This window comes from Undibacterium hunanense (genome assembly GCF_014284335.1).
Lineage (GTDB): Bacteria > Pseudomonadota > Gammaproteobacteria > Burkholderiales > Burkholderiaceae_D > Undibacterium > Undibacterium hunanense.
The window spans coordinates 115,343-173,013 of record NZ_JACOGF010000011.1 but is presented as its reverse complement, the minus strand read 5'-3'; the positions used below and the strand labels follow the sequence as shown (position 1 = coordinate 173,013).

Annotated in this window: 58 protein-coding genes, 3 tRNA genes, 1 pseudogene and 1 riboswitch (1 of these 63 cut by a window edge); of the genes and pseudogenes, 20 read left to right on the top strand and 42 right to left on the bottom strand. The window is 50.4% G+C overall.

The annotated features are described in order from the left end of the window. The first annotated feature begins 167 nt into the window (after window positions 1–167). Window positions 168–728 carry a LuxR C-terminal-related transcriptional regulator gene (locus H8L32_RS20200; RefSeq protein ID WP_186949106.1) on the top strand — a complete coding sequence of 187 codons (561 nt, stop codon included), beginning with the start codon at window positions 168–170 and terminating at the stop codon, window positions 726–728. A gap of 44 nt (window positions 729–772) precedes the next feature. Here H8L32_RS20200 and H8L32_RS20195 read toward each other — a convergent pair whose 3' ends face one another. After that, on the bottom strand, window positions 773–1,219 hold the full coding sequence (locus tag H8L32_RS20195; RefSeq protein WP_186949054.1) for an acyl-CoA thioesterase: 447 nt from the start codon (window positions 1,217–1,219) through the stop codon (window positions 773–775). Further along, on the bottom strand, window positions 1,216–1,992 hold the full coding sequence (locus tag H8L32_RS20190) for an SDR family oxidoreductase (protein ID WP_186949053.1): 777 nt from the start codon (window positions 1,990–1,992) through the stop codon (window positions 1,216–1,218). The genes H8L32_RS20195 and H8L32_RS20190 overlap by 4 nt, the downstream gene beginning before the upstream one ends. Before the next feature lie 776 nt (window positions 1,993–2,768). On the opposite strand from H8L32_RS20190, the gene H8L32_RS20185 reads away from it, so the two are divergent. Further along, a complete protein-coding gene (locus H8L32_RS20185; protein WP_186949105.1) occupies window positions 2,769–4,391 on the top strand; it encodes an electron transfer flavoprotein-ubiquinone oxidoreductase in 1,623 nt (540 codons plus the stop codon). A gap of 222 nt (window positions 4,392–4,613) precedes the next feature. Here H8L32_RS20185 and H8L32_RS20180 read toward each other — a convergent pair whose 3' ends face one another. The 27 genes from H8L32_RS20180 to H8L32_RS20050 all read right to left on the bottom strand — a co-directional run bounded on the left by H8L32_RS20180 (window position 4,614) and on the right by H8L32_RS20050 (window position 32,417). After that, window positions 4,614–5,180, bottom strand: coding sequence for an NUDIX domain-containing protein (locus tag H8L32_RS20180; RefSeq protein WP_186949052.1), 567 nt, complete (start codon window positions 5,178–5,180; stop codon window positions 4,614–4,616). Then, window positions 5,173–5,484 carry a DUF2818 family protein gene (locus H8L32_RS20175; protein WP_186949051.1) on the bottom strand — a complete coding sequence of 104 codons (312 nt, stop codon included), beginning with the start codon at window positions 5,482–5,484 and terminating at the stop codon, window positions 5,173–5,175. The genes H8L32_RS20180 and H8L32_RS20175 overlap by 8 nt, the downstream gene beginning before the upstream one ends. A gap of 2 nt (window positions 5,485–5,486) precedes the next feature. After that, the gene (gene nuoN, locus H8L32_RS20170) at window positions 5,487–6,971 is read right to left on the bottom strand and encodes an NADH-quinone oxidoreductase subunit NuoN (RefSeq protein ID WP_186949050.1); all 1,485 of its coding nucleotides are present in this window, start codon (window positions 6,969–6,971) and stop codon (window positions 5,487–5,489) included. A gap of 71 nt (window positions 6,972–7,042) precedes the next feature. Continuing rightward, window positions 7,043–8,536, bottom strand: a complete 1,494-nt coding sequence (locus H8L32_RS20165; RefSeq protein ID WP_186949049.1) for an NADH-quinone oxidoreductase subunit M — start codon at window positions 8,534–8,536, stop codon at window positions 7,043–7,045. Window positions 8,537–8,562: 26 nt separating this feature from the next. Continuing rightward, window positions 8,563–10,665 carry an NADH-quinone oxidoreductase subunit L gene (gene nuoL, locus H8L32_RS20160; protein ID WP_186949048.1) on the bottom strand — a complete coding sequence of 701 codons (2,103 nt, stop codon included), beginning with the start codon at window positions 10,663–10,665 and terminating at the stop codon, window positions 8,563–8,565. An 87-nt stretch (window positions 10,666–10,752) separates the two neighbouring features. Continuing rightward, window positions 10,753–11,067 carry an NADH-quinone oxidoreductase subunit NuoK gene (gene nuoK, locus H8L32_RS20155; RefSeq protein WP_162041807.1) on the bottom strand — a complete coding sequence of 105 codons (315 nt, stop codon included), beginning with the start codon at window positions 11,065–11,067 and terminating at the stop codon, window positions 10,753–10,755. Continuing rightward, complete coding sequence (locus tag H8L32_RS20150) at window positions 11,068–11,715, bottom strand: NADH-quinone oxidoreductase subunit J (RefSeq protein WP_186949047.1); 648 nt, start codon at window positions 11,713–11,715, stop codon at window positions 11,068–11,070. 16 nt (window positions 11,716–11,731) lie between these two features. Continuing rightward, entirely contained in the window at window positions 11,732–12,220 is a 489-nt protein-coding gene (nuoI, locus tag H8L32_RS20145) for an NADH-quinone oxidoreductase subunit NuoI (RefSeq protein ID WP_186949046.1), read from the bottom strand. A 12-nt stretch (window positions 12,221–12,232) separates the two neighbouring features. Continuing rightward, window positions 12,233–13,297 (bottom strand): NADH-quinone oxidoreductase subunit NuoH, encoded by a 1,065-nt coding sequence (gene nuoH, locus H8L32_RS20140; protein WP_222619426.1) that lies wholly within the window; start codon window positions 13,295–13,297, stop codon window positions 12,233–12,235. Further along, complete coding sequence (gene nuoG, locus H8L32_RS20135; protein ID WP_186949045.1) at window positions 13,297–15,603, bottom strand: NADH-quinone oxidoreductase subunit NuoG; 2,307 nt, start codon at window positions 15,601–15,603, stop codon at window positions 13,297–13,299. The genes nuoH and nuoG overlap by 1 nt, the downstream gene beginning before the upstream one ends. 32 nt (window positions 15,604–15,635) lie before the next feature. After that, window positions 15,636–16,931 (bottom strand): NADH-quinone oxidoreductase subunit NuoF, encoded by a 1,296-nt coding sequence (nuoF, locus tag H8L32_RS20130; RefSeq protein ID WP_186949044.1) that lies wholly within the window; start codon window positions 16,929–16,931, stop codon window positions 15,636–15,638. Further along, window positions 16,931–17,419 (bottom strand): NADH-quinone oxidoreductase subunit NuoE, encoded by a 489-nt coding sequence (gene nuoE / locus H8L32_RS20125; RefSeq protein ID WP_186949043.1) that lies wholly within the window; start codon window positions 17,417–17,419, stop codon window positions 16,931–16,933. Before nuoE ends, nuoF begins: the two co-directional genes overlap by 1 nt. Window positions 17,420–17,456: 37 nt before the next feature. After that, a complete protein-coding gene (locus tag H8L32_RS20120; RefSeq protein ID WP_186949042.1) occupies window positions 17,457–18,710 on the bottom strand; it encodes an NADH-quinone oxidoreductase subunit D in 1,254 nt (417 codons plus the stop codon). Then, window positions 18,710–19,306, bottom strand: coding sequence for an NADH-quinone oxidoreductase subunit C (locus tag H8L32_RS20115; protein WP_186949041.1), 597 nt, complete (start codon window positions 19,304–19,306; stop codon window positions 18,710–18,712). The genes H8L32_RS20120 and H8L32_RS20115 overlap by 1 nt, the downstream gene beginning before the upstream one ends. A gap of 29 nt (window positions 19,307–19,335) precedes the next feature. Next, a complete protein-coding gene (locus H8L32_RS20110) occupies window positions 19,336–19,812 on the bottom strand; it encodes a NuoB/complex I 20 kDa subunit family protein (protein ID WP_186949040.1) in 477 nt (158 codons plus the stop codon). 6 nt (window positions 19,813–19,818) lie between these two features. Then, on the bottom strand, window positions 19,819–20,178 hold the full coding sequence (locus tag H8L32_RS20105) for an NADH-quinone oxidoreductase subunit A (protein ID WP_186949039.1): 360 nt from the start codon (window positions 20,176–20,178) through the stop codon (window positions 19,819–19,821). A gap of 115 nt (window positions 20,179–20,293) precedes the next feature. Next, window positions 20,294–20,378 (bottom strand) — tRNA-Leu (locus H8L32_RS20100). An 85-nt stretch (window positions 20,379–20,463) separates the two neighbouring features. Further along, window positions 20,464–20,850, bottom strand: a complete 387-nt coding sequence (gene secG / locus H8L32_RS20095) for a preprotein translocase subunit SecG (protein ID WP_186949038.1) — start codon at window positions 20,848–20,850, stop codon at window positions 20,464–20,466. Between the two features lie 214 nt (window positions 20,851–21,064). Continuing rightward, window positions 21,065–21,808 carry a triose-phosphate isomerase gene (gene tpiA, locus H8L32_RS20090; protein WP_186949037.1) on the bottom strand — a complete coding sequence of 248 codons (744 nt, stop codon included), beginning with the start codon at window positions 21,806–21,808 and terminating at the stop codon, window positions 21,065–21,067. A 174-nt stretch (window positions 21,809–21,982) separates the two neighbouring features. Then, on the bottom strand, window positions 21,983–22,969 hold the full coding sequence (locus tag H8L32_RS20085) for an NAD(P)H-quinone oxidoreductase (protein ID WP_186949103.1): 987 nt from the start codon (window positions 22,967–22,969) through the stop codon (window positions 21,983–21,985). A gap of 172 nt (window positions 22,970–23,141) precedes the next feature. Then, entirely contained in the window at window positions 23,142–25,283 is a 2,142-nt protein-coding gene (gene pnp / locus H8L32_RS20080) for a polyribonucleotide nucleotidyltransferase (RefSeq protein WP_186949036.1), read from the bottom strand. Window positions 25,284–25,498: 215 nt separating this feature from the next. Continuing rightward, on the bottom strand, window positions 25,499–25,768 hold the full coding sequence (rpsO, locus tag H8L32_RS20075) for a 30S ribosomal protein S15 (protein ID WP_110253976.1): 270 nt from the start codon (window positions 25,766–25,768) through the stop codon (window positions 25,499–25,501). 143 nt (window positions 25,769–25,911) lie between these two features. Continuing rightward, window positions 25,912–27,450, bottom strand: a complete 1,539-nt coding sequence (locus tag H8L32_RS20070) for a 2-isopropylmalate synthase (protein ID WP_186949035.1) — start codon at window positions 27,448–27,450, stop codon at window positions 25,912–25,914. 384 nt (window positions 27,451–27,834) lie between these two features. Next, a complete protein-coding gene (gene pssA, locus H8L32_RS20065) occupies window positions 27,835–28,698 on the bottom strand; it encodes a CDP-diacylglycerol--serine O-phosphatidyltransferase (RefSeq protein WP_186949034.1) in 864 nt (287 codons plus the stop codon). Between the two features lie 436 nt (window positions 28,699–29,134). Next, window positions 29,135–30,151 (bottom strand): ketol-acid reductoisomerase, encoded by a 1,017-nt coding sequence (ilvC, locus tag H8L32_RS20060; protein WP_110253979.1) that lies wholly within the window; start codon window positions 30,149–30,151, stop codon window positions 29,135–29,137. A gap of 59 nt (window positions 30,152–30,210) precedes the next feature. Further along, the gene (gene ilvN / locus H8L32_RS20055; protein WP_162059361.1) at window positions 30,211–30,702 is read right to left on the bottom strand and encodes an acetolactate synthase small subunit; all 492 of its coding nucleotides are present in this window, start codon (window positions 30,700–30,702) and stop codon (window positions 30,211–30,213) included. Next, on the bottom strand, window positions 30,702–32,417 hold the full coding sequence (locus tag H8L32_RS20050; RefSeq protein ID WP_186949033.1) for an acetolactate synthase 3 catalytic subunit: 1,716 nt from the start codon (window positions 32,415–32,417) through the stop codon (window positions 30,702–30,704). The genes ilvN and H8L32_RS20050 overlap by 1 nt, the downstream gene beginning before the upstream one ends. Window positions 32,418–32,959: 542 nt before the next feature. Between H8L32_RS20050 and H8L32_RS20045 the strand changes: the two genes are divergently transcribed. The 11 genes from H8L32_RS20045 (at window position 32,960) to rarD (ending at window position 40,620) form a co-directional block, all read left to right on the top strand. Next, on the top strand, window positions 32,960–33,532 hold the full coding sequence (locus H8L32_RS20045) for an RNA polymerase sigma factor (protein ID WP_186949032.1): 573 nt from the start codon (window positions 32,960–32,962) through the stop codon (window positions 33,530–33,532). Next, window positions 33,529–33,945, top strand: coding sequence for a DUF3619 family protein (locus H8L32_RS20040; RefSeq protein ID WP_186949031.1), 417 nt, complete (start codon window positions 33,529–33,531; stop codon window positions 33,943–33,945). The genes H8L32_RS20045 and H8L32_RS20040 overlap by 4 nt, the downstream gene beginning before the upstream one ends. 2 nt (window positions 33,946–33,947) lie before the next feature. Beyond that, window positions 33,948–34,694 carry a DUF3106 domain-containing protein gene (locus H8L32_RS20035; RefSeq protein ID WP_329605205.1) on the top strand — a complete coding sequence of 249 codons (747 nt, stop codon included), beginning with the start codon at window positions 33,948–33,950 and terminating at the stop codon, window positions 34,692–34,694. 4 nt (window positions 34,695–34,698) lie between these two features. Next, a complete protein-coding gene (locus tag H8L32_RS20030; RefSeq protein WP_329605204.1) occupies window positions 34,699–35,217 on the top strand; it encodes an RDD family protein in 519 nt (172 codons plus the stop codon). A 62-nt stretch (window positions 35,218–35,279) separates the two neighbouring features. After that, a complete protein-coding gene (locus H8L32_RS20025) occupies window positions 35,280–35,951 on the top strand; it encodes a TetR/AcrR family transcriptional regulator (protein WP_186949030.1) in 672 nt (223 codons plus the stop codon). An 8-nt stretch (window positions 35,952–35,959) separates the two neighbouring features. Continuing rightward, window positions 35,960–36,541, top strand: coding sequence for an LOG family protein (locus H8L32_RS20020; RefSeq protein ID WP_186949029.1), 582 nt, complete (start codon window positions 35,960–35,962; stop codon window positions 36,539–36,541). A gap of 119 nt (window positions 36,542–36,660) precedes the next feature. Then, on the top strand, window positions 36,661–36,870 hold the full coding sequence (locus H8L32_RS20015; protein WP_186949028.1) for a DUF3460 family protein: 210 nt from the start codon (window positions 36,661–36,663) through the stop codon (window positions 36,868–36,870). 54 nt (window positions 36,871–36,924) lie between these two features. Further along, complete coding sequence (locus H8L32_RS20010; RefSeq protein WP_186949027.1) at window positions 36,925–37,782, top strand: segregation and condensation protein A; 858 nt, start codon at window positions 36,925–36,927, stop codon at window positions 37,780–37,782. Window positions 37,783–37,859: 77 nt separating this feature from the next. Further along, complete coding sequence (panC, locus tag H8L32_RS20005; protein ID WP_186949026.1) at window positions 37,860–38,699, top strand: pantoate--beta-alanine ligase; 840 nt, start codon at window positions 37,860–37,862, stop codon at window positions 38,697–38,699. Beyond that, on the top strand, window positions 38,699–39,619 hold the full coding sequence (locus H8L32_RS20000; protein WP_230412321.1) for a cobalamin-binding protein: 921 nt from the start codon (window positions 38,699–38,701) through the stop codon (window positions 39,617–39,619). Before panC ends, H8L32_RS20000 begins: the two co-directional genes overlap by 1 nt. A 104-nt stretch (window positions 39,620–39,723) precedes the next feature. Further along, window positions 39,724–40,620, top strand: a complete 897-nt coding sequence (gene rarD / locus H8L32_RS19995) for an EamA family transporter RarD (RefSeq protein WP_186949025.1) — start codon at window positions 39,724–39,726, stop codon at window positions 40,618–40,620. Window positions 40,621–40,702: 82 nt separating this feature from the next. Here the strand turns inward: rarD and H8L32_RS19990 are convergent, their stop codons facing one another. Beyond that, window positions 40,703–41,227: a hypothetical protein gene (locus H8L32_RS19990; RefSeq protein WP_186949024.1), complete on the bottom strand. Its 525-nt coding sequence runs from the start codon at window positions 41,225–41,227 to the stop codon at window positions 40,703–40,705. A 196-nt stretch (window positions 41,228–41,423) separates the two neighbouring features. After that, window positions 41,424–41,523, top strand: a riboswitch (TPP riboswitch). 67 nt (window positions 41,524–41,590) lie between these two features. Between H8L32_RS19990 and H8L32_RS19985 the strand changes: the two genes are divergently transcribed. Further along, window positions 41,591–43,711: a TonB-dependent siderophore receptor gene (locus H8L32_RS19985; protein WP_186949023.1), complete on the top strand. Its 2,121-nt coding sequence runs from the start codon at window positions 41,591–41,593 to the stop codon at window positions 43,709–43,711. A gap of 434 nt (window positions 43,712–44,145) precedes the next feature. Next, window positions 44,146–44,652: a hypothetical protein gene (locus tag H8L32_RS19980; protein ID WP_186949022.1), complete on the top strand. Its 507-nt coding sequence runs from the start codon at window positions 44,146–44,148 to the stop codon at window positions 44,650–44,652. An 87-nt stretch (window positions 44,653–44,739) separates the two neighbouring features. Here the strand turns inward: H8L32_RS19980 and H8L32_RS19975 are convergent, their stop codons facing one another. Further along, window positions 44,740–46,197, bottom strand: coding sequence for a Ppx/GppA phosphatase family protein (locus H8L32_RS19975; RefSeq protein ID WP_186949021.1), 1,458 nt, complete (start codon window positions 46,195–46,197; stop codon window positions 44,740–44,742). A gap of 144 nt (window positions 46,198–46,341) precedes the next feature. Then, on the bottom strand, window positions 46,342–47,214 hold the full coding sequence (locus H8L32_RS19970) for a class I SAM-dependent methyltransferase (protein WP_186949020.1): 873 nt from the start codon (window positions 47,212–47,214) through the stop codon (window positions 46,342–46,344). Between the two features lie 458 nt (window positions 47,215–47,672). Between H8L32_RS19970 and H8L32_RS19965 the strand changes: the two genes are divergently transcribed. Next, on the top strand, window positions 47,673–48,191 hold the full coding sequence (locus H8L32_RS19965) for a hypothetical protein (protein ID WP_186949019.1): 519 nt from the start codon (window positions 47,673–47,675) through the stop codon (window positions 48,189–48,191). A gap of 159 nt (window positions 48,192–48,350) precedes the next feature. On the opposite strand, the pseudogene H8L32_RS27830 reads toward H8L32_RS19965, so the two are convergent. Further along, window positions 48,351–48,676, bottom strand: a pseudogene (locus H8L32_RS27830) (IS21 family transposase); the annotation flags it as partial. A gap of 110 nt (window positions 48,677–48,786) precedes the next feature. On the opposite strand from H8L32_RS27830, the gene H8L32_RS19960 reads away from it, so the two are divergent. Together H8L32_RS19960 and H8L32_RS19955 are read left to right on the top strand one after the other, a co-directional pair. Beyond that, window positions 48,787–49,077: a tyrosine-type recombinase/integrase gene (locus tag H8L32_RS19960; RefSeq protein ID WP_268977644.1), complete on the top strand. Its 291-nt coding sequence runs from the start codon at window positions 48,787–48,789 to the stop codon at window positions 49,075–49,077. A 184-nt stretch (window positions 49,078–49,261) separates the two neighbouring features. Beyond that, a complete protein-coding gene (locus tag H8L32_RS19955; RefSeq protein ID WP_186949017.1) occupies window positions 49,262–51,019 on the top strand; it encodes a GGDEF domain-containing protein in 1,758 nt (585 codons plus the stop codon). Window positions 51,020–51,406: 387 nt separating this feature from the next. On the opposite strand, the gene H8L32_RS19950 is transcribed toward H8L32_RS19955, so the two are convergent. The 6 genes from H8L32_RS19950 to H8L32_RS19925 form a co-directional block, all read right to left on the bottom strand. Continuing rightward, window positions 51,407–51,482: transfer RNA gene (locus H8L32_RS19950), tRNA-Lys, on the bottom strand. 55 nt (window positions 51,483–51,537) lie between these two features. Further along, window positions 51,538–51,613: transfer RNA gene (locus H8L32_RS19945), tRNA-Lys, on the bottom strand. 79 nt (window positions 51,614–51,692) lie between these two features. Continuing rightward, window positions 51,693–52,454 carry a tol-pal system protein YbgF gene (ybgF, locus tag H8L32_RS19940; protein ID WP_186949016.1) on the bottom strand — a complete coding sequence of 254 codons (762 nt, stop codon included), beginning with the start codon at window positions 52,452–52,454 and terminating at the stop codon, window positions 51,693–51,695. Window positions 52,455–52,557: 103 nt separating this feature from the next. Further along, the gene (gene pal, locus H8L32_RS19935; RefSeq protein WP_186949015.1) at window positions 52,558–53,088 is read right to left on the bottom strand and encodes a peptidoglycan-associated lipoprotein Pal; all 531 of its coding nucleotides are present in this window, start codon (window positions 53,086–53,088) and stop codon (window positions 52,558–52,560) included. Between the two features lie 43 nt (window positions 53,089–53,131). Next, window positions 53,132–54,418: a Tol-Pal system beta propeller repeat protein TolB gene (gene tolB, locus H8L32_RS19930; protein WP_186949014.1), complete on the bottom strand. Its 1,287-nt coding sequence runs from the start codon at window positions 54,416–54,418 to the stop codon at window positions 53,132–53,134. Window positions 54,419–54,424: 6 nt separating this feature from the next. Next, a complete protein-coding gene (locus H8L32_RS19925; protein WP_186949013.1) occupies window positions 54,425–55,294 on the bottom strand; it encodes a cell envelope integrity protein TolA in 870 nt (289 codons plus the stop codon). 232 nt (window positions 55,295–55,526) lie between these two features. Between H8L32_RS19925 and H8L32_RS19920 the strand changes: the two genes are divergently transcribed. Next, window positions 55,527–55,931, top strand: coding sequence for a VOC family protein (locus H8L32_RS19920; protein ID WP_186949012.1), 405 nt, complete (start codon window positions 55,527–55,529; stop codon window positions 55,929–55,931). 67 nt (window positions 55,932–55,998) lie between these two features. Further along, window positions 55,999–56,505 carry a GNAT family N-acetyltransferase gene (locus H8L32_RS19915; RefSeq protein ID WP_186949011.1) on the top strand — a complete coding sequence of 169 codons (507 nt, stop codon included), beginning with the start codon at window positions 55,999–56,001 and terminating at the stop codon, window positions 56,503–56,505. A gap of 80 nt (window positions 56,506–56,585) precedes the next feature. Here H8L32_RS19915 and H8L32_RS19910 read toward each other — a convergent pair whose 3' ends face one another. The 3 genes in view from H8L32_RS19910 to H8L32_RS19900 are tightly spaced (at most 33 nt apart) and all read right to left on the bottom strand, a layout consistent with a single transcriptional unit that may run on beyond the window. Continuing rightward, window positions 56,586–57,083 (bottom strand): lipocalin-like domain-containing protein, encoded by a 498-nt coding sequence (locus tag H8L32_RS19910; RefSeq protein WP_186949010.1) that lies wholly within the window; start codon window positions 57,081–57,083, stop codon window positions 56,586–56,588. Window positions 57,084–57,116: 33 nt separating this feature from the next. Further along, window positions 57,117–57,341, bottom strand: coding sequence for a hypothetical protein (locus H8L32_RS19905; RefSeq protein ID WP_186949009.1), 225 nt, complete (start codon window positions 57,339–57,341; stop codon window positions 57,117–57,119). Then, window positions 57,338–57,671 carry the final stretch of a PQQ-dependent sugar dehydrogenase gene (locus H8L32_RS19900; RefSeq protein ID WP_186949008.1) on the bottom strand. It continues 929 nt past the right edge of the window, so 334 of the gene's 1,263 nt are visible here — the last part of the coding sequence; its start codon lies off the right edge, out of view — the gene reads right to left on this strand; its stop codon occupies window positions 57,338–57,340. The genes H8L32_RS19905 and H8L32_RS19900 overlap by 4 nt, the downstream gene beginning before the upstream one ends.

Here is a 57,671-nt window from a genome sequence, read left to right as displayed (position 1 = left end):
GTCCTCTCTCCAAGTATTAAGTCAGTTTTTCTTTTACAAAATGGCTGTCCGAAAAACGCCATAAAGAGCAATACCAATCATTAGCCTTACAGGATATGATGCTGCGTTATACTGCGCAATACCGTAAAAATACGCCTTTACTACAACCCTGTCAGTGGATCGTTGAAATGAATGTCGTACAGCCCATAGATTTTGAATCCATATTTCAACATGCGCCTGTCGGTATGTGCGTATCGCAGAATCGCATCATTCAGGCCTGCAACAATGATCTGGCGAAAATGTTTGGCTATCAGAACGACGAATTGCTGGGCCAGTCTTTTCTGGTACTGTACCCCAGTCCTGACGAATTTGAGCGTACCGGTGCCCGTATTACCCCCATCATGAATGCCAGAGGCTATTACTCGGATGAACGCATCATGAAACGCGCCAATCAGGAACTGTTCTGGTGCCATGTATCAGGACGGGGATTGAATAAGGACAACCCACACGCCGCCGGCATCTGGACTTTTGAAGATCTTAGCGCCAAACGCCCGGTAACTGCCGAACTGACCCCACGTGAACGTGAAATTGCAGCATTGCTGGTAGAAGGCAAAACCAGCAAGCTGATTGCACGCCAGATCGACCTCAGCCCACGTACAGTAGAAATGCACAGGGCAAAACTGATGCGCAAGTTCAATTCAGCAACATCCAGTGAGCTGGTACACAAGCTGCTGGGCATCATGCGCTGAACCGGCACACCTGAAACAGGCTGCGCACAATAACGCTGCCCATCTCATTTTTTGCGTTTTGCCACCTTGATTTCACTCAGTTTCTGCTTGATCGATTCTGGCAGGCTGACGGACTTGCCAGTCTCTGCCGCTACCCAGACCACCTTGGCACCGCCTTCTGCATACAGAGCGTAGCCGTCACCGACCGAGCGCATTTCCTGTATGGTTTCAAAACTGCTGCGCCCTGCTGCACCGATATAGGTACAGACTTCAACCTGGTCAGGATATTTCAGCGGCTTCTTGAAAGTGCAATAGGCATTCACGATGACGGGGCCATTGCCTTCTTCATCAGGCAAACAGCCCATCATGCTCAGCCACTCAATCCGCGCCTGCTCCATGTAGCGAAAGTACACGGTATTGTTGACGTGGCCCATGGCATCCATATCTCCCCAGCGTATGGGAATGGTGACGGTATAGACCAGTTTCTTTTCCGTTACCTTGTTCTCTATCATTGCACGCTCATGCCATCATCGGCAGTAACGATGGCGCCATTCAGGAAGCGTGACTCTTCCGCCGCCAGCAAAAGCAGCAGGCCATCCAGATCCTCTGGTGTGCCTACGCGTTTTCTTGGCAGCATATCGACCAGTTTCTGGCCGGCTTCGGTCGCAAAATAGTCTGAATTGATTTCTGTAGAAATATAACCCGGACAAATCGCATTCACATTGATGCCATACTTGCCCCACTCTACTGCCATGGCCTTGGTCATGTGCACGACCGCCGCCTTGCTCATGCAGTAAATGCCTATCTGTGGCAATACCCGCAACCCGGCGACCGAGGCAATATTGATGATGCGGTGCTGTTTTTTAGGATCACCCTTGTGACGGGCGATCATGCGCTTGGCGGCTTCCTGTGCCACGAAAAAGGCACCACGCTGATTGGTGTCCATGACATAGGCATAGTCATCCGGCGTTACATCGACCAGACGTTGCGTAGTCGACACACCCGAATTATTGATCAGGATATCAATCGGACCGGCCTCTGTCTCGGCATGGGCAATCGCTGATTTGATACTGCCATAGTCGGTCACATCCAGTGCCACCACATGGGCGGCACCGCCTTCGGATTCGATTTCTGCACGCAATTCTTTCAGCCTGTCTATACGGCGCGATGCCAGCACGACCTGCGCACCAGCCTGTGCCAGAATTTTGGCAAACCGTGCACCAAGACCACTGGAAGCGCCTGTCACCAACGCAATTTTGCCTTCGAAATTGACTTCTATGCCCATCTGATTCTCCACTAATAATTGGAATAAGCTTACTAGAACTCATTTCATAAATAGGGGTGAGATGCGTTTGCCTCATAACGTGGGCTGGCAAGGCGGACGAGGCAATCAATAGCGGGTCTATTGACAACGAGTCCAACGCAGTCCAGCACGCGTTATGAGGCAAACCCTCCGGGAGCTGGCGATTCGGGCGCATTGCTTCGTTGCGCCGCTTGCCAAGGCACCAGCCTTGGCTACGCGACGCGCCTTGCACTGCATCCCGAATCGCCTTGCTCGCACTCATCCCTATTTATGAAATGAGTTCTACTCTATCTAGCCGCTATGATGACATAGAGATTATGCTTGTGTTGTATGGATTTGAATTAGTTGAAGATTTTTACAGAAATTTTCCTGCCATTTCACATGATCTTGATGCATCCCAAAGTTGGCTCTGCGATAATCCGGTGTAACTTGTGCGCCAATAAGAACCTGTTTACGATCTGTAGCGAGCGAGCGTCAGCGGGGTCAGGGTAACCAAGTGCAGCGCAAAAAGCGGAATGTACTCCAGTACATGAGCATTTTGAGCAGCACATGAGCCCCGCGCAGACTCCGATTGCGCTCGCGCAGTAAGATCGCAAACAGGTTCTAAGAGCAATTTTTGGAGTACACCCTCGCTTGCGCAATACATCTACAGCAGATAACATGCTGAAAACAAATAAGCACGCTCGTTCTAAAATATTCAGAAAGTGAAAATAGCCATGACACAAAGCATACTTGAACAGTACGGCCCTCGCGACGCAATGGAATATGATGTCGTCGTCGTCGGTGGTGGACCGGCTGGTTTGTCAGCGGCCATCAAGCTGAAGCAACTGGCTGCAGAAAAAGGGACAGAAGTGTCAGTCTGCGTGCTGGAAAAAGGCGGAGAACCCGGTGCACACATCCTGTCCGGTGCCGTCATGGATCCCAAGGCGCTGACCGAACTCTTTCCCAACTGGAAGGAAATGGGTGCCCCTTTGAATACAGCAGTCACCGAAGACCGCGTCCTGGTCCTGACTGAGACCAAAGCCTACCGCACCCCTAACTGGATGCTGCCAGCCTGTTTCGAAAATCATGGCAACTACATCGTTTCGCTGGCCAATGTGACCCGCTGGCTGGGTCAGCAGGCCGAGGCACTGGGTGTGGAAGTCTTCCCTGGTTTTGCTGCCGCAGAAGTCCTGTATAACGACGACGGCTCAGTCAAAGGTGTTGCCACCGGCAATATGGGGGTAGACCGCCACGGTCAGCCAACATCCTCTTTCCAGCTCGGCATGGAATTACACGCGAAATACACTCTGTTTGCGGAAGGTGCACGTGGTCACCTGGGCAAACAGGTCATCGCAAAATATGACTTGAGCAAGGGCAAAGACCCGCAATCCTATGGCATAGGCATCAAGGAGTTGTGGGAAATCGATCCCAAGCAACATCAACCGGGCCTGGTCGTACATACAACAGGCTGGCCTTTGATGGATCAGTACAGCGGTTCTTTCCTGTATCACCTGGAAGACAATCTGGTGGCAGTCGGTTATGTCGTCGGCCTGGCATACGAAAACCCTTACCTCTCCCCTTACGAAGAATTCCAGCGCTTCAAAACCCATCCAGCGATCCGCACTTTCTTTGAAGGTGGAAAACGGGTTTCTTATGGTGCACGGGCAATTACTGCCGGTGGCTTGCAATCCCTGCCTAAACTGGTGTTCCCGGGTGGTGCATTGATAGGCTGCGATGCCGGCTTCCTGAACATGAGTCGTATCAAGGGTAGTCATGCTGCAATCAAAACCGGCATGCTGGCTGCAACAGCGGCCTTTGAAGCGGTATCTGCCAACCGTCAGCATGATGAACTGAGCAGCTATTCAACTGCATTTGAACAATCCTGGCTGCATGAAGAGTTGTACACTGCCCGTAATGTCAAACCATTGCTCAAGCGCGGTACGTATGGCTCGCCTCTGGTGTGGCTGGATCAGGTGGTATTGCGCGGCAAGGCACCCTGGACCCTGCATCACAGCAAGGCCGATCATGAATGCCTGCGCCCGGCATCGGAATGCAAGCCTATCACCTATCCCAAACCGGATGGCAAACTGACATTTGACCGGCTGTCATCGGTATTTATTTCGAATACCAACCATGCCGAAGACCAGCCCATCCATCTGACATTGAAAAATGCCGATGTGCCGGTATCCATCAACCTGGCGAAATTCGCTGGCCCGGAAGCACGCTATTGCCCGGCTGGTGTGTATGAATTCGTCAAAACCGAAGCAGGTGCAGACCGCCTGCAAATCAATGCGCAAAACTGCGTACATTGCAAGACCTGCGACATCAAGGACCCGACACAGAATATCGTCTGGGTGACGCCTGAAGGTGGGGGTGGACCGAATTATCCAAACATGTAACATGAGGTGCTGATTAAGCTACTGCGCGACCTTACTTTTAGCCTGCGATGCTCATCGTACTAAAGTACGATTGCGCTTCTTAACTAAAATTAAGGCCGCTCGCTACGCTTACTCAGCACCTCCTGTCGTAATGTGAATTGAAACTTCACCTTCTCCATAACGAAGAAAGCCGCTGGTCAGCGGCTTTTTTGTTTTCAATATTTTTGTGACTCTGATCTGCAATCACCATTTACCGGCCAGGATTTTTTCCAGCCAGAATGTACCTATGATGGTTTTTACGTCGGTGATATGACCGGATTTGATCCAGTCCAGCATCTCTGGCAAGGTGGCGGTGAAGACTTCCAGGAATTCTTCTTCATCCAGTGCTGCCTTGCCTGCCGTCAGACCTTTGGCCAGGTAGATGTCCAGGTGCTCGTCAGAATACGCGATGGCATTGTGTATGGTGCAGACGAAGGACCAGTCTGTCGCGGTATAGCCGGTCTCTTCACGCAGCTCGCGCTGGGCACAGATCAGCGGGTCTTCACCTGGATCAATCTTACCGGCGGGGAACTCGATGAAAATACGATCCAGCGGATAGCGGAACTGCTTTTCCAGCAAGATACGGCCATCATCAAACAAGGGAATAATAACTACTGCACCCGGATGGCGTATGTATTCTCTGGTCGCAGTCTGGCCATCAGGCAGGGATACCACATCTTTGTCGACCTTGAGAAAACTGCCCGCATATGCCAGCTCAGTGCTGAGCCGGGTTTCTTGCAGATTCAGTTTACTGGTGACTTTTTCAGTCATGTTTGCGCTTCAGGTAACGATAGACAAAACCAGGGAAAGCCAGCACCAGAAACAGACAGCCGTTAATAGCATAGAATTCCCAGCCCTGAGGGAAAGGATTACCAGCACCGGACTCCAGCGCATGCGCAATAAAGCCGAGACAAAAATACAGGACAATCAATTCCAGCAGACGTGCCCATAAAGGCTTGGCAACAGCAAACCATTTAAGGCTGATCACTGCAAAACAGCGTTCATTCACAAATGGCGTATTGGCAGCCAGAACTGCCAATACGATCACCAGCCAGACTGATGCAGAATTACCCACTGTTAATACTTAAGCGTATTCGAAATGGCGTTTGCACACGCCAGCATCAGGGAGCCAGGCAACAGGCCCATGACCAATACAGCCAGGCCATTGATGCTCAGTATGATGCGCATGTCAGTGCTGACAACGATAGGACTGTTATCCAGCGGATCATCAAAGTACATGAGTTTGACGACGCGCAGGTAGTAGAACGTACCGATTAGCGAGAACAGTACGGCAACCAGTGCCAGCCATAACTGACCTGTAGACAATACTGCCTGCAACACGGACAGCTTGGCATAGAAACCCATCATAGGTGGAATACCCGCCAGCGAGAACATCAGCAACAGCATGACCAGCGCAAACCACGGGTTACGCTTGTTCAGGCCTTTCAGATCTTCCAGATTTTCTGCTTCAAAACCGGTACGTGCCAGCAGCATGATGACGCCGAAGGTACCCAGTGTCGTCAGCACATAGGTAATGCTGTAGAACATGGATGCACTGTAGGCATCAACCGCCAGATCAGCATTGCCATTGGCAACACCAGACAACAGGCCCAGCAGCATGAAGCCCATTTGTGAAATGGTAGAGTATGCAAGCATACGTTTCAGATTGGTCTGTGCGATCGCAGTCAGGTTACCTACGGCCATCGATAACACCGCCAGTACCACCAGCATCTGCTGCCAGTCTACCGCCAGCGGGAACAAGCCTTCTACCAGCAACCGGAAGGTAATCGCAAACGCCGCCAGTTTAGGCGCACCACCCAGCAACAGGGTGACAGCTGTCGGCGAGCCCTGATACACGTCAGGTACCCACATATGGAAAGGAACCACACCGAGTTTGAACGCCAGACCAGCGACCAGGAACACGATACCAAACACCAGGATTGTCTTATTGGCCGTTGCCGTCGCCGCTACCTTGACCACTTCGCTCAATTGCAAAGAACCGGTCGCACCGTACAGCATGGAAATACCATACAGCATGAAACCGGATGCCAGCGCGCCCAGGATGAAATACTTCATCGCCGCTTCAGTCGATACCGTGTGGTCACGACGCAAGGCAACCAGCGCATACAACGACAGGGACATCAACTCCAGACCCAGGTAAATAACGAGGAAGTTGTTACCGGAAATCATCACCATCTGACCCAGCAGGGCAAACAGTGCCAATACATAATACTCACCACCCAGATGGGTATTGGTCATGCCACGGTCACTCACGTACTGACGTGAATAAATCAGGGTGACGCCCACTGCCAGGTAAGAGAACAGTTTCAGCAAATTGGACATGGGGTCAGAAACAAACATGTTGTTGCTGACGTACACCGACATCACCGTATCAGAATTGGCCGCAGTCAAGGCGCCACAGATGGCCAGACTCAGCAGGCTCAGCACATAAGTGACGTTGCGCTTGTTATCTGCCAGAAACATATCTATCAGCAATATGACGCAAATCGCCAATAGCAAAAAGATTTCAGGATAAAGTGGTATCAGGTTCATATTATTCATTTTTACAAGCATTGATCTGCCGCCACGTGAGAGCTGCTCTCAGTACGTGGCTCGCGCATCCATATCCTCTATCAAGGCATCACTTTTGACACTGCCACATGTTTCAACAGATCAGTTACCGAGACCTGCATTGCATCTGTAAATGGCGCCGGGTACAGGCCCATTACCAGCACTGCAATGGCCAGCACACCCAGCATGAAAAATTCACGCTTGTTGATATCGGTCAGGTGTGCCACATGTTCATTCGTGATATTGCCGAAAATTACACGTTTTACCATCCACAGCGAATAGGCTGCGCCAAAAATAAGTGCCGTTGCTGCCAGCATGCCTATCCAGAAATTGAACTGGACTGCACCCAGAATTACCATGAATTCGCCAACGAAACCGGATGTTGCCGGCAAGCCGCAGTTAGCCATGGAAAACAATACGAACAAGGCAGCAAACTTGGGCATTTTGTTGACGACGCCACCGTAGTCGGCGATTTCGCGGGAATGTACGCGGTCATACAGTACGCCGATACACAGGAACATCGCGCCGGAGATAAAGCCGTGGGAAATCATCTGTACGATAGCGCCCTGCACCGACATGTCATTGAACATGAAGAACCCGAGCGTCACAAAGCCCATGTGTGCAATCGAAGAATACGCCACCAGCTTTTTCATATCCTTTTGCACCAAAGCCACCAGACCGATATAAATAACGGCGATCAGCGACAGGGTAATCATGAAACCGGCCATGTAATGACTGGCATCCGGCGCGATAGGCAAAGAAAAACGCAGGAAACCGTAAGCACCCAGTTTCAACATGATCGCTGCCAGTACCACGGAACCACCGGTAGGTGCTTCGACGTGGGCATCTGGCAACCACGTATGCACTGGCCACATTGGCACCTTGACAGCAAATGCCATCAGGAAGGCGCAGAAAATCATGATCTGTGTCGTCAAAGGCAACGGCAGTTTATGCCATACCAGGATGTCGAAAGAATGACCGGCTTTCAGGTACAGGTAAATAATGGCAACCAGGGTCAGCAAGGAACCCAGCAAGGTGTATAGGAAGAACTTGAAGGCGGCATACACGCGATTCGGGCCACCCCAGACACCGACGATAATGTACATCGGGATCAGCGTCGCTTCGAAGAACACATAGAACAGCATGCCATCGGTCGCGCAGAACACACCTATCATCAAACCGGACAATATCAGGAAAGCGCCCATGTATTGGGCGACCTGCTTCTCAACCACTTCCCATGCAGCGATGACCACGATGACAGTGATAAATGCCGTCAAAGGTATGAGCCACAAAGAAATACCATCTATACCCAGAGAGTAAAAAATGTTGAAGCGTTCTATCCATGAAAACTTTTCGACAAACTGCATGCCGTGAGCAGCATTGTCAAAATTCTTGATCAGTGGAATCGTGACCAGAAAACTGACCAGGGAACCGATCAGGGAAACACCGCGCACCAGGCCTGGATTATTGTCGCGACCAAATGCGAGGACGAAAATGCCGAACGCAATCGGACACCAGATCGCGAGGCTGAGTAGAGTAGAAGTTGACTGCATCATGATTATATTTTTATAGCCGTGGTCACTTATTTAGCGAAGGGGAACAGCACTGTGTAAGCCAGGAATGCCATTACGCCGAGTATCATTACAAACGCGTAGTGATAGATATAACCACTTTGCAACTGGCGTATCACTTTGGAGAACCAGCCAACCAGTTTCGCGCTGCCGTTCACCACCAGGCCATCAATCAGGCCCTTGTCACCGATATTCCACAAACCGCCACCCAGCAAGCGTGCGCCGCCAGCAAATACGATCTCGTTGAAACGATCCATGTAGTACTTGTTGTCCAACAGCGTATAAATGGCACTTGCCTTTTCCTTGATTGCAGCAGGAATCGCAGGCTTGACCATGTAAAACACATAGGAAGTCACGACACCAGCCAGTGCCAGCCAGAACGGTGGCGTCATCAAGGCATGCAGGGCCATGGCGAATGGAGAATGGAACTCATGCCTGAGTTCTTCCATCGCATGGTGGGCTTCATTGACGAAAATAACATTGTCAAAGAATTTGCCAAACAACATGGGCTCGATAGAGAAGAAGCCAATGATCACCGAAGGTATTGCCAGCAAAACCAGCGGCAACCACACTACCAGTGGTGATTCATGCGGTTTTTGTCCTGGTGCCAGTCCATGGTGATGCGCATCGTGGTCATCATGTGCATCATCTGCGTGTGCATCATGGCCATGAGCATCCTTCGCATGTGCATCTTTTGCATGTGCGTCGTGAGCATGATGATCATCATGGGCATGGCCAAAGTTTTCCTTGCCGTGAAAGACCAGGAAATACATACGGAAAGAATAGAAGGCAGTGACAAACACACCTGCCAGCACGGCAAACTGGGCAAAGCCTGCGCCTGGCAAATGACTCGCCTGCACGGCTTCAATAATGCTGTCTTTGGAATAAAAGCCGGAGAAGAACGGCGTACCAATCAATGCCAGCGAACCCAGCAAGGAAGTAATCCAGGTAATTGGCATGTATTTACGCAGACCACCCATATTGCGGATGTCCTGGTCATGATGCATACCGATAATCACGGAACCTGCCGCCAGGAACAGCAATGCTTTAAAGAAGGCGTGCGTCATCAAATGGAATACCGCTACTGAATACGCAGATGCACCCAGCGCTACGGTCATGTAACCGAGCTGCGACAGCGTTGAATACGCCACCACGCGCTTGATGTCGTTCTGGATAATCCCCAGGAAACCCATGAACAAGGCCGTAATCGAGCCAATCACCATGATGAACGACAAGGCGGTATCAGACAGTTCGAACAGCGGTGACATGCGCGACACCATGAAGATACCGGCCGTCACCATGGTTGCCGCATGGATCAGTGCAGAAATCGGTGTAGGACCTTCCATCGAATCAGGCAGCCACACATGCAGCGGGAATTGTGCAGATTTACCCATGGCACCGATAAACAGGCAGATACAGGCAACAGTGATCAACATCCAATCGGTATGTGGCAGCAGCATGGCAGCCAGTTGTTCTTTTTTGGCGAACACTTCCACGTAGTTCATGGAACCGGCATTTGCCACCAGCAAACCGATACCGAGGATGAAACCAAAGTCACCCACGCGGTTAACCAGGAAGGCTTTCATGTTGGCATAAATCGCGGTTGGCTTGGTGTACCAGAAACCGATCAGCAGATAAGACACCAGACCCACAGCTTCCCAGCCAAAGAACAATTGCAGGAAGTTGTTGCTCATGACCAGCATCAACATCGAAAACGTGAACAGCGAGATGTATGAGAAGAAACGGTTGTAACCTTCGTCTTCAGCCATATAACCGATGGTATAGATATGCACCATCAGCGACACAAAGGTCACGACGCACATCATCATGGCCGTCAGGCTGTCAACCATAAAGCCGACTTCCAGCTTCAGGCCACCAACATTCATCCATTGATACAGGGTGGCGTTATAGGTAGCGCCATCCATCACGGCAGACAAAGTCATGCAAGAAATGACGAAGGCAATCAGCACGCCCAGTATGGTCGCGGTATGCGACACTTTTCGTCCGACCACATTGCCAAAAAACTTCGTTCCTAGCAAACCTGCGATAGCAGACCCTGCCAGAGGCGCCAGAGGTACTGCCAATAATAATTGTGGGTTAAGTTGCCCCGCCATGATGACCCTTTGTTAGCTTATTACTTTTCTTAAATCGCCAGCGTATGCCGGACTGTCGCTATGCAACAGCCCGCAGCATTATCCTTGTTAACCTTTTAATGCATCCAGGTCTTCGACATTGATCGTGTCCAGATTACGGAACAACACAACCAGTATTGCCAGACCAATCGCAGATTCAGCGGCGGCCACGGTCAATATGAAGAAGACGAATACCTGACCAGCGGCATCACCCAAATAATGAGAAAAAGCGATGAAATTAATATTCACTGCCAACAACATCAACTCGATCGCCATCAATAACACAATGATGTTTTTACGATTGAGGAAAATACCGACGATGGAAATCGCAAACAGGATTGCGCCCAATATCAGGTAATGCGTCAAACTCAAAGTCAAAGCCATTTAAACCTCCTGCTTTACGGTCGCTGCCGCAGCGGCTGCGTTGCTGTCTGCACGATCCGATTCGGCCTTCATGCTGACGATACGGATACGGTCCTTGGCCTTCACTTTTACCGCAGCTGCCGGATCAAAGTATTTGCTGTCTTTGCGGCGACGCAAAGTCAGGGCAACAGCTGCCACAATAGCCAGCAACAAGATCGCTGCCGCTACTTCAAAGGCAAACTGGTAATGCGTGAAGATTTCTATACCCAGGTATTTGGTATTGCCGATTTTGTCGGACACTGCCGGTACATGATTGTCCGGACGCAAAAAACCGCGCCACAAAACGGCAGCCATTTCCAGCACGATGATGCCGCCAACAGCGGCTGCCAGCGGAAAGTGACTCCAGAACCCTTCCCTGAGCTTGTCCAGATTGATGTCGAGCATCATCACGACAAACAGGAACAGCACCATGACCGCACCGACATACACCAGCACCAGTACAATCGCCAGGAACTCGGCCTTCAACAACATCCAGATACCAGCTGCATTGAAGAAGGTCAGAACCAGAAACAAGGCAGCATGCACAGGATTGCGCGCAGAAATGACCTGAATCGCAGCGATTATCATGATCGCTGAGAAAACATAAAATAAAACGGTAGTAAATTCCATATCGAACCAGGTCCAGTTAGCGGTATGCGGCATCAGCGCTACGCGCTGCTGCAATTTGTGTCTCGTAACGATCACCTACGGCCAGCAGCATCTCTTTGGTGAAATACAGATCGCCGCGTTTTTCGCCGTGGTATTCCAGTACATGGGTTTCCACAATCGAATCGACCGGACAGGATTCTTCGCAAAAACCGCAGAAGATACACTTGGTCAGATCGATGTCATAACGGGTAGTACGACGCGTACCGTCAGCACGTTGATCAGATTCGATCGTGATCGCCATGGCCGGGCACACTGCTTCACACAATTTACAGGCGATGCAGCGCTCTTCCCCATTCGGGTAACGGCGCAAGGCATGCAGACCACGGAAACGTGGAGACTGCGGTGTCTTTTCTTCCGGAAATTGCACCGTGATCTTGCGGGCAAACATATAGCGGCCGGTCAGGGCCAGGCCCTTGATCAGCTCGCGCAGCATCAGGCTGCCAAAAAAATCCTTGATTGCTTCCATTTTTTTAGCCTCTTACTTCCAAATATTCCATGGAGTTTGTATCCATGCTGCGACGATCACCAGATACACCAGGGTCAACGGGATAAATACTTTCCAGCCCAGACGCATGATCTGGTCATAGCGATAACGCGGGAAAGAAGCACGTGCCCAGATGAACAGCGAAACCACAAAGAATGTCTTGATGCCGAGCCAGATCCAGCCCGGGATGAAATCCAGGAAACTGAATGGTGCAGACCAACCGCCGAGGAACATCAGGGATGCCATCGCAGAAATCAAAATCATGTTGGCGTATTCAGCCAGGAAGAACATCGCGAACGACATGCCCGAATATTCAACCATGTGGCCGGCAACGATCTCGGATTCGCCTTCGACCACGTCAAACGGATGACGGTTGGTTTCAGCAATACCGGAAATCACATACACCACAAACATGGGCAGCAGTGGCAGCCAGTTCCAGGAGAACAGGTTGAAACCGTGGCTGGCTGCAAAACCCTTGGTCTGGGCATTGACAATATCAGTCATATTCAAACTGCCAGACACCATCAGTACGATAACCAGTACAAAGCCCATGGCGATTTCATACGACACCATCTGTGCCGATGCACGCATGGCACCCAGGAAAGCATACTTGGAGTTGGATGCCCAACCGGCGATGATGATGCCGTAGACTTCCATCGAGGTGATAGCCATGATCAGCAACAGACCGGCATTCACATTCGCCAATACTGTTTCTGGGCCGAAAGGAATCACCGACCAGGCTGCCAGCGCTGGCATGATGGTCATGATAGGTGCCAGTACGAACAAGACTTTATTCGCCTTGGCCGGGATGACGATTTCTTTCAGCAGCAGTTTCAGCGCATCAGCAATAGGCTGCAGCAAACCTGCCGGGCCAACGCGATTCGGGCCAAGACGAATATGCATCCAACCTATCATCTTGCGTTCCCACAAGGTCAGGTAAGCTACGCAACCCATCACCGGCAAGGTGATACAGACGATCTTGACCAGTGTCCACAAGGGCATCCACAATGCGCCAAGATAGTGCTGACCCAGTTCATGGATAGAGAGCAGCAAATTCATTATGCACGCTCCAGTTTGATAGCACCGAACATGCCGTCCAGATTGCTTGTCAGGGTATGACCAGCAGCAATCCTGACTACATTATCAGGCAGGGATTTATCTATTCCAACAGGGATCAGGGTAGAACCCGTTTTGCTCAGTCTGACCATATCGCCTTCGGCAATACCCTGTTTGCCAGCTTCGGCCTGACTGATCCAGGCTTGCGGCGCACGCGCATCGGCAGTCAGTTGCAGGGATTCTGCACGACGCACGATGGCATCAGTACTATAGATACCAACATCAGCAATCCGTTCCAGACCAACACTGGTGCTGGAAGAAACTGCAGGGGCGATTTTGGCCAGATTATTCAGTTGCAAGCTCAGGTCTGTTTCTGTGAACACTGTCGCACGCACTGCTTCTGCAGTTTCAAAATCAAAGTTTTCCAGACCCAGCAAATTGCCCAGCACACGCAAGACTTTCCATGCCGGACGAGTATCGCCCAGTGGCTTGACCACACCATGGAAACTTTGTGCACGACCTTCGCAACTGACGAAGGTACCGGCAGTTTCGGTGAATGGAGAAACTGGCAGCAATACGTCTGCATATTCAGCGCCATGCATGAATGGTGACATGACGACGACCATTTCAGCCTGATCCAGCGCTACCTTGGCTTGTACCGGATGTGCACTGTCAAGCAAAGGCTCGGCATGCAATACGATGTAGGCTTTTTTAGCTTCAGTAAATACTGGCTTGGCATTGTTTGCCGGAATAGCGTTTGCCAGATAACCACCAACGGTGTTGGCTGCTTCTGTCAGGTAACCAAATTCACTGCCAGCATTTTCTGCTATCCATTGTGCCAGCGCGTGCAATTGCGACGCTTCTGGATGGTAAGACGCTGTATTACCCAGGAATACGCCTGCATTGCCTGCCATCAGACTCGCCGCAATCGCTTCTGCTTTTGCAGATGCCTGCACCGCTTCCAGACCAGCTGGTTTGGCGATTTCTTTCTTTGCTGCCACAGCTACCGCAACTTCAGCCAGGAAAGAAGTCCATTGTGAAGGTGCAACGACTGCATTGTTGGCCAGCTTGATGAGCAATTCATCATCCGTCGCATGCAGGATGCTGAGCTTGGCGCCCATTTTTACCGATTGACGCAGGCGTGCTGCCAGCAAAGGATGGTCTTTACGCAGGAAAGAACCAATCACGAATACATTTTTCAACTGTGCAAACCTGGCGATGCTGGTACCCAGCCAAGGTTTGACGGCAGAATTCAAAGTGAAGTCAGACTGACGCAGACGGAAATCAATATTGTCAGAACCCAGGCCACGGATAACGCGTTGCAACAGGGTCAGTTCTTCCAGTGTGGCACTTGGTGCAGCAACACCGGCGATGGCGTCAGCACCATGTTCATGCTTGACGTTACGCAAGCCGTGCGCAACATATTCCAGTGCTGTCTGCCAGTCAGTTTCTTGCCATAGCCCACCCTGCTTGATCATCGGCTTGGTCAGGCGTTCTGTGCTGTTCAGTGCTTCGTAAGAGAAACGGTCCTTGTCAGAAATCCAGCATTCATTGATTTCTTCGTTTTCCAGCGGTACTACGCGCATGACCTTGTTGTTCTTGACCTGAACAATCAGGTTGGAACCCAGGCCATCGTGGGCGCTCACCGATTTACGGCGAGACAATTCCCAGGTACGGGCAGAATAACGGAAAGGTTTGGATGTCAATGCGCCAACCGGACACAGGTCAATCATATTGCCAGACAATTCGGAATCTACCGTTTTACCGACGAAGGACGTGATTTCGGAATGTTCGCCACGATTGAGCATGCCCAGTTCCATGACGCCAGCGATTTCCTGGCCGAAACGTACGCAGCGTGTGCAGTGTATGCAACGGCTCATTTCTTCCATGGATACCAGTGGACCGACATCCTTGTGGAACACCACGCGTTTTTCTTCTTCGTAACGGGATGCCGTGCCGCCGTAACCGACAGCCAAATCCTGCAACTGGCATTCACCACCCTGATCACAGATAGGGCAATCCAGCGGGTGATTGATGAGCAAAAATTCCATCACCGCTTTTTGTGCTTTTACTGCCTTGTCGCTGGAAGAACGCACGATCATGCCGGCGGTCACTGGTGTGGCGCAGGCAGGCAAAGGCTTCGGTGCTTTTTCAACCTCGACCAGACACATGCGGCAGTTGGCCGCAATAGATAATTTTTTGTGATAGCAAAAGTGCGGGATGTAGGTGCCAAGCTTATTGGCAGCGTCCATCACCATACTGCCCTCTTGGACTTCGACTTTTTTGCCGTCTATTTCGATTTCAACCATGGTCTACTCTAAGTGTGCTAACCGAAGCTGGCTTACATGTAAGTGGGCACCAAGCAATGCTTATGCTCGATGTGATATTCAAATTCTTCGCGGAAATTCTTGATCATGGCGCGTACCGGCATCGCCGCTGCATCACCGAGGGCGCAAATTGTCTTGCCCTGAATATTGTCAGCGATGGAGTTCAGCATATCCAGATCGTCTGCACGACCGTGACCATGCTCAATACGATGCACCATGCGATACAACCAGCCCGTACCTTCGCGGCAAGGTGTGCACTGACCACAGGATTCTTCAAAATAGAAGTAAGACAGACGCAACAATGATTTCACCATGCAGCGTGTTTCATCCATGACGATAACCGCACCGGAACCCAGCATGGAACCCGCCTTGGCGATGGAGTCATAATCCATGTCAGTAGCCATCATCACATCGCCAGTCAATACAGGCATGGATGAACCACCGGGGATAACCGCCTTGATCTTTTTGCCGTCACGCATGCCGCCAGCCAGTTCCAGCAGGGTTGCAAATGGCGTACCCAGCGGCACCTCATAATTGCCTGGTTTGGCTACGTCACCGGACATCGAGAAAATCTTGGTGCCGCCATTGTTTGGCTTACCCAGCGCGGCGTATTTTTCGCCGCCCATGGCAAATACAAATGGTACGGCTGCAAAAGTTTCCGTGTTATTGATCGTGGTTGGCTTGCCATACAGACCGAAGCTGGCAGGGAAAGGCGGCTTGAAGCGTGGCTGCCCTTTCTTGCCTTCCAGCGATTCCAGCAAGGCTGTTTCTTCGCCGCAGATATACGCGCCATAGCCGTGGAAAGCATGCAACTGAAAGTTGAATTCAGAACCGGCAATCTTGTCACCCAGCATATTGGCGGCACGTGCTTCTTCCAGCGCTTCTTCAAAACGGTCGTAGTCAGCAAAAATTTCGCCGTGGATGTAGTTGTAACCTACCGTGATGCCCATGGCGTAAGCGCCTATGGCCATACCTTCGATCAGCGCATGCGGGTTATAACGAATGATGTCACGGTCCTTGAATGTACCAGGCTCGCCCTCATCTGTATTACATACCAGGTATTTTTGGCCAGGGAACTGACGCGGCATGAAGCTCCACTTCAAACCGGTAGGAAAACCCGCGCCACCACGGCCACGCAAAGAAGATGCCTTCAACTCGGCAATCACTTGCTCAGGCGGTATTTTTTCATTCAGGATACGCTTCAGAGATTCATAGCCACCACGTGCTACGTAATCTTCCAGATGCCAGTTTTTGCCATCCAGGCCAGCCAGTATCAAAGGCTTAATATGGCGATTGTGCAGACTCGTCATTATTTACCCGCCTCTTTCAGTTCATTGACCAGACCATCAATTTTTTCATTCGACATGAAACTGCACATGCGCTTGTTATTGACGATCATCACAGGTGCATCGCCACAGGCGCCCATGCATTCACCTTCAACCAGCGTGAATTGGCCGTCTGCCGTGGTTTCCTTGTAATCGATGCCGAGTCTTTGCTTCAGATGATGTGCAGCACGTTCACCACCAGACAAGGCGCAAGGCAGATTGGTGCAGACCGAAATCTTGAACTTGCCCACCGGCTTGGTGTTGTACATGTTGTAGAAAGTCGCGACTTCCTGCACGGCTACCGCCGGCATGCCGATGTAATCAGCCAGGGTCTGCATGACTTCCGGAGATACCCAGCCAGTTTCATCCTGGGCAATAGCCAATGCGGCCATCACAGCGGACTGGCGCTGGTCAGCCGGGAACTTTGCCAGTTCACGATCAATTTTTTTAAATGCCTGCTCTGATAACACCATAGCTAATGCCTCGATTCGACGCCCTCAGGGCGCCGCTTTATCTGTCAATCTCACCAAACACAATATCCTGAGTACCGATGATCGTTACCGCATCAGCAATCATGTGACCTTTTGCCATTTCATCCAAACCCTGCAAATGCGCGAAACCTGGCGCACGGATTTTCAGACGATAAGGCTTGTTAGCACCATCGGACATCAAGTAAATACCAAACTCGCCTTTTGGATGTTCAACCGCGGCATACGCTTCGCCGGCAGGAACATGGAAACCTTCGGTGAACAGTTTGAAGTGATGGATGAGTTCTTCCATATTTGACTTCATGTTCACGCGATGTGGAGGCGCTACCTTGTGGTTATCGGTAATCACCGGACCCTGGTTATTTCGCAACCATTCCACGCATTGCTTGATAATGCGGTTGGACTGGCGCATTTCTTCCACGCGGACCAGGTAACGATCATAACTGTCGCCATTCACACCAACCGGAATATCAAAGTCCAGCAAGTCATAGACTTCATACGGCTGCTTCTTGCGCAAATCCCATTCGATGCCGGAACCACGCAGCATAGGACCAGTAAAGCCCATGGCCATGGCGCGCTCAGGCGACACCACACCAATACCGACCAGACGCTGCTTCCAGATACGGTTATCCGTCAGCAGTGTTTCGTATTCGTCGACATATTTTGGGAAACGGTTGGTGAAGTCTTCAATGAAATCCAGCAGGGAACCCTGACGGTTTTCATTCAGCAACTTCATCGCTTTTTCATTCTTCAAGGCCGATACAGTGAATTGCGGCATTTGATCCGGCAAATCACGATATACACCACCCGGGCGATAGTAGGCAGCATGCAAACGCGCGCCCGAGACCGCTTCATAGCAATCCATCAGGTCTTCACGTTCACGGAATGCGTACAGGAACACGGCCATCGCACCAACGTCCAGCGCATGCGCACCTATCCACAGCAAGTGGTTCAGCAAACGCGTGATTTCATCAAACATGACGCGGATATACTGTGCGCGCAAAGGCACTTCCAGACCCAGCATCTTTTCAATCGCCATGACATACGCATGCTCATTGGCCATCATGGATACATAGTCCAGGCGATCCATGTAAGGCACGGATTGCAGGAAAGTTTTTTGCTCCGCCAGCTTTTCAGTCGCACGATGCAACAGGCCGATATGCGGATCGGCACGCTGGATAACTTCACCATCGAGTTCAAGCACCAGGCGCAAAACACCGTGCGCAGCAGGATGCTGAGGACCGAAGTTCAGTGTGTAATTCTTAATCTCAGCCATTATTTCATCCCGTAATGTTCTTCACGAATGATACGCGGCACATTTTCGCGTGGTTCTATCGTGACAGGCTGGTAAACGACGCGCTTTTGATCTGCGTCATAGCGCATTTCAACATAGCCGGAAACTGGAAAGTCTTTACGGAAAGGATGTCCGATAAAACCATAGTCAGTCAGAATGCGACGCAAGTCATTGTGACCATCAAACAAGATACCAAACAGATCGAACGCTTCACGCTCATACCAGTTGGCGGCGTTCCAGACATCAATCAGGGAAGGCACGACCGGCATTTCATCATCCGGCGCGAAGACACGCACGCGCAAACGCCAGTTGTTTTTGATGGACAGCAAATGCGAAACGGCGGCATAACGCGCACCTTCCCACACGCCATCACCATAGGCGGAATAATCGACGCCACACAGATCCAGCAATTCTTCAAAGTGGGTATCAGGATGATCGCGCAAGGCAAGCATGGCGTCCAGATACTCAGATGCAGAAACCACGATAGTGATTTCACCCAGCGCATTTTTCAATTCCAGAATGCGCTCACCCAAGACCGTTTTTACTGCCGTCTCAAGGTTTTCCAGTTTGGTAGTCATAATTTAATGTTGCCCCGGCGACGACGCAATTAACGCGCAATGGTGTTGGTACGCTTGATCTTGTTTTGCAACTGTATGATGCCGTACATCAGGGCCTCTGCCGTTGGCGGGCAACCTGGCACATAGACATCAACCGGAACAATACGATCACAACCACGCACCACGGAATACGAATAGTGATAGTAACCACCGCCGTTAGCACAGGAACCCATGGAAATAACCCAGCGCGGCTCGGCCATCTGGTCATACACCTTGCGCAAGGCAGGTGCCATCTTGTTGCACAGCGTACCGGCAACAATCATCACGTCAGACTGACGCGGCGACGGGCGGAACACCACACCAAAACGATCCAGATCGTAACGCGAGGCACCAGCGTGCATCATTTCAACGGCACAGCAGGCCAGACCAAAGGTCATGGGCCACATGGAACCGGTACGCGTCCAGTTGATCAGCTTGTCTGCCGTAGTGGTGACAAAGCCTTCACTCAATACACCTTCAATTGCCATAATTCATCACTCCCAATCCAGAGCGCCTTTTTTCCAGATGTACCAAAAACCCACACCGAATTCCAGTACGAAACCGAGCATGATCAGAAACCCCGTCCAGCCCAGGTCACGCATCGCTACGCCCCAGGGGAAGAAGAATGCCGTTTCCAGATCAAACAAAATGAACAAAATTGCCACCAGGTAGTAACGCACATCAAACTTCATGCGCGCATCTTCGAATGCTTCAAAACCGCATTCGTAAGCAGAATTTTTTTGAGAATCCGGTTTATATGGAGCGAGAATACGCCCCAACACTTGCGGCACCACACCTACAGCGATACCAACCAGAATAAAGAGAAGAACTGGGAAATAATTTTCGAGGTTCACGTTAGGCTACCTGTAATTGAATGCCAGATTGAAGCAAGTCATTTATTGATACTGACAAGCAAGAAACAACTGCTTCCTCGACCGAGTCAGCAAAGAAAACTGACTCTATTTTTATTGGTGCCGACGACGAGACTCGAACTCGTACAGCTTTCGCCACTACCCCCTCAAGATAGCGTGTCTACCAATTTCACCACGTCGGCCTAAGCCCAGCATTCTACTATGTATAGCCTCATTGTTCAACGCACAATTGCAGCAATTCAATGTTTTTTACTGGGTAAAATCAAATTATTTTGGAATCTGGTTTGCCTGACCTGCAGATGTTGAAGAAGCAGGTACTGCAGTAATAACCGGACCAGAAGCCGCACCCGCAGATGTTGCCGGCGCAGCTGGCTTGGTCACTGTTACACCTTCCATAACACCAATGGCAGGCTTGCGGCTTCCACTGGAAACTGCCAGGCCCAAAGTCGCTGCAAAAAAGATCGCAGCCGCCACACCTGTCGCCTTGGACAGGAAGTTGGAAGAACCAGTTGCACCAAACAGGCTGCCCGACGCACCAGAGCCAAAAGAGGCGCCCATATCAGCACCTTTACCGTGCTGCAACAAAACCAGGGCAATAATTGCCAAAGCTGACAACACCTGAACAACCACAACCAACGTAAATAAAGTTTGCATTCAAGACATCCAAAAAAAATTAAGCATTCAAACAAATTAATCCAAACACCTCAGAACCAGCTTGCGATCTTACTGCGCGAGCGCAATCGGAGTCTGCGTGGGGCTCATGTGCTGCTCAAAATGCTCATGTACTAAAGTACATTCCGCTTTTTGTGCTGCGCTTGGTTACCCTTACCCCGCTGACGCACGCTCGCTACAGATCGCAAACAGGCTCTCAGGCTGCGGCAATAATCGACAGGAAATCCTGCGACTTCAATGCTGCACCACCGATCAGGCCACCATCAATATCGGGCATTGCCAGCAATTCTGCGGCATTTTCCGGTTTCATGCTGCCACCATACAAAATTTGCACCTTGTCTGCGACTGCGGCATTTCTGGCCGCCATTTGCTGACGCAGGAATTGATGCACATCCTGCGCCATTTGTGGCGTTGCCGTCTTGCCAGTACCAATTGCCCATACCGGCTCATAAGCGACGACCATTGCCGCCATGTCACCCAGCACATCCAGAACTGCATTCAACTGCGCAGCCACCACCTGATTGGTTTGGCCGCTTTCACGCTGCTCCAGCGTTTCACCAACACAAACAATAGGCAACAGACCAGATTTCTGCAAGTGCAATGCCTTTTGTGCCACCAGCTCATCGCTTTCGGCATGATAGGCACGGCGCTCGGAATGCCCGACTATCACATACTTGCTACCGCAATCCGCCAGCATGGCTGCCGATATCTCGCCGGTATAGGCGCCTTGCGCATGCACGGATACGTCTTGTGCACCCCACATGACAGCAGTACCCGCCAACAGTTCAGCACATTGCGCCAGATACGGCGCCGGTGGACAGACCAGAACATCACAATTCAATGATGCAGGCAGGCCAGCCTTTATTTCAGACAACAATGAACGGTTGGCAGAAAAATCACCATTCATTTTCCAGTTACCGGCTATTAAGGTGCGTCGCATAGTAAGCCAAAATATAAATAACCGTCTATTGTAGCCCTCAGCGCTATCAGGGTCAAACCAGCCCACTCAGGTTTATGACTTTATGACTACAAATGCGGCCGTATTTTGGGGTTCACTGATCATTTTTTGCGCAAAAACGCTATCTTTTTGATCACAACAACACAATTCGCCTGCCTAGCCAGCATCCATGGACAGCATGATTTTCCCTATATGCGCGCCCTCTTCCATCATGGCATGCGCCTGCGCGGCCTGCGCCAGAGGAAAGACATGATGGATCACAGGCACGATGGTCCTGGCAGTCAGCAGTGGCCAGACGCGTTCCTGCAATTCAGTCGCAATCGCCTTTTTGAATGCCTCCGGGCGCGGGCGCAGGGTGGATCCCGTGACAGTCAGGCGACGACGCAATACCTGGGCCAGATCAAGTTCAGCAGAAGTACCTCCCAGCAAGGCAATGATGGCCAGACGACCATCATCCGCAAGGCAATTAATCTCTTTGGGCACATAACTACCCGCCACCATGTCAAGAATGACATCAACGCCTTTGCCCGCAGTCAATTCCTTGACGACGTCGACAAATTGCTCAGTCTTGTAGTTGATACCACGCTCAGCTCCCAGTTTTTCTGTCGCACGACATTTATCATCCGAGCCCGCAGTGGCAAACACGCGATGGCCCAGCGCCTTTGCAATTTGAATCGCTGCCACACCAATACCCGAGGTACCGCCCTGCACCAGAAAAGTTTCACCCGGAGATAAATGGGCGCGCTGAAATACATTACTCCAGACCGTGAAATATGTTTCCGGCAAGGATGCGGCCTCCAGCAAAGACAGGCCCTGCGGCACTTTCAGACACTGGCCTGCTGGTGCCACGCAATATTCGGCATAACCACCGCCCTGCACCAGGGCACAAATCTGGTCACCAATCTGAAATGCACTACCCTCAAGATCACCGGCAACCACCTCCCCCGCCACTTCCAGCCCAGGCAAATCAGACGCACCCGCAGGCACAGGATAAAACCCCAGTCGCTGCAAGACATCAGGCCGGTTCACGCCAGCAGCACTGACCCGTATCAGCAATTCGCCTTTGCCAGGCACAGGTACAGGCCGGGTGGCAATCTGCAACACTTCCGGCTTGCCGTACTGGGTGATTTCTATGGCGCGCATTTCAGTTTTCATGTGGACTCATCCATAAAGTGAACTCTTGGGCCTGAATTGTAAGCGAATAAAAAAACGCCCGTGCAAAGCACAGGCGTTTCTTCATTTTTCAGCACGACAGCGCAAGGCAAATGACTGACTTGTTATCTACCCTGCCATCTGCCTCACTACGTTGCTGCTGTTATTGCTGTTGTTGCTGCTGTGGCTGACCTTGCGCTTCAGACTCAGACAATGCCGCTTTCATGGACAACTTGAAGCGACCACGATCATCCGTTTCCAGCACTTTGACACGCACTTGCTGGCCTTCTTTGAGGTAGTCAGCAACTGCATTCACGCGCTCATTGGCGATCTGGCTGATGTGCAGCAAACCATCTTTGCCTGGCATGATTTGTACAATCGCGCCGAAGTCCAGCAATTTCAATACTGTACCTTCGTAGACCTTGCCAACTTCAACTTCTGCAGTCAGCTCTTCGATGCGACGTTTGGCTTCCTGGCCAGCGGCTGCATCAACAGAAGCGATAGTCACTACACCTTCATCACTGATATCGATTTGTGTGCCAGTTTCTTCTGTCAAGGCACGGATCACTGCACCACCCTTACCGATAACATCACGGATTTTTTCAGGATTGATCTTGACCGTGATCAGACGTGGCGCGAAGTCAGACAATTCGGATTTGCCGACAGGTACGGCTTCCTGCATTTTACCCAGAATATGGATACGGCCTTCTTTGGCTTGCGCCAGAGCGACTTGCATGATTTCTTTGGTGATACCCTGGATTTTGATATCCATTTGCAGGGCAGTAATGCCTTCTGCAGTACCGGCCACTTTAAAGTCCATGTCGCCAAGGTGATCTTCATCACCCAGGATGTCTGTCAGAACAGCAAACTTGTTACCATCCTTGATCAGGCCCATGGCGATACCGGCAACGTGTGCTTTCATCGGCACGCCAGCATCCATCAAAGCCAGGCAGCCACCGCAGACGGAAGCCATGGAAGACGAACCATTGGATTCTGTAATTTCAGATACCAGACGTACGGAGTAGCTGAAATCTTCCGGATCAGGCAAGGCAGCCTGCAAAGCACGTTTAGCCAGACGGCCATGACCGATTTCACGACGCTTAGGTGTACCAACGCGGCCTGTTTCGCCAGTAGCGAATGGAGGCATGTTGTAATGCAACATGAAGCGGTCAGAGTATTCACCCATCAGCGCATCAATTTTTTGCTCGTCACGGGCAGTACCCAGCGTAGCAATCACCAAAGCCTGCGTTTCACCGCGCGTGAACAGGGCTGTACCATGCGTACGTGGCAAAACGCCAGTACGGATGCTGATAGGACGCACAGTGCGTGTATCACGACCATCGATACGTGGCTCGCCTTCCAGGATTTGGGAACGAACGATTTTCGCTTCCAGATCAAACAGGATATTGCCTACTTCGGATGAATCAGGAGCAGCCTCACCTTTGGCAGTTGCCTGCTCAGCCAGGGCTGCAGCTACTGAAGACGTTGCTGCCTTCAATTGCTCAGTACGCGCCTGTTTTTCTTTGGTTTGATAAGCAGCGCGCAATAAAGGCTCTGCCACTGCCGTGACAGCAGCGATCAGTGGTTCATTTTTTGCAGCAGGCGCCCATTGCACTTCAGGCTTGCCACCGTCACGTACCAGTTCATGGATCGCATCGATCACAGCTTTCATTTGCGTGTGGCCATAGACCACCGCGCCCAGCATGACTTCTTCAGACAATTGCTGCGCTTCAGATTCCACCATCAACACGGCTTGCTCAGTACCGGCAACAACCAGATCCAGCTTGGATTGTTTCAGTTGAGTTGCGGTTGGGTTCAATACATATTGACCATCGATATAACCAACACGTGCGGCGCCAACCGGGCCACTGAATGGGATGCCGGCAACGGAAATCGCTGCAGAAGCACCGATCATGGCAGCGATATCAGGGTCGATTTCCGGATTGACGGACAATACGTGAATGATGACCTGGACTTCGTTCAGGTAACCTTCAGGGAACAGAGGACGGATAGGACGATCAATCAAACGGGAAGTCAGTGTTTCTTTTTCTGATGGACGACCTTCACGCTTGAAGAAACCGCCAGGAATACGGCCGGCCGCGTAAGTTTTTTCCATGTAATCCACGGTCAGAGGAAAGAAATCCTGACCTGGCTTGGCATCCTTCTTTGCAACAACGGTTGCCAGTACAACGGTATCTTCTATGGATACCATGACCGCGCCAGATGCCTGGCGGGCAATTTCACCGGTTTCCAGTGTGACCTGGTGCTGACCGTATTGGAAGGTTTTGGTAATTTTATTAAACACAATGTGTCCTTTCTATTTTGCCGACAGATTTTCAGGCGCTGTCGTTCACCTCACCGCGAGCAATCCGTCTGGATCGCTTTTTGCCTGTTTTCAACATTTTCGTTAAAAACCGGGCTAAAACCGGGGGAAACTAAAACTCTACATAGACAAAAAGCCTGCGACAGACGACTGACGCAGGCTTTTTACTACCAATGATTTGCTAAGCTCAGCAAGAATTACTTACGCAAGCCGAGTTTTTCGATCAGTGAGCGATAGCGATTCAAGTCTTTACCTTTCAGGTAAGACAACAGACTCTTACGACGGTTAACCATCATGATCAAACCACGACGGGAGTGGTGATCTTTAGAGTGTGCTTTGAAGTGACCATTCAGGTCATTGATACGTGCAGTCAGCAACGCAACTTGCACTTCAGGAGAGCCTGTGTCATTTTGACCACGGGCATTGTCCGCTACGATAGCGGCTTTTGCATTTTTTTCGATAGACATAATTTTCCTTAACATGCGATAACAAGAGTCGCCGTATTTATAAAATACAACTACAAAACCATCGTTATCGTGAAATAGCAATTCCGCCGGAATGACGGAACGCGTGACTATAACACCGTTTTACGCCGGAATCAAACCCCTGCTTAAATTTGCGGATTAAGTTTTTCGGTTTTTGATTGCAATTTATTCAAGGCTGACAGATAGGCTTTCGCTGAAGCAACAACAATATCCGGATCTGCGCCAACACCATTGACTATGCGGCCCGCTTTCGACAGGCGCATTGTCACTTCGCCCTGGGACTGAGTACCAGTGGTAATGGCATTGACCGAGAACAGCAGCAACTCTGCCCCGCTCTGTACTTTGGAATCAATCGCATTGACAATGGCATCAACCGGACCATTACCATTACCTTCACAAGTTACTTCCTTGCCGTCCGAAGTAAATACTACTTTGGCGAATGGCAATTCACCCGTTTCCGAACGCTGAGACAAAGACACATAATGGAAGGCATCGTTATTCTGTGCATGCTCTTCATCGGATACCAGGGCCAGAATATCTTCATCGAATATTTCCGACTTGCGGTCAGCCAGTTCCTTGAAACGGGCAAAGGCTGCATTGACTTCAACTTCTGATTCCAATGCTATGCCCAATTCTTCCAGGCGCTGCTTGAAGGCATTACGGCCAGACAATTTGCCCAGAACCAGTTTATTCGCGCTCCAGCCTACATCTTCAGCGCGCATGATTTCATAGGTATCACGGGCCTTCAAAATACCGTCCTGATGGATGCCGGATGCATGGGCGAAGGCATTCGCGCCGACTACGGCCTTATTCGGCTGCACTGCAAAACCGGTGATTTGCGACACCAGCTTGGAGGCAGGCACGATCTGACTGATATCGATGCCCAGTTGCAAGTCGAAGTAATCTTTACGGGTACGCACTGCCATGACGATTTCTTCGAGTGCAGTATTACCTGCACGTTCACCCAGGCCGTTGATGGTACATTCAATCTGACGTGCACCACCTATCATGACACCAGCCAGGGAATTGGCCACCGCCATACCCAAGTCGTTATGGCAGTGTACGGACCAGACCGCCTTGTCGGAATTGGGAATGCGTTCACGCAGGGATTTCAACATATTGCCGTACAACTCAGGCACGGCATAACCCACGGTGTCAGCAAAGTTAATGGTGGTTGCACCTTCCTTGATGACTGCTTCCAGCACGCGGCACAGGAAATCCATATCCGAGCGACTGCCATCTTCCGGGCTGAATTCAACATCGTTCGTAAAATTGCGGGCATAACGCACCGCCTGTATTGCCTGCTCCAGCACCTGGTCAGGCGTCATGCGCAATTTCTTTTCCATATGCAGCGGGGATGTTGCAATGAAAGTATGAATACGCTTGCGCTCTGCAGCCTGCAAGGCTTCGGCAGCACGGGCAATATCACGATCGTTGGCACGCGACAAGGAACAAATCGTCGAATCCTTGATGATGGAAGCGATCGCCTTGATGGATTCGAAATCACCAGGCGATGCCGCAGCAAAACCGGCTTCAATCACATCGACCTTCATTCTTTCCAGCTGCTTGGCAATACGGATTTTTTCATCCTTGGTCATGGATGCACCAGGGGATTGTTCGCCATCACGCAAGGTTGTGTCGAATATGATGAGTTTGTCGGCCATGATATTGCTCCTGAGATAGATTTAAATATGAGATAAAACTGCAAATTGTGAATATTCTTCAGCCTACCCTTGCAAGACGCACATGGGTGGTGAGACTACTCGAATTGTGGGTGTAGGGGGATTTAGCGCGTGAACGCTAGTAGAGATGCCAGCAATAGCGATAGCAGACCAGACAGGCCTGCCAAAGTGTTTTTTGCTATTGATGTGGATGCGAAGTTCATGCCAAAGACTATAAGCGCGATTGCGAAAAAGTGCAAGAATTTATAGCAGCAAATTCCTGTTTTTCTCAGGCAGAAAAGCAAAAAAGCCGCAATACATTTTCTGTATTACGACTTTTCTTGTAAAACACCAAATTTAATCAGGCTGACACTGTTTTACGCATGCTCATTTTTCTTCATGATGCTCGACACTGGTCTGAACGATACTGACAGGCCTGCCCTTACGCCAGCGCCACAGCAGCACGACATAACCAGACAAGCCATACAGGACGAACAGACCAAACAAAACCTTGGGTGGATCACTGACCACAGCAACATAGGCCAATACAATCAAAAATGGGGCAATAAACGGTACTGAACGACGCAAATTGACATCCTTGAAGCTATAGAAAGGCACATTGGTCACCATGGTCAATCCGGCAAACAAGGTAATGCTCCAGGTACTCCAGCTCAGTTCACGCCCTGGGAAGTGCAAGTCTTCCATCAGCAACACAAAGCCCGCCACCAGTGCCGCAGCAGCCGGGCTGGGCAAACCCTGAAAGTAGCGCTTGTCGACAATTCCTATATTTGTATTAAAACGCGCCAGGCGCAAGGCAGCACCGGCACAATATACAAAGGCCGCCAGCCAGCCCAGCTTGCCCATGCCCTTTAACGACCATTCATAGGCGACCAGTGCAGGCGCTGCTCCAAAAGAAATCATGTCAGACAAGCTATCGTACTGAGCACCAAATTCACTTTGGGTATTGGTCATGCGGGCTACGCGGCCATCCAGGCTATCGAGCACCATGGCCACAAAAATCGCCAGTGCAGACTGGTCAAAACGTTGATTCATCGCCATCACAATGGCATAAAAACCGCAAAACAGGGCTGCTGTTGTAAAAGCATTTGGCAACAGGTAGATGCCGCGCCGGGGTTTGGCCGGCACACGCACATCTTCCCCCTCATGCCCGCTCGTAGCCGCATTCTTGCGCATACCCTTGGGGAATAACTTGAAACTGCCTTTAGGCTTTCGTTTTAGTATAGGTGCCATTCTTGCTATCGTGATCTGTGGAATATATTTCTTGCCTGTGCAAGAGATGAAAAGTGTGCGAAGTATAACCCCGATCATTGGCAATGAAAACAGACTCAGGGACAAGCATCCTTCACATTCAGGCTTCCAATATACATCGTCATTTACATTTAATAAAAATTAAATGCACAGATCTACTCAGTAAAGATAAAGCCCGGAAAGTAAAAATCGCCCCTGCGGGCGATTTTTAGTCTTCGAGCTGCGTGCGCCTGCAAGCGCACACTGGATGATGCCCGGCAATCTGAAGAATTAGTTCTTCGACTGATCAACCAGTTTGTTTTTAGCAATCCATGCGCACTTGAAGGCGTAAAAAAAGTCGTCCAAATGGACGACTTTTAGCCTTCGAGCTGCGTGCGCCTGCCAGCGCACGCTGGATGATGCCCGGCGATCTTAAAAATTAGTTTTTAGATTGATCAACCAGTTTGTTTTTAGCGATCCAAGGCATCATGGCACGCAATTTCGCGCCCACTTCTTCGATCTGATGTTCGGAAGTCAAACGACGACGGGAGATCAGTGTCGGTGCACCGGCTTTGTTTTCCAGGATAAAGCTCTTCGCGTATTCGCCAGTCTGAATATCTTTCAGGCATTGGCGCATGGCGTTTTTAGTGTCTTCTGTGACGACTTTAGGGCCAGTCACATATTCGCCGTATTCTGCATTATTGGAGATCGAGTAATTCATGTTGGCGATACCGCCTTCATAGATCAGATCAACGATCAGTTTCAGTTCATGCAGACATTCGAAGTAAGCCATTTCTGGTGCATAGCCAGCTTCAACCAGGGTTTCGAAACCGGCTTTGATCAGTTCAACCGCACCACCGCACAGAACTGCTTGTTCACCGAACAAATCAGTCTCTGTTTCTTCACGGAAGTTGGTTTCGATGATACCAGCACGGCCGCCGCCGTTAGCCATCGCATAAGACAGGGCGATGTCACGGGCAGAACCGGATTTGTCCTGATACACAGCGATCAGGTGAGGCACGCCACCACCCTGGCTGTAAGTACCACGCACTGTATGGCCAGGTGCCTTAGGGGCGATCATGATCACGTCCAGATCGGCGCGTGGTACGACTTGACCGTAATGCACATTGAAGCCATGGGCGAATGCCAGTACTGCGCCTTGTTTCGCGTGCGGTGCAACGTTTTCAGCGTACACCTGAGCGATGTTTTCATCTGGCAGCAAAATCATGATGACGTCAGCTGCTTTGACTGCGTCGTTGACCTCAGCCACGTTCAGGCCGGCATTTTTTGCCTTGTCCCAGGATGCGCCGCCTTTACGCAGGGCGACAGTTACTTTACAGCCGGAATCATTCAAGTTCTGTGCATGGGCATGACCTTGAGAACCGTAGCCGATGATAGCAACGTTTTTACCTTTGATCAGGGAGAGATCACAATCTTTGTCGTAGAAAACTTTCATTTTGTATCCTAATAATTAAATATTTTTGTAAGAGAATGGCGTATGCCTGAAACTATTTTTTAAACCTTGAGGATGCGTTCGCCGCGTCCTATGCCTGAACCACCGGTACGTACCGTTTCCAGAATTGCCGTGCGGTCGATGGAATCAATGAAAGCGTCCAGCTTACCTTTGTTACCGGTCAATTCTATGGTGTAGGTCTTTTCGGTGACATCAATGATGCGGCCGCGGAAAATATCTGCGGTGCGCTTCATTTCTTCGCGCTCCTTGCCGACCGCTCTTACCTTGATCAGCATCAGTTCACGTTCTATGTGCGCGCCCTCGGTCAGGTCGACCACCTTGACTACCTCAATCAGGCGGTTCAAATGCTTGGTGATCTGTTCGATGATGTCATCGGAACCGGAAGTCACGATCGTCATACGCGACAGGGTCGCATCTTCAGTCGGCGCAACGGTCAGGGTTTCAATGTTGTAGCCACGGGCAGAAAACAGACCGACCACACGTGACAAGGCACCGGCTTCATTTTCGAGAAGGATGGAAATAATATGTCTCATCACAGATCCTCCGAACCCAGCAACATTTCAGTCAAGCCCTTGCCTGCCTTGACCATAGGCCAGACATTTTCGGTTTGATCAGTAATGAAATTCATGAACACCAGTCTGTCTTTCATGGCAAAAGCTTCACGCACTGCGCCATCGACATCTGCCGGGTTTTCTATCTTCATGCCGACGTGGCCATAGGCTTCCACCAGCTTGGTAAAGTCAGGCAGGGAATCCATATACGATTCAGAATAGCGTGAACCATAATCAATCTGCTGCCACTGCCTGACCATGCCAAGGAAGCGGTTGTTCAACAAAATGATTTTTGGTGTCAGGTGGTATTGCTTGCAGGTTGCCAGTTCCTGTATGCACATCTGTATCGAGGCTTCGCCAGTGATACAGGCAACAGTTGCATCCGGATTCGCCATCTGCACACCCATGGCATACGGCAAGCCGACACCCATGGTACCCAGGCCACCGGAATTGATCCAGCGACGTGGCTTGTCGAAGCGATAGTATTGCGCAGCCCACATCTGATGCTGACCAACGTCAGAAGTGACAAAGGCATCGCCCTTGGTCACTTCCCAGACTTTTTCAACAACTGACTGCGGTTTGATGACTTCAGTAGAAGTCGGGTATTTCAGGCAATCGCGACCACGCCATTCATTGACCTGCTTCCACCAGGCGGCAAGCGCCTTGGGATCAGGACGCGTCTCCACTGCACTCAGTTGTGACAGCATTTCCTGCAACACGTCTTTGACATTGCCCACGATAGGAATATCAACCTTGACGCGCTTGGAAATCGACGATGGATCAATATCAATATGAATGATCTTGCGCGGATGTGAAGCGAAATGTTTCGGGTTGCCGATCACACGGTCGTCAAAACGCGCACCAATGGCGATCAGCACGTCACAGTGCTGCATGGCCATATTGGCTTCGTAGGTACCATGCATGCCCGGCATGCCGACGAATTTTTCATCGCTGGCACGGTAGGCGCCCAGACCCATCAGGGTATTGGTGCACGGAAAACCGAGTGTATCAACCAGTTTATTCAGTTCCGGTGCCGCATGCGCGAGAATCACGCCGCCACCGGTATAAATCATGGGACGTTCAGCCTGCAACAGCAGTTGCACAGCCTTGCGAATTTGACCTGCATGCCCTTTGTCGACTGGCTTGTAAGAGCGCATTTCGACTTCTTTAGGGTAGCTGTAGGTAGTTTTGTGCATGCTGATATCTTTAGGGATATCCACCAGCACAGGGCCCGGACGACCTGTCGTCGCAATATAGAATGCCTTCTTGACGGTTTCTGCCAGGTCTCTGACGTCTTTCACCAAAAAGTTATGCTTTACGCAGGGACGGGTAATACCGACAGTGTCGCATTCCTGGAAGGCATCCTGGCCGATAACGGCACTGGGAACCTGACCTGAAATGATCACCATGGGAATCGAATCCATATAAGCAGTTGCCAGACCAGTCACCGCATTGGTAACACCAGGTCCGGAAGTGACCAGAGCCACGCCGACTTTATTGGAGGAACGGGAATAAGCATCAGCAGCGTGTACCGCAGCCTGCTCGTGACGCACCAGGATATGTTGAAACTTGTCCTGATTGAAAATCGCATCATAGATATAGAGTACGGCACCGCCCGGATATCCGAATACGTGCTCAACACCCTCTTCGGCCAGACACTTGACAAGTATCTCTGCGCCTGTAAATTCTGAACTCATAAATTGTGTCCTTTCAAGGTCCATAGGAGATTGATCGGATGTTCTTTCCTGGCGAAATCGACATGTAAATACCGGAAAGCTGAAATCCCTTTACGTGCGGTCACATTCCCCTTTACACATCCGTTGGATATGGTACCAGGCAAGGCTTAGTGCACTCGTTCAATCAGTATTAAGGCTTTACAACGACAGACTTCTCACGCTTGTGGCATGGGTCAGAACAAACAGCTTCTTAAAGCGAACTCGTCGGTGTCAGCATTGTGGGCTGTTCCAGACAAGCATTTTTTGCCCCGAGATTATGGAGCGGACTCACACGGTACTGTGTCGCAGCATTTTGGTCAAGGGAAATTCACCGTAAAAAGCAAGTTAACAGGATAAACAGGATTATCAGAAAAACCATTTTCAACGAAATACAGGACATAAACGCGTATTTTTGCTAGCATGTGCGCAATTTTGAGCGCTGGCATCTTCCTAAAAAAGTCCAATCAGATCAGGAACTGGCGCCTGCTTAACAAATGCAACTACCTGCAACGTAACTGCCAACGATGGCCACAGACAAAGAATTATCCAGCTTTTTGGAAGGTGTAGAGCGTCGTGCTTTCAAGCATGCCGTGTACACCGTCCGCAATGAGGAATCTGCTTTAGACATTGTTCAGGAAGCAATGATCAAACTCGCGGAAAAATACGGTGACAAGCCTGCCGCCGAATTGCCCATGCTGTTTCAGCGCATACTCCAGAACACCATACTGGATTTTTTCCGCAGGGAAAAAGTGCGCAATACCTGGGTCAGCCTGTTTTCCAGCATCACCCCGGCCAATAACCAGGATGATGACAATTTTGACTTATTGGAAAGCTATGCGGCAGAAGATGGCACGGAAGCATCAGAATCCAGTGCAGACAAGATAGAACGTGAGCAAGTTCTTAATATAATTGACGAAGAAATAAAAAAGCTTCCTGCGCGTCAACGGGAAGCCTTCCTCATGCGTTATTGGGAAGACATGGATGTAGCGGAGACCGCCGCTGCAATGGGTTGCTCAGAAGGCAGCGTCAAAACACACTGCTCCAGGGCAACACACGCATTGGCCGTCACACTAAAGGCTAAAGGAATACACCTATGAATTATTCAAAAGAAGCGAAAGACCTTGAGTTTGCTTACAAGGTAAGACGGGCGCTGAATGAATCAGCCGAAAGTCTCCCTGCGCCAACTCTGGATAGGTTAGCACAGGCCCGCAAAATGGCCATGGCATGCAAGAAACAGGAAGCACCTGTTGCCGTATTGGCATTTAAGGGCGTATTGGCCGGTAATTCCGGTTTTTCCTTCCAGGGACCTGGTTCCTGGATGGGCAAGCTGGGTATCGCGCTGCCACTGTTGGTGCTGGTAGCTGGCCTGATAGGCATTTATGAATATGAACAACAGCAAAACATCAATGAACTGGCAGATATTGACACGGCCGTCCTGGTTGATGAATTGCCGCCAGCCGCTTATGTTGATACCGGATTCACTGCCTATCTGAACAAAACGGAGGAATAGGCGTGACGTTGCACCTGATACGAGATTTGTTGTGCCTGTCTGTTGTACTTTTCTCATTATCACCGGCTTTTGCCGGTGGTAGCGCTGCGCCTGCGCCACAAACCAATGCCAAGCCAGCCAATGGCCTGGCAAGTTCCAGTTATGCCAAACCTTTATGGGTAGAACTCAGCCCTGCGCAAAAGCTGGCATTGGCACCGCTCAGTCCAGAATGGGACAGAATGTCCGAACTGGGCAAGAAAAAATGGCTGGAAATCGCCAATCGCTACGCGACCATGAAGCCGGATGAGCAAGCCAGGTTGCAAGAACGCATGCGCGGCTGGGTCAAACTGACGCCAGAGCAACGCATGGCAGCACGCGAAAATTTTGCAAAATCCAACCAGCTCAAGCCGGAACACAAGTCTGCCCAGTGGCAGCAATACCAGCAACTGAGTGAAGAAGAGAAAAAACGCCTCGCCTCGGAAAACGAGAAAAAGAAAAGCGTCACCAATCTTCCGGCTGATGCGGTGAAAAATCCAAAAATTCTGGCACCCATCAAAATAGGCCCAAAACCTGCTACCGCAGCAACTGGGACTACCGCTACGGCTGCCGCAGTCAAAACCACGCCGCCGGTAGCTGCGCCGTTGGCAGTACAGCCTGCCAGCGCTTCGTTACCTGCCATTTCACCTGCCGTACCTGCCCCGGCATCTGCCGCGACAGTGACAGACGCTGCCCCTGCCAGCGCCGCTGCATCTCAGGGCCCTGCCAAATAAATCTGTGAATTCTGAACTTACTGCCCCGCCATTACGTCGCCGCCTGATTTGCATGGTCTATGAAGGAATGCTGTTGTTTGGCATTGTTTTTGTCTCTGACTGGATTTTTGATGTGCTGACACAAAGCCGGCATGCGCTGGTATTACGTCACGCGCGCCAGGGCTGGCTGTTTCTGGTCATTGGTGCCTATTTCGTCTTTTGCTGGTGCCGCAGCGGCCAGACCCTGGCAATGCAGACCTGGCGTATCAAGGCAGTAGATCTGGATGGCGGCAAGTTACCCGTGGTAAAAGCCATCGTGCGTTATTGCCTGTCATGGATGTGGTTTTTGCCTGCCATGGCACTGAATTATCAGTTGGGCCTGAAAGAATGGCCCATGGTTCTGGTCATCGCTGCAGGCGTCGTCGGCTGGGCCATGACAGCCCGGCTGGACAAACACGGACAGTTTCTGCACGACAAACTTGCCAAGACGCGATTGATCCACATTCCTTCCGAAAATGAACTCAAAGCGAGTTCTGACGCCTGATCTGCTTTTGATGTTGGCTTTTCAATGTTATTCTTATGAAATAATTTATCGAGAAGAATGACATGCAACACAAAGCTCCTCGTCGCACCAGGGAACGCATACTGGAATTATCCCTGCGCCTTTTCAATGAATTCGGTGAGCCGAACATCACTACGACAGTCATTGCGGAGGAAATGAATATTTCCCCCGGCAATCTGTATTACCATTTCCGCAACAAAGATGATATCGTCAATTCCATCTTTACCCAGTTCGAAATGGAAATCAACAAGAAGCTGTCCTTCCCTGAAGGCCGCAAGGCGAATATCCAGGATATCTGGACCTATCTGCACCTGACATTTGAATTGGTATGGCGGTATCGTTTTTTTTATCGCGACCTCAATGACCTGCTGTCCAGAAACCGCAAGCTGGAACTGAATTTCAAGCAAATCCTGACACACAAGATCAAGGTTGCCACCGAGTTGTGCAACGGCTTGCGCACTGATGGCGAGTTTGAGGCCAGTGATATGGATATCGACGCCCTGGCCACCAATATGGTGGTGGTAGCCACTTACTGGCTGTCGTATGAATATGTACGCAATCCGCGTAAATACACCGAATTGCAGACCATGTCTGACTCGCTGGCGCGCGGCTGCTATCAGGTGATCGTACTGATCAGCCCTTACCTGCGTGGCGAAACCAAGAATGTATTTGAAAAATTGTCGCAGGATTACCTGCGCAAGATGAATCCCGCATGACATCAGGTATGAAAGCAATCTGCGTTTATTGTGGCTCTTCGCCCGGCATCACGACGGAGTATGCCGCCGGCGCCCGTCAACTGGCGGCACAACTGGTCAGCCAGCAACTGCGTCTGGTCTACGGCGGTGGCAATGTCGGCCTGATGGGCATCATTGCCGATGAGGTGCTGCGTCTGGGTGGGCAGGTCACGGGCGTCATCCCCAAGGCATTGATGGACAAGGAAGTCGGCCATACCGGCCTGACTGACTTACATATCGTCAGCAATATGCATGAACGCAAGGCCATGATGGCAGAGCTGTCAGATGCCTTTATTGCCATGCCGGGCGGCATAGGTACCTTCGAAGAACTGTTTGAAGTGCTGACCTGGTCACAACTGGGTTTTCATGAAAAACCGGTTGGTTTATACAATATCAATGGTTTCTACCAGAAGCTGCATGATTTCTTGCTGCACACGGTAGAGCAAGGCTTCCTGCGGGCAGCACACCTGGATTTGTTGTATATCGACAATGATGCTGCCAACCTTTTGCAAAAATTTGCCCAATACCGCCCTGTCCATATCAAAAAATGGCTGGATGTCAAAGACCTGTAAGCTGCCCGGTATGATCTGCAGCCTGTTCTGAACGCTTACTCCATAGGCAAAAGCCGTTTTCCGGCCAAAACCGGAGTAAAATGCGACTTTATCCGACCTTTTCGTGTTTATTTCAAATTATGAAATTTTCCAAGCAATTCCCGTTATACGAATCCGAAGCAACTCAGTTCATCAAAGACCTGAAAAAAGCCAACCCTGCGCTGGAACAAAGCCAGCGTGATGGTCGTGCCCTGTTGTGGGATAAAAAACCGGTCGACCTCGATACCCAAAAGCGCCAGCTTGAATCACGCATCAATCAGCAAGCTTACGTTTATCAAAACAAGGGCTAACACCGCCCAATACCACCCGATATCGCCCACATCAGCCTGTAGACAGAGAAGCCTGTGACAGCCACCAATGCGTTGCCGCCAACCGAGTTGCCACTGGTTGGTGCCGTTGACAGCACACCTGATGTTGTCGATGGGCTGGCCTTTGCCAAATTATATGGCGAACCGCTGTTCAAGCTTCCTACCGATCTGTACATCCCGCCGGATGCACTGGAAATTTTTCTGGAAGCATTTGAAGGCCCGCTGGATTTGCTGCTGTATCTGATACGCAAGCAAAACTTCAACATACTCGATATTCCGATGGCGCAAGTCACCTTGCAATATCTGCAGTATGTGGATCAGATACGCAAACATAATCTGGAACTGGCCGCAGAATACCTGCTGATGGCCGCCATGCTGATTGAAATCAAATCACGCATGCTGCTGCCATCGAATAAAAGCGCCGATAGCGATGAAGCCGATGATCCACGAGCCGAACTGGTACGCCGCCTGCTTGAATATGAGCAAATGAAACTGGCAGCCTATGACCTGAATGCCGTGCCACAGTTGGGGCGCGACTTTTTGCATGCACAGGTTTTCGTCGAACAAAATACGATCCTGCACTGGCCGCATGTAGAGATTGCCGATTTGCAGTCCGCCTGGGCCGATGTACTGAAACGGGCGACGCTGGTGGCACATCATAAAATCAGCCGGGAAGAATTATCTGTGCGCGAACACATGACCGGCATTTTGCGTAAACTGCAGTCCGCCAAATTTGTAGAATTCTCTGACCTGTTCGACCCCAGCCGGGGTGCGCCTGTGCTGGTCGTCAATTTTGTCGCCCTGCTTGAACTGGCCAAGGAAACGCTGATAGAAATTACCCAGGCCGAAGCCTTTGCACCGATTTATGTGCGCCTGGCGTATTCGCCAGCCTGATTGGCAAATCACGATACGTCTTGACACGTTATCCATTGGCACCGACCACAACCAATTTATTACTATAGAGCTGCACCATGAAAATCGTTTCCTCCATTGAAGAGTTGCGCGACCAGTTAAGCGGACAATTGCGTACTGCATTTGTGCCGACCATGGGCAATCTGCATGAAGGGCATTTATCCCTGATGCGCCTGGCAAAAAAACATGGCGACCCAGTCGTCGCATCAATCTTCGTCAACCGCCTGCAGTTTGGTCCGAATGAAGATTTCGACAAATACCCACGCACCTTCCAGGCTGACGTAGACAAGCTGGAAAAAGAAGGTGTGTATGTACTGTTTGCACCCACTGAAAAAGACCTGTATCCAGAACCGCAAGAATACCGTGTGCGCCCACCGGATGATCTGGGCAATATCCTGGAAGGCGAATTCCGTCCCGGCTTTTTTACCGGCGTCACCACCGTGGTACTGAAGCTGTTTTCATGTGTACAGCCACGGGTTGCCGTGTTTGGCAAAAAGGATTATCAACAGTTGATGATCGTGCGTAATATGAGCAAGCAGTTTGCCCTGCCAACCGAAATCATTGCCGCAGAAACTTACCGCGCAGACGATGGCCTGGCGCTGTCTTCGCGCAATATGTATCTGTCAGCCACAGAACGCGCTGAAGCACCAATCCTGTACCAGACCCTGAATGAAGTCGCTGCTGAAGTACGCGCCGGCCATCTCGACATGTTCGAGCTGGAACGTCAAGCCATGGCCAGACTAGCTGCACGCAACTGGAAACCGGATTACATTTCCATCCGCAAGCGCGCTGATTTGCAACCACCATCTGCCGGTGACATTGCCCAAAATGCGCAACTGGTCGTGGTGGCAGCGGCCAAACTGGGCGGTACCCGCCTGATCGACAATCTGGAAATTTGATGCGCGTGCTGCAAGCCGCAAAACCGGCACTGAAACGCTTGTGCAGTGCCGGCATGCTCTCGCTGTCACTTGCCGGTGTCTGTGCGACAGGCACAGTCCAGGCTGCTATCACGGTACTGGATGATGCGCAGCGCCAAGTAACATTGGCAAAACCTGCACAACGCATCATCAGCCTGGCACCGCACATTACCGAATTATTGTTTGAAGCTGGTGCGGCCAGACAGATCGTTGCCGTTACCGATTACAGTGACTATCCGGAAGCCGCAAAAAAACTGCCTTCAATAGGAAATATTTTCGCGCTGGACCTGGAACGCCTGCTGGCCCTGAAACCCGATCTGGTGATTATCTGGGGAACCGGCAATGCCAAAATACTGGCCAACAAATTGCGCAGCAATAACGTCACCGTTTTTGAAAGCGAACCGCATGATTTTGAAATGGTGGCGACGTCGATAGAACGGCTGGCCATCCTGACAGGCACCGATGCTACAGGCCAGGCAGCGGCACAGAAATTCCGCCAGCGCCTGGACAATCTGCGCAAGACTTATGCCCTGCCCGCCTCTGCCACGCCAGTCAGCGTGTTTTATCAGATGGTACGCAGGCCATTGATGACACTCAATGATGATCACATGGTGTCCGATGCAATACGCCTGTGCGGTGGCAGAAATGTATTTGGCAAATTGAAAGAACTCAGTTCCACCATCACCATCGAAGCCGTGCTGGCAGCCAATCCCGACATGATGCTGACCACAGGCGAGAATGCAGATGCGCTGGCCGACTGGCGACAGTTTCCCATCCTGACAGCCGTCAAAAAGAATAATTTCTACGCTGTAAAAGGTGACTGGCTCAATCGCGCAGGTCCGCGCATACTGGATGGCACTGAAGCACTGTGCAAGCACCTGGCAACAGCCAGATCAAAATAAGACGAATAGAACTACGCAAAATCGCATCAGAAGCAGGCATTTTGCTTTAAGGCGATAATAGCGGTCTCGCCTGGCCCCCAGGCTTTCTATTTTGATTGGCAGCGATGCGTAAAGGTATCTTGTTTGCAGGCTCCGCCTATTTGCTGTGGGGCCTGTTCCCCATCTATTTCAAAGCCCTGCATGAAGTGCCTGCCCTGGAAATTCTGCTGAATCGCATGGTATGGTCATTGCTGTTTTTGCTTGGTGTGCTGACCTGGCGCAAGCAATGGTCATGGATCAGCGAGGCGGTGCGCCAGCCAAGGTTGATAGCTGGTTTTGCCATCAGCGCGCTACTGCTGTCTGCCAACTGGTTTGTGTATATCTGGGCCGTCAACCATGGCCATATCATTGATGCCAGCCTTGGCTACTTTATTACACCGCTGGTGAATATCCTGATCGGCTCTGTCTGGCTGCGTGAACGCCTGCGCCCTGTGCAATGGCTGTCGGTTGCACTGGCAGCCTGTGGCGTAGCCTGGCTGACCTGGCAGGCAGGACATTTGCCGTGGATAGGCCTGATCCTGGCTGCTTCTTTTGGTACCTATGGCCTGTTACGTAAAACCTCGTCCCTGGGTGCGCTGGAAGGCTTGTCACTGGAAACTGCCTTGCTCTTCCCGTTTGCCCTTGGTTACCTGATCTGGATGGGCATGCATGGCCAGAATGCCTTCATCAGCGGCGATATCGATATCAAAATGCTGATCCTGCTAAGCGGCCCCATCACCGCCATCCCGCTGCTGTTGTTTGCTGCTGGTGCACGCCGCATACCCATGACCACGCTCGGGCTGTTGCAGTACATGTCGCCACTGGTGCAGTTGCTGCTTGGCGTATGGCTGTATCACGAGCCTTTTGACTCCAGCAGAATGCTCGGCTTTGTTGCCATCTGGGCTGCGCTGCTTGTGTATTCTTGCGAGGGCCTTTGGCGCAACTTCAGGTCAGTTGAAAATGCGGGCAAACAAGCTACCTGAGCGACCTAATCTACCTAATCTACCTAAGCTGCCCAGGCTCGCAATTAAAGAGATTGCACAGCGCTCACGCAAAAGCGCGTAATCAACGTGTCATGCCTAATTTGATACGCAAGGGAAATTGCATTTTGCATGGTGTTCCCTTGCACAAACCTGGTTTATATCGTTCATGTATCAATGCGGTCGCTACCAGGTTTGTCATCCGTTCATCCGGCGACTTCAACACACCAACGGCATTCGGCGTCCCGTCCGCATTGACTTCAACGAAGACCGACAAATCCCCTTGCAGATGAAGCACATCCTGCGCATTCGAAATTGCCCTGAGAATTTCTTTGGTGCCTTTTAAAGGATACGGTGGCTCATCCGCTTCATCCAAGTGTTCATACAATGAACGGACCCTGGCTTTTTGCTCGTCAGTCAATTCAGCATAAGGCTTATTGATCGGCACCCTGATACCAGTTACCGCATTTTGCCGGATACGCGAACCAGTTGATTCATCTTCGCGCTTCAGTGTGTATTCCGGCGCTGATGCACCTTCTTGCGCAAAAACTGACGTCACATTGAGCAGGCAAAAACTTAAAAACAGGCGCTGGAAATTGGACATAGGCATATAAGACTGACGTGGCTAAATATGAGTTAAATATGAATGCGGGCCTGCATGAGCAAGTATTATTTGCTAACTGTACATGCAACTGTTTCAACAATTCTGTGATGATGTCATTTACATCATATCCAAGTTTTGCCATACGCCGTACCAACATTCAAATTGTGTTACAAATCTTGTGGCCGCTTTCATGGTAAAGTACGGGCTTCGCTAGGGGTCCTGGAAGCAAATGTTTCCGGGTGAGAGAGTCCCTTCTACCTGATCTGGATAATGCCAGCGAAGGGAAGCGCAAAGTCCCGTTCGTCCGTTTCTTTGTTTGCTCCCGCGCTGTCATCCACAACGCATTAAAGCGCAAATAAAGAGCAAACCATGTCTGATACCCCATTTCGCCCTGCCCTGCTGGCATTTTCCATTGCCCAGGCATTTGTATTATTGCCCCATGCACAGGCTCAGACGACAGAAAAGTCCCTGCCTGAAGTCGTAGTCACGGGCAACAAGACTTCCGAAGGCAAAGCAGAACGCAGCAAGGCGTCCGGCTTTATCGAAACGGCCCTGGTCGATACCCCATTCTCGGTGAATGTGATGACCAGCAGCCAGATGCAGGATTTGCGCGTGCGCCAGACCACGGATGCAATGAAATTCGATGCCAGCGTGAATGATGCCTACAACGCCATCGGCTATGCCGAACAATTCTCGATACGCGGTTTTGCCCTGGATAATTCATCCAGCTATCGCAAGGACGGTTTTGCCATTCCAGGTGATGCCGCCATCCCGCTGGAAAACAAGGAACGCATAGAAATACTCAAGGGCATTGCCGGTTTCCAGGCGGGCTTTGCCACGCCGGGCGGCATCATCAACTATGTAACCAAACGCCCGACCAGTGCGCCATTGCGCTCGGTCAGCCTGGAAATCAGTGAGCGCGGCACGCTGTATGGCGCGGCAGATATCAGCGATAATTCCAGCGACCGCCAGTTTGGTTTCCGTATCAACGCGGCAGGCGAACGTTTGCGTTCGTATGTCAAAGGTGCAGATGGCGAACGCCAGTTTGTGTCTGCTGCGTTTGATTGGCATATCACATCACAGGCACTGTTGCAGATCGATGCAGACTATCAGCATAAATCGCAGTTGTCCGTTCCCGGATTTCAATTATTCAATGGCACGGATTTACCCCGTGGCGTACCGGCAGACCTGATGCTGAATGCACAGCCCTGGGCCAGGCCTGTAGATACCCGCAACAGCAATCTGGGCTTGCGTTTTGAATACCAGATCAACAAGGACTGGCAAGCCAGCCTGTCTGCCAACAAACATGAATTCAAACGGGATGATTACACAGCCTTCCCGTATGGTTGTGGCGCCGCAAATCTCTACCCCGGCTATTGCGCCAATGGTGACTATGATGTGTATGACTACCAGAGTGTGAATGAATCCAAATCACTGTGGGGTACGCGAGCACAATTGAATGGTAAATTCAGCCTTGCCGGCATGCAGCATGAGCTGGCTGTCGGCCTCAGCAATTCACAGCGTAAAGATTATTTTGGTGATTATGTGTATGACTATGCGGGCAGCAGCAATTTGTTCCGCCCTGTGGCCGTAGCGCCATCCACCAACAAAACCGGCCCGGCTTTACTGCGTCGTACTGACAAGGAATGGTCTGCCTTTGTACAGGACATCATCAGCCTGCAAGACAATCTGAAACTGCATCTGGGTCTGCGTCATCTGAATATTTCACGCACTCAGTTTGATAATCCTGGCTATGACCAGAACAAGTTTCTGTCGACGGCAGCGCTGGTATTCAAACCCGTGCAACAGGTTTCTGTCTACGGCAGTTTTGCTCAAGGGCTGGAACATGGCGGTATCGCCCCTTTCGGTACCAGCAATGAAAACAAAATGCTGAACCCGGGCAAATCCACACAAGTTGAATTTGGGGTGAAGGCAGATGTACAGCGTGATCTAAGCCTGTCTGCAGCCATCTTCCGCATCAAGAAGCCGCTGGAATATACCAATAGCAGCAATACCTATGTCAGCAATGGCGAAGCCCTGCATACAGGTCTGGAACTGTCTGCACAAGGCAAGCTGACGTCGCAACTGAATCTGGGAGCCAGTCTGACTGCGCTGGATGCAAAACAGCAAAACACCGGCATCAGCAGCCTGGACAACAAACGTGTCATGAATGTGCCGCGCTTCAAATCTACTGTTTATGCCGATTATGCCGTCACTGAAGTCAAGGGTTTAAATGTCAATGCAAGCTGGCAATATGCCAGCAGCAAGGCATTCAGCCCGGACAATAGTGTGACAGTACCTGGCTACCATGTCGTCAACCTGGGCGCACGCTATGCGACACAAATCGGTAATACGGCAACGACCCTGCGCTTTAATATCGACAATGCGCTGGACAAGTTTTACTGGCGCGATGTGACCCAATCACTGGGCGGTTATTTGTTCCCTGGTGCACCACGTACTTACAAAGTGTCAGCACAATTCGATTTCTGATACAGCTTGCCCCAAGCAAAAAGCGATGCCAGATTGATCTGGCATCGCTTTTTTATTGTCCTTGGGACTAGGGCGTACTGACCTGTCTTTTAGACAAAGCATTCCCCTCATAGCGCAGGCTGGCAAGGCGTGCGGCGCAGTCAGGGCTGGTGCCCCTGACAAGACGCAGAATCTTGCAACCCCTGCAGTCCAGCGTGCGCTATGAGGGGAACCCGGAGGGAATGGGTCTGAAACCTCGCCTGGCGTTGTTGTGTGTCGGTCACTTGTATCGCCAAGCAGCGCTCCGCACGCTTAGTCAGACAAGGTTTCAAACCCATTTGCTTGCCTAAAAGATAGGTCAGCACGTCCTAATATTCAATACTTTATAAACAGTACTTGGCCTCGCACACAGGCTATGTCATTCTCAACCTGGGCTTTCCAATGGAGCAGGCATGATGAATACGTTCAAGTATATTTTTGCTATCACAAGCGCCCTGCTGGTCAATCTTGCGAGTGCGGAAGAAGTTTTAAAATGCCACGCCACTTTTCCTGACTTTGGTGATGGCAAACATCGGTTTGAAATACAGATCGACAAATTGACCGATGGCGCACTGGCAGGAAAAATTGATGGCAAGGCAGGCAATCAAGACATCAGGATGAAAGTGTATGCAATATCCAGCGACCTTGACTTTGATACTGATCCGAATTCGGCAGCCCATGGCAAACTCAATGAGGCGGAAATCTCACTTATCCATATCTACAAACTGCAACACGACCCCTATGTGGGAAGCCGGACCATCATTTCATTCCCGCTAAAAGCAGTCAGCAAAATCCACTTTTATGACCTGGTGGGCGGAAAACCAAACAAGTTTGGTGGCACAGTATTATTTGAAGCCTATGATAAATCCGGCAAATTATTGGGACGCGTATTCAGGTCATTGATGGTGGCTGACTGCATTTGACAAGATTTGATGGCATGTAACAGAATTGCATCCTTGCCCGGAGAAAATCACAGGGCAAGGAATTACCAATATGGCTGACGAAAAAAATTACACATTCGCCCTGACCAGAAAATCTATTCCTATCTCACGCCAGGCTTCAATTTCCTTTTGCAACCAGTAAGCCACTGTTGGGTGGACACTGACCCAGTCGCGTTTCATTTCCAGTTCAACTCTGCCCTTCATTTTCAAACGCACATCTTCAAAATCGATTTCTGCACGTGAATGCATGAGCATGACCGACAAACGCAGCGCCAACACAGCCTTGGCAAAATCCACATCTGCAAGGCCATCACCGATCTTGCGCAGATTACCTTTCTGGCTCAGGATCAGTTTGCTCATCACCCTTTGTTCACGCGTGGTAAAACCTGCCATGTCGGCATTTTCTATCATGTAAGCGCCATGCTTGTGATAGCCGGTATGCGATATCACCATGCCGACTTCATGCAGCATCGCGCTCCATTGCAACAGTCGGGTATAGGTTTCCGAAGAAGGCTTCAATTGCTGGTAAAGCGACTTCGCCATATCCGCCACGCGGTCGGCACGTGACACATCACTGTGGAATAACTTGGCGATCGATTGCACTGACAGTTCACGACGGTCACGCTTGGTGGCACGCAGGTACAAATCCCACATCACGCCCATACGCAGACCAGCTTCTACCGGCAGCAAGACAGCAATATTAAATTCCGTCATCAAACCTATCAGTATCGCCAGGCCACCCACGACCATGGCAACCCGTTCAGGCTTAATGCCGCTTAACTCCAGCTTATCTATCTGCCCGGTCTGCACGCAATATTGCTTGAGCAGATTAAGGTTTTTCAGCGTCAGTGTGCCATCACCCAGGCCACCCTTGCTGATCGCATCTGAAATCGCCCGCATAGTGCCGGATGATCCATAGGCCTTGCGCCAGTGCTGTGGCTGATATGGTGGGGCAGCATCTTCAAACATGGAACGGGCAGACAGGATCGCCGCTTCAAAAGCTGCATCTGTCAGTCGTCCATCCGGGAAAAAACTTGAACTATGCCTGACCGTACCGATGCTGAAGGATTCCACTTTAATGATCTCATGGCCATGGCCCAGTATCACTTCGGTAGAGCCGCCACCAATATCCAGCACCAGCCTGCGCTCACCAGGAATCGCTACGGCATTCGACACACCCATATAAATCAGACGGCCTTCTTCCTCGCCCGATATCACTTCGATGGGGCAACCTATCGCTGCTTCTGCCAGCGGCATTAATTGAGCGGCATTTTTTGCAATGCGTATGGTATTGGTAGCAACCACGCGCAGGCCTTCGATTGGATAGGTATCCAGAATTTCACGAAAGCGTGCCAGGCAGGAAATGGCTTTTTGCATCGCCTCTGGCGTCAGATTGCCATTCTTATCCAGGCCCGCAGCAAGACGTATCGGGTCGCGTGCGCTTTTAACAACTTTAATGACATCACCCTCATGTCGGGCAATGTGCATGCGAAAACTGTTGGAACCCAAGTCAACGGCGGCCAGCATGTTTTCTATCCTTTACTGATGATAATGATGATTGAACTGAATTAAGCATAAATGATATTAATCATTTTTTATGACCTGACAGTGACCAGCTTGTAACATGCCACAATCAGAACTCATTTCATAAATAGGAATGAGCTCTAGCCACTAATGCACAAAGAAACGTCTTTCCATGGCTTCCAGGCCTGTGGTTTTCAGGACCTCAGCAAGGCGCTCTGCCGGCCGCCTTGCCGGCAGGTTTTTATATTCGGCCACGATCAGTTCGTTTTTCATGGAATGTTCCCATCCTACCAGTTCCGTGACCCTGACCTGATAACCGTGCGCTTCCAGTTGCAGGCAACGCAGCACGTTGGTGATCTGGCTGCCAAATTCACGCGTGTGAATAGGGTGACGCCACATTTCCGACAGCGGGTTGTTCCGCACGGCCTCGCCCTTGGCTTTACGCAACTCGGATGCCACTTCGGCCTGGCAGCAAGGCACCAGCACCATGAACTGTGCCTTCTTCTTCAGCGCAAACTGTATGGCATCATCAGTTGCCGTATCACAGGCATGTAATGCAGTAACGATATCAATTTTTTCAGGCAGGGCATCCGATGTAATCGAATCGGCAACCGACAGATTCAGGAAAGACATGCCAGGAAAATCCAGCCTTTGCGCCAGTTCGGTAGAACGCTGCACCAGTTCATCTCTGGTTTCTATGCCATAAATCCTGGCCTTGCTTTGCGCCTGTGCTGATTTAAAAAACAGGTCATACAAAATAAACCCCAGATAAGACTTGCCTGCACCATGGTCCACCAGGCTGATGTCTGCATGGTCTTGCTGCAGTTTCAGCAACAGCGGTTCAATAAACTGATACAGGTGATATACCTGCTTGAGCTTGCGGCGGCTATCCTGATTCATCTTGCCGTCACGCGTCAATATATGCAGCTCTTTCAGTAACTCCAGAGACTGACCAGGACGTATTTCATGCTTCTCTTGTTTATCTTGTACTTCTGCCACTTTACTACCGGTCTTTTTCATGATGATCTACTCGTAACTTATACTTCTTATACATCCAACATAGGGGGTACGATAATTTCGCGGCCTTCAAATAGGCTGGCCTAGTTTGCCGATGACGCGCATCAGGCATCTACTGCACTAGATAGCTGATTAATTCTTGCAGATCAGACTACCATAAAACAAAAAAAGCTCGGGTTTGACGTCATAGTCAGATAAATAATTGAAATTCAGGATTACTTAGCGTTGCTCTTTGCTGATCAAGCTGGCAATTAAATTTGCATTCGATTGCGTGGAGAAATAAGCAATCAGTAAACCGTAATCAATCGCAAAAACCCAGATTTTTGATATGGTTGGATTTTTCTACAAAGTGAACGCCGATATAGTCAGGGAAACAGAAAGACATCAATAAATTAAATTGACGATCTATATACCATTGGTTAGAGTATCTGTGCTTGGATTGTTCTTATTTTTTGATGAATATGGCTACAAACACACGCAAAAACATCTTCGCAGTAGAACAAGTCCGTTCTAGTCTAGAAACCCGCTCTAAATCGGGTCAAGTATCACGCGTTCACTCTGCGCTTGCAATGGCAGCGCTCGCATTGTCTATCAGTGGTGCGGCAGTAGCAGTGGATAAAGTAAATGCAACTCAATCCACTGCTGCAGTAATATCAACTCAAGAAATAATATTAAAGGATGGGCAAAAAACCACTTTTGTACTCATTGGAAAAATGCCTCAAGCAGAACAAGAAGCAACTCTAGCAAAGATGAAGCGGATTGACATATTACAATTCAGAGACTGGGAAATACAAAATGTAGAAAACCGGATAGTTGATATCGATCAGACAAATATCGCAAAAATGGAGAAGATACTCGCTCTTGGACAAAAACTCACTGCAGATAATAGAAAATATCTTGAAACTATTGTAGCAAGTAAGAAGCCTCCTGTTGATCTACTTGCAGCGAATATACTAAAGAACCCTAATAATTTCAAATAAGAAATCCAAGAGAAATGCAACCGCATATTTCTGCATAAAAATAGCATTGTGCTTTTTTGCCTGTCATCGCTACTGCTGAACCATAATTTATATTGGTGTAGGTTTGCTTGATGCACCTGTGCGTTTGCTAGCTGAATTGACCCTGTCAGTTTGATCCACCTTCCACTTCCTGGCGAAGGCGGCCACCCGGTCATACGACCCTTCAAATCCCAGTTCTTTTAGATCCAGATGAAGTTGTTTTAAGCTTTGTCGCTGCTTACGATTTTTGCCAGCTTCGGTTTTAAGCCAGCTTGACAGCTGTAATGCATATTTATCGATGGCGCTTGTTGTTTGTCGATCCGCATAGGCTGGCTCTGTGACTTCAGCCCGCAGATAACGCCGAACTGTGTTGCGAGAGATGCCCAGTCGTCTGGCGATCTCCCATAATGGGATCCTTCACGAATTTGCCAGCGTCGAATAATACCTAGTAATGCCACGTCAATCACTCCTGCTCCCTACTCATCAAGATAAGTAGGATTGTGTGCTGAACGTGAGTCAATTTTAGACGCAATTTATCCAGCAAAAAGAGAAACTGGATAATGAGCGCCAAGACAGTTTGGCCGACATTCGGACATACTCGTGTCGAAAAAAATACACGTATTCCGGACTGGTCGCCATGTTCGGGCGATATGTACGCAAGGAAGACTTGACCAATTTTGGCATGTACGATCTGAAGGGGAAGGGGGCGACCGATATGTATCGCTCTGGAACGCCGATTGAGCGCATCCAGCACCTGTTAGGCCACGAGAGCGTGACCACCACTGAGATCTACATCAAAGCTCGCCTGCCGGACGTGTCCATGCCAAACATGCGAGAGATGGCTGAAAAAAAGAGACGGCTCCATTGATTGCGGAGTCAGTACAACGGAAGTGATCCGCGCTCGAACGGCTCATGATTCTCGCGAGCTAAGTTTGGTGATGCCCACGCATGTGGTTTGGTGTAGCCTTGTCTCTTAGTCCATCTGAATATTGCTTTTTTGCATTTTACCGTCGCCATGACAAGGGGTACAATTACGCAAAGCAGGAGAAAAAATGAGACATATGCGCTTAGTAGTAGTATTTCTTTTGTTCATTAGTGATTTCGCTCAGGGAGCTTCCTCGCTGAGGGAGCGGGCGGATCAGTGCCTGATTCTGGCCTCTGACAATGGCGCTGCGGCTCAAGGCATCATTGCGAGTCTGAAAGCGGAGCGAGACTTGGCAGGGGACGTCGGGGCGAGCGCTATGGTACGTCTATGTGAAATGGGCTTTCATGATGATTCGGCGAGTTACGAGCTAATCGAAACGCAGTACACGTTATTTCTAGAGCAATCCTTGCAGCAAAATGATTTGAATTTGCAGGCTAGTGTGCTTTTTGTGCGCGGGAATCGGCGCACGTACTTCGGGTTATACCCAGATGCGCTAAATGACCTTAATACAGCTTTTTCCATTTTTGAAAAGACTGGAAACAAAGCTTACAACATTATGGTCATGAATAGTCTTGCATTGACCTATAGCGATAAACATGTCGGGGACTATGAAAATGCGCTGCTTATTCTGAATAAGCTACTTGCCATCGCACGTGACTCCAAGGACTTAGGGCGGGAGAGTACCACTGAGTTCAATATTGGCATACTCTACAATAATCAAAACAAGTCGGAATTGGCACTTCCTCATTTTCGCCGGGCACGCGAGATTGATGTGCAACGGAAAGCTCCGGCAGACGAGGTTTCTTTTGACGAGCGTTCGATTGGCATGGCCCTTTCGAAAATGGGCCGTCATGTGGAAGCATTGGCGCAACTTGACCATGCCATAAAACTGGAAGCGACAGCAACTGGTGAGGAGCGGGCGGCGTTGTTACTCCAAGCACGCGGTGCAGCATTAAGGCGGGCAGGTAAAAACTCCGAGGCACTTCACGATCTCGATCGTGCATTGGCCTATTTTCAGAAAACTGGGAATCTCCGCTTCCTTCTCACGATTCATGAAGACCGTGCGCTCGCATTTCTTGGGCAAAATCAAATTCAAGCTGCCTATGAGGAACGTGTCTCTCAGCTAGAGGCTAAGAATAAGCTCGATCAGCAGGCGTTGGATCAACAGACCGGCCTGCTCCGGGTTCGTTTTCAAACTGAGCAGCAGCAACAACAAAACCGCAAGTTAGCAAAGCAAAACGAGTCACAGCAGGCGGAGCTCAAAAACGCGCATGAGATTAAAAAATTACAGTTACTTGCATTGGGATTGAGTATGCTGGTCGTTTTTTCACTAATAATTATTGTAGTGGTGATGATGCGTTCTAGTCAGCGGCTTAGGATACTTGCATTTACAGATGCATTGACGGGGCTGAAAAATCGAAGACGTTTCATGTGGAAAGCGCGCGAGGCTCAAAAACGTAGTGTCAACGACGGACTGTATTTTTTGATGGTTGACATTGACGACTTTAAGAAAATAAACGACAGCAGGGGGCATGACGTTGGCGATGAAGTATTGAAAAGTACTGCGTCGATTATCGCAAGAGTTTCAGAGGGAAATCTTTGTGGACGGTTGGGGGGCGAGGAGTTTGGGATCGTCTTCCAAGGTGATAGGGATAAGTTACAGGAATTCGCAACTGAATTGGTGAATGGAGTGCGTAAAGCTTTCATGCCGCCGACAACAATCAGTGTTGGCGTCGCAAAATTTGAAAGCGATACGGACTTGTCGGATGTATTCAAACGTGCGGACTTGGCGCTTTATTTGGCGAAGTCTGGCGGCAAAGATCGTTATGTTATCGACAGCGATAGGGCGTACGAGGACTCTGCAAGCATCATGACCAATTTTTGAATTTGTTCGGTTGGTTAGAGACGGTGTCTTAGCCGGTCGGAAGGCAGCTGGCATGCGATGCAATAGACTGCGTGCGCGGTTGGTTATAGGGGAAATTCTGCACTGCAAATAAGCGCGTGCCGTTTGGTGGAATCTAAGCTTGAGACGTGCTGAATTCGCTACCAGGAAAGCAGTTGCCGTAAGGGTGGGAGCCGTGATGGGATGGCGTGGTTCAGGAATTGCTATTATATCTATAGCAAAGAAGAGAATATCTTCAGCCCGATGGCCACAGCATTGCCATTCGGATAGTGTGCCAGGACGCACGGAGCGAGGATGGGAGAAAATATAGGGGCGCAAAAAAAGACTACGTGCCGAAGCTGGTAGCCTTGTTCTGTACTACTAAATTCGTGGTAGGCCGTGCGGGATTCGAACCTGCGACCAACGGATTAAAAGTCCGCTGCTCTACCAGCTGAGCTAACGACCCAAAACTGCTAAAAAAGATAAAGACTTAGTGATGCGACCTAAGTCTTTGGTATTCGTGGTAGGCCGTGCGGGATTCGAACCTGCGACCAACGGATTAAAAGTCCGCTGCTCTACCAGCTGAGCTAACGACCCGAAGACAGAGATTATAGTATGTTCAGGCCACCCTGTCAACGCTGCTGGCAGATTATCGCCCTTGGGCCTGCCGTTGACACTATTTCATGGCTGACAAACGGTTCTTGGCAGCCTGTGCGGCTTCAGTCTCGGGATACTGAGCAATCAAGCTTTCCAGCACTTTCTTGGCGGCTGCCTTTTCTTTCAGTTCCATATGGCAGGAGGCGATATTGAGCATGGCTTCTGGTGCCTTGGGATGGTCAGGATAAGCCTTCACCAGTTGCTGCATGGCCGCGATGGTATTGCGGAAATCACGCTGGGTGTAGTACGAATTACCCAGCCAGTACTGGGCAGAACCAGCATAGGCCGATTGCGGATAGTTCACCAGGAAGCTGGAAAATGCGTTTGCTGCATTTTTATAATCTGCACCCTTGAACAGGGTCATGGCAGCATCAAAGGCGCGCTGCTCGTTAACATCAACCGTCGCTTCCTTGCCATCCACGGTCATGCGCTTGGGTTCAAGCTTGCGTACGCGATTGTCCAGGTCGACATAAAAATCCTGCTGGCGGCGCTGGGTATTGGCGAGGTCATTGCTGAGCACTTCAATTTGCCCACGCAGTTTGGCAATTTCTGCCCGCAGTTGTTCATTCTCATTGGCCAGTTCAAGCGCGGTGCTTTTATCTGCCTTGGTTTCCAGCTTGGCATCAAGCTTGTTGCTGACGGCATCGACCTTGTTGCGCAAATCCAGTATGGCCTTGCGTGCTTCATCATCATCAAAAATGCCGGCTGAGGCGACAGAAGGTGCCAGTGCAATGGCGATAGCCGCTGCAATGAAAGAAGTGCGTATGGAATTGAGTTTCATGGCGATCTGCAAAAAAATGGAAACACGCCGGAGCAGCTATGGCAGCTATCCGGCGTTGAACGCAAATGAAGACCAGACATTGCCAGGTCTTCAGACACGAAGATTACTTGTAGATGATGTCTGAACGACGGTTTTCAGCCCAGGAAGCTTCGTCGCTGCCAGTTGCTTTTGGCTTTTCTTTGCCCAAAGAAACAGCTTCGATTTGTGCTTCTGACACACCCAGCAGGCTCAGGGCTTTACGTACTGCTTCAGCACGTTTTTGGCCGAGTGCCAGATTGTATTCGCGGCCGCCGCGTTCATCAGTGTTACCTTGAATCAGGATGCCACGGTTTTTATTGGCAACCAGATACTTGGCATGCGCCTCGATAACAGGCTTGAATTCATCTTTGACGGTGTAACTGTCATAGTCAAAATACACGCTGCGTTTTGCCAGTGCACCTTGTGTCAACGGATCAACTGTTGTTGTCACTGTTTTGACGGAGTTAGGATCAGCCTGGGTAGTCTGGACAACAACCGGTGCTTTTTCTTCCACTTTTGCTTTATCTTCCAGAGGGACTTTGGAAGCGCAGGCACTCATCAGAACGACGCTGGAAATCAGCATGGCCAGAGTCTTGGATTGGGATGTGAAACGCATTTTCTCTCCTGATTAAATAAATGAATACCGAAATAAATACTGCTTACTTCATGAAAGGACCCCAGGTGGGCTCCCGAATATCTCCGGCCTGAACCGTCAATTTCTGCTTCACCTTGCCATCTACCGACACCACAGCGAGCGAGCCGCGACGGCCTGATTCTGTGGCGTACATGATGTAACGGCCATTGGGTGAAAAACTCGGTGACTCGTCTTTGGTGGTGTCGGACAATCGCTGCTCCTGACCACTGGCCAAATCCATGACGTAGAGCTGGAATTTTCCATCACGACGTGAAATATAAGCCAAAGTCTTGCCATCCGGGGATATTCTTGGTGTGATATTGTAAGTGCCGCTAAAGGTTACCCTTTTTGCTTCGCCACCTGCAGTACTGATGCGGTAAATCTGCGGACCGCCACTGCGGTCACTCAGGAAGTAAATCGATTGTCCGTCAGCAGAAAATTGCGGCTCAGTATCAATGCCGGAACTGCTGGTCAGCTTTTGCAGGTTACTGCCATTCGCACTGACGGTAAAAATCTGGGTCTGACCATCGCGCGAGAGCGCCACCGCCAGCTTGCTGCCATCAGCCGACCACGAAGGTGCAGAGTTGCTGCCCTTGAAGTTGGCAATGATGGTACGTTCGCCGGTAATCAGGTTTTGTACCCATATGACAGGCTTGCGTGATTCAAAAGATACATAGGCCACCTTGGTGCCGTCTGGCGACCATGAAGGTGAAATGATGGGTTCAGCAGAACGCAGGGCGATCTTGGTGCCTTCGCCATCGGCATCGGCGATTTCCAGGCGGTATTCAGAGCCAGCCTTGGTGACATAAGCAATGCGGGTAGAAAATACACCTCGCACACCGGTCAACTTTTCATAAATATCATCGGCAATACGATGGGCTGTCAGGCGGATATTGCCAGGTGGTGCGGATACTGAAAAGCCAGCCAGCGCAGCCGATTTCAGGGTATCAAACAATTTATAGCGCACATCGAAACGGCCATCGCTCAGGCTTTGTACGCTGCCAACGACCAGAGCGTCGGCCCCTTTGGATTTCCAGTCACCAAAATTGATGGCGGCGTTTTCATTCAGCACGACATTGGTATCAATCAGCCTGAAATAACCGCTGCGGTTCAGGTCATCCTTGATGATACTGGTCACTTGCTGGGGCGTCAGCGCTTCATCGGTAAAACCGGCAATGGCAATCGGAATCTGGTTGGAACCAACACCAGACACTTCAACCCGTATTTGTGCATGCACGGGTGCCAGAACGCTCAAACTGCTTACTGCGGCCAGCACGGCGGACACTGCAATTTTTTTCAACATGGACATCATTGGTATTTATTCTTCCTTCATACGATAAACCAGCTCAAGGCTGGGAGGCACTTCGCCCGACTTGTCACGAGGAAAAGGAGCAGACTTTTCTATGCCTTTTGCCACTGCTTCGTCAAAGCTGGGGATACCCGATGATTTAAGTTTGCGTATTGCACCACGGAGTGAACCATCTGGCAATAGGTCTATGTGATATTCGACTGTAGGATTACCGGCCGTGCTGTCAATTGCACTGAAATTGGTGTTGGAACGAACCTTGGCGGCAATTTTTGCAATATAACTGGGGTCGCCGCGATTATTTCCTGTCGATTTGGCAACAACACCTGAGCCACCGCTACCCGTATTGGCCGCCTGACTGGTCATGCGCTGCATTTGTTCTTTGAACAATTTATCGCTGGCAAGCTTATCCTTGGCCAGTTGTTTCTTTTTGTCGGCATCTTCCAGCGCCAGTTTCTCTGCCTTGCGCTTTTGCTCGGCCAGTTTTTCCTGTTGCTCTTCCTTGCGTTTTTTCTCAGCCAGTTCGCGTTGCAGTTCTTCTTCTTTTTTCTTTTCCAGCAACTTGCGCTTTTTTTCCTGGGCGATCGCGATTTCCGGGTCTTCCTGCCTGACTTCTTCTTTCACAGGGACCGGTTCTTTGGGTTTTTCTTCAACAACCGGCGGGGGATCCGGCAGGATAACAGGTTTGGGAGCCGCTTCACGGGTAGTCAGATCCCACACTTCGGCCTCAACCGCTGTGCTTTCCTTGTTTTGCCAGCGTATGCCTACCCACAGAAAGCCGATCAAAAGAATATGCACGAGTGCAGCCAATACGATGGACCGCAACTGACCTGACTGATGCCGGTGATAACCTGGATACGCTTGCTTGGAAACCTGATTCATAGTCGATGAGACTTCATTTGCCTGACTTGGTTCCGGGAATTGTTCGCCATATCAGTAACAAAGTGCCAATCAAATTGTTGTAACAGCTGAAATTATAAACTGCAAAGTGCATTTTCCCTCAAGACTTGACGAGTTCACTCATAACAAAAAGCCAATCCGTGTAAAATTTGATCGCCGCTTGCCCCATTTTGTGGTAACTCGCCCCATGCAGACACCTCATTTTAAATACATCATGTCCAGCTTACCCATACCCGGCGCAGTCATTTACGCAAAGAACCTGAGCAAACTCAGTCATTTTTATGAGCAAATCATGCAGTGTGGCATAAGCCATGCCGATGACACGTATTCTATCCTTGCATTGCCTCACTTCCAGCTGGTGATACACGCCATACCAGCGCATATTGCCGATACTTTTGACATCAAAAGCCCGCCTGAGCGCAGAGAAGATACTGCCATCAAACTGGTCTTGCCCGTCAACGATATCGGCCTTGCACGGGAGACAGCAGCCCGTCTGGGCGGACAACTTGATGCGCCTGAACATGAATGGGAATTTCAGCAGTGCCGCATCTGCGACGGTTACGACCCAGAAGGCAATGTATTCCAGATCAGGGCATTTTTACCCCGGCACGGGAAATAAACAATGCAGCCGCCCACCAAGCTAGCGGATAAATCACAGCAAACGCATTACCTGAGCCTGATTTGACATGGAATTCAAAAACGTAGCGGTAACAGAAGTCGATACCTTGCTGGATATGCTCATTGATTTGGGCCATAGCGACGGCGTGAGAGAAATACGCACCGACCGGGATGCATTGCTGGACGCACTGTTTGGCCCTGAACCGGCAGCCATAGCAAAGTTTGTTCTGCTACAGCAGAATATCGTCGGCTTTGTCATTTATTCGTGGAAATGGGGTACTTTCACTGGTGTCCGTGACATGTATATGCAAGCCATCTACATACATCCAGATTACCGACGCCAGGGGCTTGCGCTGGGCATAATGCAACATCTGGCCGGGATTGCCCAGGCATATGCTTGCAGCAGGATAGAATGGCTCACTGTCAAAGACAAAGCCATGAGCAGGCAATTTTACGATTCCATCGGCGCCACAGAGGCAAGCCATATGGTAGTGCGCCGTTTGCAGGGTGAGGCGCTGAACAGACTGGCAAGCAGCCCTGCGGGTTCTGCACTATCCACGCAATCCACGCCATAAAACGCCCCTGAAAATCAATGAACGCCCTGCTCTTGCTGGCACCAAAACATGCAGGCAAGAGCAGGATTGGCGGCATCGCTTCAGGTCAGCCGCTTCAGGCGTCGCAGGTACTGACCTGGCGTGCCTACATTCAGGTAATCATGGCCGTCGAACAGGAAAGTGCGCTTTTGCACGGTCGCTGTGTAGGCCCGCATGACATCAGAAAATACATTCATGACTATCGTGCCGCCAAGATGCGGATGATTGGTATCCATCTCCACGGTATAGGTCCCAAAGTAGGCATAGGGGCTGGCTGTGGCAAAGCTGTCTATCAGCAATGAATGCGGAACATCCCAGGGCTTGGCCGGCGTCAGCCATGACGACTGCGGTGCGCCGCTGAAGGGATCTGCCGGAATCGGCAGTGGCGGATTTTGCGAAATCATCAGGCTGAAATGTCCGCTTTTGTCATACACCCAGTAACCAGCGGATGGATTACCCCAGGGGTAGGTTTTCTTGGTCGGGTCATTCGGGTCATCGCCTATATCCCAGGCTTCTACCATTTCCCAGGTGCCGATAATGGAATGCGCATTCAGACTCATGTTGTCTCTCTTTCTTCCCGTATTGGAAATAAACTATTTAGGAAAACCCTGATTGATCCATGCCTGAAACATGGCAACCTGTGCCGTGGTCAGAGGGGGATATGGCGGTGGTGGCATGCCACCTTGAATCTGCGTCAGCACCATGTCGGCATTGGCTTTGACCTGTTCATAATCTGTCAGGTCCAGCCGCCACATCATGGACGCGCGAAATTGATTGAACAGCGGGGCAATATCTTTTCCAAAAGAAACCATGCTCATGATCTCAGCTCCATAAAATCAACAGGTATTTTCCAGACGCCACCGCTACCGGCGCGCGCCACAATGTCTTTTTTTGCGGTAAATTCAAAGTCACCAAAGTCCACCACATAGACAAAGGCAGCGTCAGCAGAAAACGCTACATCGATGGGGCGATACCATGGCAGTTGCGGTAAAGGATGCAGGCTCCAGTCACGGGTATTCACCCGTACCAGATTACGTCCGACACGCGGGCCGGGTGGCCCGGTCATGGGGCGTTCATCACCAAACTGCGCCACCAGTAAATCTCCGGCATGGGACAGTCTGTCTGGTATCAGTGCCATCTTGACGGCG

Bases quoted from the DNA above. Each gene is read 5' to 3' on its own strand.
- H8L32_RS20200 (WP_186949106.1), top strand. From the start codon at position 168: ATGAATGTCGTACAGCCCATAGATTTTGAATCCATATTTCAACATGCG.
- H8L32_RS20195 (WP_186949054.1), bottom strand. From the start codon at position 1,219: ATGATAGAGAACAAGGTAACGGAAAAGAAACTGGTCTATACCGTCACC.
- H8L32_RS20190 (WP_186949053.1), bottom strand. From the start codon at position 1,992: ATGGGCATAGAAGTCAATTTCGAAGGCAAAATTGCGTTGGTGACAGGC.
- H8L32_RS20185 (WP_186949105.1), top strand. From the start codon at position 2,769: ATGGAATATGATGTCGTCGTCGTCGGTGGTGGACCGGCTGGTTTGTCA.
- H8L32_RS20180 (WP_186949052.1), bottom strand. From the start codon at position 5,180: ATGACTGAAAAAGTCACCAGTAAACTGAATCTGCAAGAAACCCGGCTC.
- nuoN (WP_186949050.1), bottom strand. From the start codon at position 6,971: ATGAATAATATGAACCTGATACCACTTTATCCTGAAATCTTTTTGCTA.
- H8L32_RS20165 (WP_186949049.1), bottom strand. From the start codon at position 8,536: ATGATGCAGTCAACTTCTACTCTACTCAGCCTCGCGATCTGGTGTCCG.
- nuoL (WP_186949048.1), bottom strand. From the start codon at position 10,665: ATGGCGGGGCAACTTAACCCACAATTATTATTGGCAGTACCTCTGGCG.
- nuoK (WP_162041807.1), bottom strand. From the start codon at position 11,067: ATGGCTTTGACTTTGAGTTTGACGCATTACCTGATATTGGGCGCAATC.
- H8L32_RS20150 (WP_186949047.1), bottom strand. From the start codon at position 11,715: ATGGAATTTACTACCGTTTTATTTTATGTTTTCTCAGCGATCATGATA.
- nuoI (WP_186949046.1), bottom strand. From the start codon at position 12,220: ATGGAAGCAATCAAGGATTTTTTTGGCAGCCTGATGCTGCGCGAGCTG.
- nuoH (WP_222619426.1), bottom strand. From the start codon at position 13,297: ATGAATTTGCTGCTCTCTATCCATGAACTGGGTCAGCACTATCTTGGC.
- nuoG (WP_186949045.1), bottom strand. From the start codon at position 15,603: ATGGTTGAAATCGAAATAGACGGCAAAAAAGTCGAAGTCCAAGAGGGC.
- nuoF (WP_186949044.1), bottom strand. From the start codon at position 16,931: ATGACGAGTCTGCACAATCGCCATATTAAGCCTTTGATACTGGCTGGC.
- nuoE (WP_186949043.1), bottom strand. From the start codon at position 17,419: ATGGTGTTATCAGAGCAGGCATTTAAAAAAATTGATCGTGAACTGGCA.
- H8L32_RS20120 (WP_186949042.1), bottom strand. From the start codon at position 18,710: ATGGCTGAGATTAAGAATTACACACTGAACTTCGGTCCTCAGCATCCT.
- H8L32_RS20115 (WP_186949041.1), bottom strand. From the start codon at position 19,306: ATGACTACCAAACTGGAAAACCTTGAGACGGCAGTAAAAACGGTCTTG.
- H8L32_RS20110 (WP_186949040.1), bottom strand. From the start codon at position 19,812: ATGGCAATTGAAGGTGTATTGAGTGAAGGCTTTGTCACCACTACGGCA.
- secG (WP_186949038.1), bottom strand. From the start codon at position 20,850: ATGCAAACTTTATTTACGTTGGTTGTGGTTGTTCAGGTGTTGTCAGCT.
- tpiA (WP_186949037.1), bottom strand. From the start codon at position 21,808: ATGCGACGCACCTTAATAGCCGGTAACTGGAAAATGAATGGTGATTTT.
- H8L32_RS20085 (WP_186949103.1), bottom strand. From the start codon at position 22,969: ATGCGCGCCATAGAAATCACCCAGTACGGCAAGCCGGAAGTGTTGCAG.
- rpsO (WP_110253976.1), bottom strand. From the start codon at position 25,768: ATGTCTATCGAAAAAAATGCAAAAGCCGCTATCGTAGCGGACAATGCC.
- H8L32_RS20070 (WP_186949035.1), bottom strand. From the start codon at position 27,450: ATGGCCGACAAACTCATCATATTCGACACAACCTTGCGTGATGGCGAA.
- pssA (WP_186949034.1), bottom strand. From the start codon at position 28,698: ATGGCACCTATACTAAAACGAAAGCCTAAAGGCAGTTTCAAGTTATTC.
- ilvC (WP_110253979.1), bottom strand. From the start codon at position 30,151: ATGAAAGTTTTCTACGACAAAGATTGTGATCTCTCCCTGATCAAAGGT.
- ilvN (WP_162059361.1), bottom strand. From the start codon at position 30,702: ATGAGACATATTATTTCCATCCTTCTCGAAAATGAAGCCGGTGCCTTG.
- H8L32_RS20050 (WP_186949033.1), bottom strand. From the start codon at position 32,417: ATGAGTTCAGAATTTACAGGCGCAGAGATACTTGTCAAGTGTCTGGCC.
- H8L32_RS20045 (WP_186949032.1), top strand. From the start codon at position 32,960: ATGGCCACAGACAAAGAATTATCCAGCTTTTTGGAAGGTGTAGAGCGT.
- H8L32_RS20040 (WP_186949031.1), top strand. From the start codon at position 33,529: ATGAATTATTCAAAAGAAGCGAAAGACCTTGAGTTTGCTTACAAGGTA.
- H8L32_RS20025 (WP_186949030.1), top strand. From the start codon at position 35,280: ATGCAACACAAAGCTCCTCGTCGCACCAGGGAACGCATACTGGAATTA.
- H8L32_RS20020 (WP_186949029.1), top strand. From the start codon at position 35,960: ATGAAAGCAATCTGCGTTTATTGTGGCTCTTCGCCCGGCATCACGACG.
- H8L32_RS20015 (WP_186949028.1), top strand. From the start codon at position 36,661: ATGAAATTTTCCAAGCAATTCCCGTTATACGAATCCGAAGCAACTCAG.
- panC (WP_186949026.1), top strand. From the start codon at position 37,860: ATGAAAATCGTTTCCTCCATTGAAGAGTTGCGCGACCAGTTAAGCGGA.
- H8L32_RS20000 (WP_230412321.1), top strand. From the start codon at position 38,699: ATGCGCGTGCTGCAAGCCGCAAAACCGGCACTGAAACGCTTGTGCAGT.
- rarD (WP_186949025.1), top strand. From the start codon at position 39,724: ATGCGTAAAGGTATCTTGTTTGCAGGCTCCGCCTATTTGCTGTGGGGC.
- H8L32_RS19990 (WP_186949024.1), bottom strand. From the start codon at position 41,227: ATGCCTATGTCCAATTTCCAGCGCCTGTTTTTAAGTTTTTGCCTGCTC.
- H8L32_RS19985 (WP_186949023.1), top strand. From the start codon at position 41,591: ATGTCTGATACCCCATTTCGCCCTGCCCTGCTGGCATTTTCCATTGCC.
- H8L32_RS19980 (WP_186949022.1), top strand. From the start codon at position 44,146: ATGAATACGTTCAAGTATATTTTTGCTATCACAAGCGCCCTGCTGGTC.
- H8L32_RS19975 (WP_186949021.1), bottom strand. From the start codon at position 46,197: ATGCTGGCCGCCGTTGACTTGGGTTCCAACAGTTTTCGCATGCACATT.
- H8L32_RS19970 (WP_186949020.1), bottom strand. From the start codon at position 47,214: ATGAAAAAGACCGGTAGTAAAGTGGCAGAAGTACAAGATAAACAAGAG.
- H8L32_RS19965 (WP_186949019.1), top strand. From the start codon at position 47,673: ATGGCTACAAACACACGCAAAAACATCTTCGCAGTAGAACAAGTCCGT.
- H8L32_RS19955 (WP_186949017.1), top strand. From the start codon at position 49,262: ATGAGACATATGCGCTTAGTAGTAGTATTTCTTTTGTTCATTAGTGAT.
- ybgF (WP_186949016.1), bottom strand. From the start codon at position 52,454: ATGAAACTCAATTCCATACGCACTTCTTTCATTGCAGCGGCTATCGCC.
- pal (WP_186949015.1), bottom strand. From the start codon at position 53,088: ATGCGTTTCACATCCCAATCCAAGACTCTGGCCATGCTGATTTCCAGC.
- tolB (WP_186949014.1), bottom strand. From the start codon at position 54,418: ATGATGTCCATGTTGAAAAAAATTGCAGTGTCCGCCGTGCTGGCCGCA.
- H8L32_RS19925 (WP_186949013.1), bottom strand. From the start codon at position 55,294: ATGAATCAGGTTTCCAAGCAAGCGTATCCAGGTTATCACCGGCATCAG.
- H8L32_RS19920 (WP_186949012.1), top strand. From the start codon at position 55,527: ATGTCCAGCTTACCCATACCCGGCGCAGTCATTTACGCAAAGAACCTG.
- H8L32_RS19915 (WP_186949011.1), top strand. From the start codon at position 55,999: ATGGAATTCAAAAACGTAGCGGTAACAGAAGTCGATACCTTGCTGGAT.
- H8L32_RS19910 (WP_186949010.1), bottom strand. From the start codon at position 57,083: ATGAGTCTGAATGCGCATTCCATTATCGGCACCTGGGAAATGGTAGAA.
- H8L32_RS19905 (WP_186949009.1), bottom strand. From the start codon at position 57,341: ATGAGCATGGTTTCTTTTGGAAAAGATATTGCCCCGCTGTTCAATCAA.